This is a genomic window from Leptolyngbya sp. GB1-A1 (assembly GCF_039962475.1).
Taxonomy (GTDB): Bacteria; Cyanobacteriota; Cyanobacteriia; order Elainellales; family Elainellaceae; genus Leptolyngbya_A.
In genome coordinates this window covers 1-57,671 of sequence record NZ_JAMPLI010000009.1, presented here as the reverse complement: position 1 = coordinate 57,671, position 57,671 = coordinate 1, and the positions used below count along the sequence as shown (strand labels likewise).

General features: G+C 52.3%; 45 protein-coding genes and 1 pseudogene (1 of these 46 running past the window's edge). 21 read left to right on the top strand and 25 right to left on the bottom strand.

Annotated features, from left to right (window positions below):
* On the bottom strand, positions 1-145 hold the 5' portion of the coding sequence (locus tag NDI45_RS11705; protein WP_348247439.1) for an AraC family transcriptional regulator. Its footprint begins 731 nt before the window's first position; the window shows 145 of its 876 coding nt (coding positions 1-145); it begins with the start codon at positions 143-145; the stop codon falls past the left edge of the window.
* Between the two features lie 150 nt (positions 146-295).
* Between NDI45_RS11705 and NDI45_RS11700 the strand changes: the two genes are divergently transcribed.
* The 4 genes from NDI45_RS11700 (at position 296) to NDI45_RS11685 (ending at position 4,788) form a co-directional block, all read left to right on the top strand.
* A complete protein-coding gene (locus tag NDI45_RS11700) occupies positions 296-1,453 on the top strand; it encodes a S41 family peptidase (RefSeq protein ID WP_348247438.1) in 1,158 nt (385 codons plus the stop codon).
* Between the two features lie 166 nt (positions 1,454-1,619).
* Entirely contained in the window at positions 1,620-2,657 is a 1,038-nt protein-coding gene (locus NDI45_RS11695) for a S41 family peptidase (RefSeq protein WP_348247437.1), read from the top strand.
* Between the two features lie 170 nt (positions 2,658-2,827).
* Positions 2,828-3,673 (top strand): alpha/beta hydrolase, encoded by an 846-nt coding sequence (locus tag NDI45_RS11690; RefSeq protein WP_348247436.1) that lies wholly within the window; start codon positions 2,828-2,830, stop codon positions 3,671-3,673.
* A 125-nt stretch (positions 3,674-3,798) separates the two neighbouring features.
* A complete protein-coding gene (locus NDI45_RS11685; protein WP_348247435.1) occupies positions 3,799-4,788 on the top strand; it encodes a phosphotransferase in 990 nt (329 codons plus the stop codon).
* A gap of 244 nt (positions 4,789-5,032) precedes the next feature.
* Here NDI45_RS11685 and rph read toward each other — a convergent pair whose 3' ends face one another.
* Positions 5,033-5,749: a ribonuclease PH gene (rph, locus tag NDI45_RS11680; protein WP_190793019.1), complete on the bottom strand. Its 717-nt coding sequence runs from the start codon at positions 5,747-5,749 to the stop codon at positions 5,033-5,035.
* Positions 5,750-6,101: 352 nt separating this feature from the next.
* Between rph and NDI45_RS11675 the strand changes: the two genes are divergently transcribed.
* On the top strand, positions 6,102-6,638 hold the full coding sequence (locus tag NDI45_RS11675; RefSeq protein ID WP_190793020.1) for a P-loop NTPase family protein: 537 nt from the start codon (positions 6,102-6,104) through the stop codon (positions 6,636-6,638).
* Between the two features lie 98 nt (positions 6,639-6,736).
* Here the strand turns inward: NDI45_RS11675 and NDI45_RS11670 are convergent, their stop codons facing one another.
* The 4 genes from NDI45_RS11670 to NDI45_RS11655 form a co-directional block, all read right to left on the bottom strand.
* Positions 6,737-7,618, bottom strand: coding sequence for an ABC transporter permease (locus NDI45_RS11670; RefSeq protein ID WP_190793021.1), 882 nt, complete (start codon positions 7,616-7,618; stop codon positions 6,737-6,739).
* Positions 7,619-7,909: 291 nt separating this feature from the next.
* Positions 7,910-8,914, bottom strand: coding sequence for an ABC transporter permease (locus NDI45_RS11665; RefSeq protein WP_348247434.1), 1,005 nt, complete (start codon positions 8,912-8,914; stop codon positions 7,910-7,912).
* Positions 8,915-9,156: 242 nt separating this feature from the next.
* Positions 9,157-10,815 (bottom strand): ABC transporter substrate-binding protein, encoded by a 1,659-nt coding sequence (locus tag NDI45_RS11660; protein ID WP_190790996.1) that lies wholly within the window; start codon positions 10,813-10,815, stop codon positions 9,157-9,159.
* 36 nt (positions 10,816-10,851) lie between these two features.
* Complete coding sequence (locus NDI45_RS11655; RefSeq protein WP_348247433.1) at positions 10,852-12,516, bottom strand: ABC transporter substrate-binding protein; 1,665 nt, start codon at positions 12,514-12,516, stop codon at positions 10,852-10,854.
* 633 nt (positions 12,517-13,149) lie between these two features.
* Between NDI45_RS11655 and NDI45_RS11650 the strand changes: the two genes are divergently transcribed.
* A complete protein-coding gene (locus tag NDI45_RS11650; protein WP_348247432.1) occupies positions 13,150-14,952 on the top strand; it encodes an ABC transporter ATP-binding protein in 1,803 nt (600 codons plus the stop codon).
* Positions 14,953-15,042: 90 nt separating this feature from the next.
* On the opposite strand, the gene NDI45_RS11645 is transcribed toward NDI45_RS11650, so the two are convergent.
* On the bottom strand, positions 15,043-15,915 hold the full coding sequence (locus NDI45_RS11645) for a type I secretion C-terminal target domain-containing protein (protein ID WP_348247431.1): 873 nt from the start codon (positions 15,913-15,915) through the stop codon (positions 15,043-15,045).
* 315 nt (positions 15,916-16,230) lie between these two features.
* On the opposite strand from NDI45_RS11645, the gene NDI45_RS11640 reads away from it, so the two are divergent.
* Entirely contained in the window at positions 16,231-18,246 is a 2,016-nt protein-coding gene (locus tag NDI45_RS11640; protein WP_348247430.1) for a serine/threonine-protein kinase, read from the top strand.
* An 11-nt stretch (positions 18,247-18,257) separates the two neighbouring features.
* On the top strand, positions 18,258-18,701 hold the full coding sequence (locus tag NDI45_RS11635) for a DUF4332 domain-containing protein (protein ID WP_348247429.1): 444 nt from the start codon (positions 18,258-18,260) through the stop codon (positions 18,699-18,701).
* Positions 18,702-18,708: 7 nt separating this feature from the next.
* Here NDI45_RS11635 and NDI45_RS11630 read toward each other — a convergent pair whose 3' ends face one another.
* Complete coding sequence (locus tag NDI45_RS11630) at positions 18,709-19,224, bottom strand: GNAT family N-acetyltransferase (protein WP_190791002.1); 516 nt, start codon at positions 19,222-19,224, stop codon at positions 18,709-18,711.
* 210 nt (positions 19,225-19,434) lie between these two features.
* On the opposite strand from NDI45_RS11630, the gene NDI45_RS11625 reads away from it, so the two are divergent.
* The 4 genes from NDI45_RS11625 to NDI45_RS11610 all read left to right on the top strand — a co-directional run bounded on the left by NDI45_RS11625 (position 19,435) and on the right by NDI45_RS11610 (position 27,780).
* Positions 19,435-20,160: a hypothetical protein gene (locus NDI45_RS11625; protein WP_190791004.1), complete on the top strand. Its 726-nt coding sequence runs from the start codon at positions 19,435-19,437 to the stop codon at positions 20,158-20,160.
* A 132-nt stretch (positions 20,161-20,292) separates the two neighbouring features.
* The gene (gene cobJ / locus NDI45_RS11620) at positions 20,293-22,215 is read left to right on the top strand and encodes a precorrin-3B C(17)-methyltransferase (protein WP_348247428.1); all 1,923 of its coding nucleotides are present in this window, start codon (positions 20,293-20,295) and stop codon (positions 22,213-22,215) included.
* Between the two features lie 367 nt (positions 22,216-22,582).
* Positions 22,583-25,771: a hypothetical protein gene (locus NDI45_RS11615; RefSeq protein ID WP_348247427.1), complete on the top strand. Its 3,189-nt coding sequence runs from the start codon at positions 22,583-22,585 to the stop codon at positions 25,769-25,771.
* A gap of 95 nt (positions 25,772-25,866) precedes the next feature.
* Complete coding sequence (locus NDI45_RS11610; protein ID WP_348247426.1) at positions 25,867-27,780, top strand: hypothetical protein; 1,914 nt, start codon at positions 25,867-25,869, stop codon at positions 27,778-27,780.
* Here the strand turns inward: NDI45_RS11610 and NDI45_RS11605 are convergent.
* Both NDI45_RS11605 and gloA read right to left on the bottom strand, forming a co-directional pair.
* Entirely contained in the window at positions 27,768-28,829 is a 1,062-nt protein-coding gene (locus NDI45_RS11605; RefSeq protein WP_190791374.1) for a DMT family transporter, read from the bottom strand. The two genes, NDI45_RS11610 and NDI45_RS11605, sit on opposite strands and share 13 nt — an antisense overlap.
* A 278-nt stretch (positions 28,830-29,107) precedes the next feature.
* On the bottom strand, positions 29,108-29,542 hold the full coding sequence (gene gloA / locus NDI45_RS11600; RefSeq protein WP_348247425.1) for a lactoylglutathione lyase: 435 nt from the start codon (positions 29,540-29,542) through the stop codon (positions 29,108-29,110).
* Positions 29,543-29,716: 174 nt separating this feature from the next.
* On the opposite strand from gloA, the gene NDI45_RS11595 reads away from it, so the two are divergent.
* The gene (locus NDI45_RS11595; RefSeq protein ID WP_190791376.1) at positions 29,717-30,736 is read left to right on the top strand and encodes an ABC transporter ATP-binding protein; all 1,020 of its coding nucleotides are present in this window, start codon (positions 29,717-29,719) and stop codon (positions 30,734-30,736) included.
* On the opposite strand, the gene rsgA is transcribed toward NDI45_RS11595, so the two are convergent.
* From rsgA to grpE, 5 genes are all read right to left on the bottom strand, one after another.
* A complete protein-coding gene (gene rsgA / locus NDI45_RS11590) occupies positions 30,733-31,875 on the bottom strand; it encodes a small ribosomal subunit biogenesis GTPase RsgA (protein ID WP_348247424.1) in 1,143 nt (380 codons plus the stop codon). The genes NDI45_RS11595 and rsgA overlap by 4 nt on opposite strands.
* A gap of 6 nt (positions 31,876-31,881) precedes the next feature.
* Positions 31,882-32,136, bottom strand: coding sequence for a sulfurtransferase TusA family protein (locus NDI45_RS11585; RefSeq protein ID WP_348247423.1), 255 nt, complete (start codon positions 32,134-32,136; stop codon positions 31,882-31,884).
* Entirely contained in the window at positions 32,133-33,263 is a 1,131-nt protein-coding gene (gene dnaJ / locus NDI45_RS11580) for a molecular chaperone DnaJ (RefSeq protein ID WP_190791378.1), read from the bottom strand. The genes NDI45_RS11585 and dnaJ overlap by 4 nt, the downstream gene beginning before the upstream one ends.
* Before the next feature lie 118 nt (positions 33,264-33,381).
* Entirely contained in the window at positions 33,382-35,349 is a 1,968-nt protein-coding gene (dnaK, locus tag NDI45_RS11575; RefSeq protein WP_190791379.1) for a molecular chaperone DnaK, read from the bottom strand.
* Positions 35,350-35,611: 262 nt separating this feature from the next.
* The gene (grpE, locus tag NDI45_RS11570) at positions 35,612-36,277 is read right to left on the bottom strand and encodes a nucleotide exchange factor GrpE (RefSeq protein ID WP_190791380.1); all 666 of its coding nucleotides are present in this window, start codon (positions 36,275-36,277) and stop codon (positions 35,612-35,614) included.
* A gap of 296 nt (positions 36,278-36,573) precedes the next feature.
* Here grpE and NDI45_RS11565 point away from each other — a divergent pair, with 296 nt between their 5' ends.
* Both NDI45_RS11565 and NDI45_RS11560 read left to right on the top strand, forming a co-directional pair.
* A complete protein-coding gene (locus NDI45_RS11565) occupies positions 36,574-37,620 on the top strand; it encodes a glycosyltransferase family 4 protein (RefSeq protein WP_348247422.1) in 1,047 nt (348 codons plus the stop codon).
* Between the two features lie 17 nt (positions 37,621-37,637).
* Positions 37,638-38,543 carry an LD-carboxypeptidase gene (locus NDI45_RS11560; RefSeq protein ID WP_348247421.1) on the top strand — a complete coding sequence of 302 codons (906 nt, stop codon included), beginning with the start codon at positions 37,638-37,640 and terminating at the stop codon, positions 38,541-38,543.
* Between the two features lie 157 nt (positions 38,544-38,700).
* On the opposite strand, the gene NDI45_RS11555 is transcribed toward NDI45_RS11560, so the two are convergent.
* Together NDI45_RS11555 and NDI45_RS11550 are read right to left on the bottom strand one after the other, a co-directional pair.
* Positions 38,701-39,381 (bottom strand): HEAT repeat domain-containing protein, encoded by a 681-nt coding sequence (locus NDI45_RS11555; RefSeq protein WP_348247420.1) that lies wholly within the window; start codon positions 39,379-39,381, stop codon positions 38,701-38,703.
* Positions 39,382-39,553: 172 nt separating this feature from the next.
* Complete coding sequence (locus tag NDI45_RS11550; RefSeq protein ID WP_348247419.1) at positions 39,554-42,154, bottom strand: endonuclease MutS2; 2,601 nt, start codon at positions 42,152-42,154, stop codon at positions 39,554-39,556.
* A gap of 204 nt (positions 42,155-42,358) precedes the next feature.
* On the opposite strand from NDI45_RS11550, the gene NDI45_RS11545 reads away from it, so the two are divergent.
* Positions 42,359-44,899: a 5'-nucleotidase C-terminal domain-containing protein gene (locus NDI45_RS11545; protein WP_190791385.1), complete on the top strand. Its 2,541-nt coding sequence runs from the start codon at positions 42,359-42,361 to the stop codon at positions 44,897-44,899.
* A 152-nt stretch (positions 44,900-45,051) separates the two neighbouring features.
* Here NDI45_RS11545 and NDI45_RS11540 read toward each other — a convergent pair whose 3' ends face one another.
* From NDI45_RS11540 to NDI45_RS11520, 5 genes are all read right to left on the bottom strand, one after another.
* Positions 45,052-45,852: an energy-coupling factor ABC transporter ATP-binding protein gene (locus tag NDI45_RS11540; RefSeq protein WP_190791386.1), complete on the bottom strand. Its 801-nt coding sequence runs from the start codon at positions 45,850-45,852 to the stop codon at positions 45,052-45,054.
* Between the two features lie 42 nt (positions 45,853-45,894).
* Entirely contained in the window at positions 45,895-46,671 is a 777-nt protein-coding gene (gene cbiQ / locus NDI45_RS11535) for a cobalt ECF transporter T component CbiQ (RefSeq protein ID WP_348247418.1), read from the bottom strand.
* Between the two features lie 60 nt (positions 46,672-46,731).
* The gene (locus tag NDI45_RS11530; RefSeq protein WP_348247417.1) at positions 46,732-47,085 is read right to left on the bottom strand and encodes a PDGLE domain-containing protein; all 354 of its coding nucleotides are present in this window, start codon (positions 47,083-47,085) and stop codon (positions 46,732-46,734) included.
* Between the two features lie 82 nt (positions 47,086-47,167).
* Positions 47,168-47,905, bottom strand: a complete 738-nt coding sequence (gene cbiM, locus NDI45_RS11525; protein WP_348247416.1) for a cobalt transporter CbiM — start codon at positions 47,903-47,905, stop codon at positions 47,168-47,170.
* Positions 47,906-48,678: 773 nt separating this feature from the next.
* A complete protein-coding gene (locus NDI45_RS11520; protein ID WP_348247415.1) occupies positions 48,679-50,472 on the bottom strand; it encodes a DUF3352 domain-containing protein in 1,794 nt (597 codons plus the stop codon).
* Positions 50,473-50,824: 352 nt separating this feature from the next.
* Between NDI45_RS11520 and NDI45_RS11515 the strand changes: the two genes are divergently transcribed.
* Both NDI45_RS11515 and NDI45_RS11510 read left to right on the top strand, forming a co-directional pair.
* Positions 50,825-51,676 (top strand): MBL fold metallo-hydrolase, encoded by an 852-nt coding sequence (locus NDI45_RS11515; protein ID WP_348247492.1) that lies wholly within the window; start codon positions 50,825-50,827, stop codon positions 51,674-51,676.
* Positions 51,677-51,744: 68 nt separating this feature from the next.
* The gene (locus tag NDI45_RS11510; RefSeq protein WP_347277900.1) at positions 51,745-52,464 is read left to right on the top strand and encodes a 2-phosphosulfolactate phosphatase; all 720 of its coding nucleotides are present in this window, start codon (positions 51,745-51,747) and stop codon (positions 52,462-52,464) included.
* Positions 52,465-52,752: 288 nt separating this feature from the next.
* Here NDI45_RS11510 and NDI45_RS11505 read toward each other — a convergent pair whose 3' ends face one another.
* Together NDI45_RS11505 and NDI45_RS11500 are read right to left on the bottom strand one after the other, a co-directional pair.
* A complete protein-coding gene (locus NDI45_RS11505; protein WP_348247414.1) occupies positions 52,753-53,625 on the bottom strand; it encodes a thermonuclease family protein in 873 nt (290 codons plus the stop codon).
* 571 nt (positions 53,626-54,196) lie between these two features.
* A complete protein-coding gene (locus NDI45_RS11500) occupies positions 54,197-54,664 on the bottom strand; it encodes a MarR family winged helix-turn-helix transcriptional regulator (protein WP_348247413.1) in 468 nt (155 codons plus the stop codon).
* A gap of 168 nt (positions 54,665-54,832) precedes the next feature.
* Here NDI45_RS11500 and NDI45_RS11495 point away from each other — a divergent pair, with 168 nt between their 5' ends.
* The 3 genes from NDI45_RS11495 (at position 54,833) to NDI45_RS11485 (ending at position 57,410) form a co-directional block, all read left to right on the top strand.
* The gene (locus tag NDI45_RS11495) at positions 54,833-55,321 is read left to right on the top strand and encodes a hypothetical protein (RefSeq protein ID WP_242067084.1); all 489 of its coding nucleotides are present in this window, start codon (positions 54,833-54,835) and stop codon (positions 55,319-55,321) included.
* A 486-nt stretch (positions 55,322-55,807) separates the two neighbouring features.
* On the top strand, positions 55,808-56,314 hold the full coding sequence (locus tag NDI45_RS11490; RefSeq protein ID WP_348247412.1) for a DUF6653 family protein: 507 nt from the start codon (positions 55,808-55,810) through the stop codon (positions 56,312-56,314).
* Positions 56,315-56,468: 154 nt separating this feature from the next.
* Positions 56,469-57,410, top strand: a complete 942-nt coding sequence (locus NDI45_RS11485; RefSeq protein ID WP_348247411.1) for an NAD-dependent epimerase/dehydratase family protein — start codon at positions 56,469-56,471, stop codon at positions 57,408-57,410.
* Here the strand turns inward: NDI45_RS11485 and NDI45_RS11480 are convergent.
* Positions 57,339-57,671: pseudogene (locus NDI45_RS11480) on the bottom strand (IS701 family transposase); the annotation flags it as partial. The gene NDI45_RS11485 and the pseudogene NDI45_RS11480 overlap by 72 nt on opposite strands.

The window sequence follows — 57,671 nt, the reverse complement described above, 5'->3', positions numbered from 1 at the left end:
GGGTTAATCCGCCTGATACATCACATTCGCCAGCAGGCTGAATCTGATGTTCAATGATAAATTCGCCTGAGTGGAGGCTTTGGCTAGATATCACCCGCTCTGGGCGAGTTAGCTCCGCTGAATGGCAATCTGATTGGGGAGACATGTCTTTGATCTCACTGACACATTGGCATAGAACATCAAGGAATTTCGATAAATTTCAAAAGAATCTGACAGACAACTGTTTAGCAACATATCGATAATAGACACCTTTGGTTGAGTTCACCAAAGACACTAGGCGATCGCAGGTAGAGTTATGCAAAAAACTGAGTTTATCAAGAGACTTGTGCTGCTGATTACACTCCTCAATTTGACAAGCTGCCAACTCTCTAACCCTTCCCAAAGCAACAATCAGCCGCTAAAAGTTAACGATGCGACATCAACTGAGGAGACAGATGTTTCCCTCAATTGGTTTACAGATTCGCAACTAAAGCCGACCGATACCGTTTCTGCTGCTGAAGCAAAAGCATTTGTTCATAACGTTTATCAAACGATCGACGATCAAATCTTTGATCCTGCCTTCAAGAAAGCAGAGCGTAACCAGCAACAGCAAGACCTCTTAGCGACGCTCGATACTCAACCAGGTTGGTCAAGGGCAGAATTGACTGAACGCATCAGCAATGAACTGAACAAGCTTTCAGTATCTCACTTGAGGATTTTAGATCCGACAGCAGGTGCAACACTATTTCGCATCTTTGAGCAAAAACCATTACCTGATACCACACCGACTCCATCAGTTTCCGCCGAGATGAGGGGGGAGGTTGGAATTCTTCGAGTCGAAAGCTTCATTGTTCCTCTCATTACCAAGGCAGAACTTGATCGAGCTAAGGCTCAACTGGCTCAAGCCCAAGTCATTCTCATTGATGTTCGTGCAAATGGGGGAGGTTTTGGGTCCAGCGTTAGTTATTTAGTTGAGGATATCATTGGACCTGACAAAGTAGTGTCAAGAGACAGAACTCGCGAGGGTTTAAAGGTGCAGGAGCCGTACATTTTTCGAGGGTATTTTGATGATGCGATCAACGCAGAAGCCAAGGCAGAAATTGAGCTTTCAGAAACCCATCCCTATATCGAGTGGCGGACACGGTTAGAAGCCCAGGTCGATCCAAGACCTCACTTTATTCTAGTTGATCACCAGTGCGGATCAGCGTGTGATTTGTTTGCAGGAGTTATCAAAGACTATGGCTCTGCCAAAATTTTAGGAGTCCGGACAATGGGTGCCCTGTTAGGAGGTGATGCCTTCAGATTGAGATGGCAGGGCTTTGCCCTAATTGTTCCAATCTCTCAGGTTATCTCACCCAAAGGGCACCTGATTGAGGGAGTAGGAGTTCAACCCGATATTGAAATTCCTGAATGTGCAAACGGTGGGAACCAATGTCTGGAAAAGGCGATCGAAATTGCAAATGCGGCAATCTGACAATCATCCTCCGATTGAGGAATACTTGAAGATGCGATCAAGACGAGTTAAATCGATAAGGATGGCGTTTTTTGCTGTAACGACAGCAATGCTGCTCAACCTAGTAAGCTGCACGGGTAGTAGATTTACCCCTTGGCAGTCATCACAACCTTCAGTGCAATCTTCCATGTCTCAGGATACAGAGGAAGACGTTTCATTAGACTGGTTTACTTCATCAACGCTAAGCGATACAGATCCGGTTTCTTCCTCAGAAGCCAAACTGTTTGTCAATGACGTTTATCAAAAACTGGATGCCAATATTTTTGATCCGACCTTTAAAGAGAATCTTCGAGAACAAACCCTCAAGGAATTAATTGCTGAAGTTGATACGAAATCAAGCTGGTCAAGGGCAGAGTTAACACAACTCACCAACCAATATTTGGAGAAGCTTGCTATCTCTCATGCGAGAGTATTCGATCCGGTAGAGGGCGAACAACTGTTTCGTCTATTTACTGAAGAATCTCCATCAACACCTGAAACGGAGGTTGTTTCAGCACAGATAAGCAATCAAGTTGGAATTTTGCAGGTCAAAAGTTTTGTTACGCCTCAAATTACCAGACGTGCAGTTGAGCAAGCAAAAGCTGAACTTTCTCAAGCGAAAGCAATTCTCATCGATCTACGTGGAAATGGTGGCGGTGTTCAATCTGCCATTAGTTATTTGATTGAAGACATCATCGGTCCTGACAAAGTGTTTGCAGTAGAGAGAACGCGAGATGGAATTGGTATGCAGGAACCCTATATTTTTCGAGGATATTTTGATGACTCTGTGAAAAACATTGGTCTTGCTGAAATCAAGTTAACTCAGGAGAAGAACTTTATTGAATATCGAACGCGATTTGAAGCCAAACGTGATCCAAGACCTTACTTTGTACTGGTTGATCACCGATGCGGATCTGCCTGTGAAGTATTTGCGGCTGCCGCTCAAGATCATGGATCTGCTCAAATCTTAGGGGCTCGGACCAGTGGCTCAGTCTTAGGGGGAGGGGTTTTTAAGTTGAGATGGCAAGGATTTGTTATTCTTGCTCCGATCGCTTACACCGTCTCACCTGAGGGCAATGCGATCGAAGGCAAGGGGGTACAGCCCGATATTGAAATTATTGAATGTGAAAATAGTGGCGATCGCTGTTTTGAAGGAGCAGTGGAAATCCTTCGCAACCGTATGTAAGTTTAAGGAATAAGCAGGATGCAATGGTTTGTTCTACTCTTTGGAGTATTGATTGCAGCAATTGGATTTGGAGCAATTTATCAAGGACTTGCCACAAAGCGCGATCGCCAAAAGTTTCTGCCACCTGGAAAGATCGTTCAAATTAACGGCAGGAACTGGCATATCAAGTTATGGGTGAAGGTTATCCAACAGTCATTGTCGATAGTGGAACCGGAGGTACTCACCTGGATTGGCAGTTGGTGCAGCCCAAAGTTGCCAAATTTACAAGAATCTTGACCTACGATCGGGCGGGCTATGGCTGGAGTAATTTAAGTTCAGAACCACGTACTGCTGAACAAGTCGTTGGTGAACTGCGACAGCTTTTAAGAGAGGTTGAAATTGAGCCACCCTATATCTTAGTGGGAATGTCTTTAAGTGGTTTATTTAGTCGCTTATTTGCCTATCACTATCCAGAGGAAGTCGCTGGGATGGTTTTAGTAGATGTTGCTCATGAGAGGATGTATGAGGATACACCAGTCGAATGGGTTGAATTAAACAAACGACTGGAAGGACTGTTAACTCCCGTGGTGCCAATTATAGGAAGTATTGGGCTGCTTCGTTTGCTCGTCGCTTTTGATGCTCTGCCTATGGCGGCTGGTTTATTTCAAAAATTTCCACCTTCAATGCGACCTCTTGCCAAGGCACTCTATTCTCAAACTCAGTTTGGCAAAACCTTTGCTCAAGAATCGGCTGCGGTATCTATCAGCATGAGTCAGGTTGAACAAGCACGTCGAATAAAGCCATTTCCTGATATTCCTCTCATTGTTTTGTCGGCTGGAAAGCCAGAATTTGACATTACACAAGAGGTGCTTGAGAAGCTGCAAGAGTTACATGCAGATCTAGCCACTGAGTCACTCCAAGGCGTTCATATTGTTGCTCACGAAAGTGGACACGCAATCCAACTCGATAAACCAGAATTAGTCGTTGATGCAATTCGTCAAGTTGTTGAAAACGTGCACTGCAGTAGCGCCCCATAACCCTGTTGGAGCGGCCTGAAGAAAGATCTAGATGAGAATGCAAAAGTTGCTGGCAGCCGCTCAGCCGGAACGTTATGCTACTCCGTCCCGTTTCAAGCAGTAAGAGGTTGTGAATAGTCTCAGACATGGTTATTGATGAAGCAATTGCCCAAGCTGCTCTGACCCATTACGATTTGCCGAACGTTCAACTTACGTTTTTGGGACAAAGCCAAAACACAACATTTCGAGTTGAGACACCAACAGAAGACAAGTTTTTGCTTCGCCTTCATGCTGGTATTGAGGCTGCTGGCGAGGGTTGGCAAGAGGTTTGGAGAGCACCATCCGCGATTCAGTCTGAATTGCTATGGTTGAATGCGATCGCTCAAGACACCGAGTTGACAGTGCCTCAACCCATGCAGAATCGTTTGGGTGAATGGGTAGCGAGCATTGCTGGGGCAAAATTAGGGGCTTCAATATTCTGTTCATTATTGCAGTGGGTAGAAGGTGAACATCTCAATGGTGAACCGACAGCACAGCAAATTCAACAGTTGGGTGTACTAATGGCGCAATTGCACCAGCATTCAAGCAGTTGGTTGTTGCCAGTTGGCTTTTCTCGCCCCACCCATGATGTAGAGCAGCTAAAAGCCGCAACGTCTCAACTTGGCATGTTGGTGCAAAACGGCACAATTTCACTGGACGATTACCAAGTGTTCCGAAAGGCTGCTATGCAAGTTCAAGAGTTTATGCATAGTCTTCATCGAACGCGCGACACTTGGGGCGTAATTCACGCTGACTTGCACCAAGGCAATTACGTGTTTTGTGGTAAAGAAGTTCGCCCAATTGACTTTTCGCGCTGTGGCTTTGGTTTTTACCTTTACGATATTGGTCAATCGCTTAGAGATGCTGAGGCATCATTGCGTTGGCATTTCTTCGAGGGTTACTCCAGTGTTAGGACATTACCAGCAAATTATCAAAGCGCTGTTGAAGCATTTTTTGTCGGTTCAACAGTGGAAAACTTTGCTTTTCTCAGTGCCAACCCACAGGAACATGAATGGCTCTCTCGTGCTGTGCCTTATGTTGTCGAGAACCACTTGCACCCATATATGCAGGGTGAGACGTTTCTGCTCCTTAGGTAAACTAGACAATACTGGCATAACAATCCGGTCGGAGCGGACTGCCGAAAGTTCTTGGTTTGGATGCAAAAGCTACTAGCAGCCACTCAACCGGAACGCTAGCCTGCCTTCCAATCGATCGGGAAATTTTACTTTATGTTTGAGATTCAGCTCATTTTGTTCTCACTTTGGCTCCTGTGCTAGGGTTGAGCCATCAAGTTTGAGTGAGATGAGCGTAAAAATCAATGATTGAGCGTGTTGCTTTGCTTCACTGTAACGCCTGCTGCTGATAGTTCATTAACTCCTTAATTCCCTTCTCGGCAACATCCAGAATTTGATTGAGCTGGCTGCGGCTAAAGCTTCCTGCTTCTGCGGTTCCCTGAATCTCAATGAGGTTCATCTGATCATTCATCACCACATTACAGTCAATCTCTGCAGCGACATCTTCTTCGTAGTTCAAATCCAGATAAGGCTGACCTTCCAGCAAGCCAACTGACACCGCCGCGATTTGATGGCGAATAGGCGATCGTTCTAATTCTCCCGATTCGAGTAGAGAGCCGATCGCATCACAGAGAGCAACATAGCCGCCTGTAATTGCCGTTGTGCGGGTTCCGGCATCGGCTTGCAGCACGTCAGCATCTATGGTTAGCGTCCGTTCTCCCAGTGCCTGCATATCCAGGGCTGCCCGCAGGCTTCGCCCAATGAGTCGCTGAATCTCCTGGGTGCGTCCCGACAGCTTCATAAACTCTCTTGCCTGCCGCTGCTGGGTCGCGCTCGGCAGCATTCGGTATTCGGCGGTGAGCCAGCCCTGTCCGCTGCCCTCTAGAAAGCGAGGAACGCCTCGCTGGATGCTCACAGTACAAAGTACCTGGGTATGGCCGCAGTGTGCCAGCACAGAGCCAGCCGCATAGCGGGTAAAGCTGCGATCAAAACGAACGGGACGGAGCTGATCGGCTTGCCGACCATCGGGACGATGCAAAGTCATAGAGAAGTGCCTCACAATTCTTAATCAGGATACTCGTGATTGAGGGGGAAGGATAGGTGGGTCGGTAAGGGGGTGAGGGGATGGGGAGTAGTTTTGAGGGTGGTTTTGGGTTGGGAAAGTTGCCCGGCTAAGTTTTTATAAGCGTGATGAATGAATTATATGTAGCGTGGGTTGTTGGAATTCTAATTTGAGATACGCTATATTTGTTCCGCGATCGATTGTCTCTGGTCAATTTCATCGTTTTGTACTAAATTTGTACTAAGCTTGATGTGCTTTGAAATCAGGGTGAGAAGGATCGATCGTGCGTTAGCCCTTGCCGCATGACTGTTTAACGTTTATTCCAGAACGACTCATGGTTTCCCAACTCGAAGTCCCCGCCCGTGACAGTAATCATTGCCTGCCCCATACGGTTGAAGGATTGGTGCAGGTGTTTACCTCTCCGCACCGTAGCTTTTTTACGAGTGTTATGGCACAAGCCCTGCGAATTGCTGGACAGGGAACCTCGGTGCTGATTGTGCAATTTCTGAAAGGCGGGATTCGACAGGGCTATCAGCATCCGGTACAGCTTGGGCAGAATCTTGACTGGGTGCGGTGTAACTTGCCGCGCTGTATTGACACCCCTGACCTGGAAGAATCTGAAGTCGTTGCCCTGCGTGAGCTGTGGGAACATACGCGCTTGATCGTCGCTGAGGGCAAGTATTCGCTGGTGGTGCTGGATGAACTGAGCTTGGCAATCCACTTTGGTTTAATTTCTGAGGCAGAGGTCGTCGAGTTTCTAGAGAACCGTCCTACTCAGGTTGATGTGATTTTAACGGGTCCAGAGATGCCTGCTGCGCTACTCGATCGGGCAGATCAAATTACGGAGTTGCGGCGAACTCATCGTCCTTGAAGCGGTTTGAGCCGAATGATCTTCCCTACGTCGCCCCCTAAATTCCCCAATTCTGGGGGACTTTGAGATAAGAACTTGAAGTGCGATCGAAAGAGACCCTACCGATTCGATCGCGGGTCGATACTATCTCGTAGACCATCACCTAGCAGGTTAAACGCCAGCACAATCAGCGTGATCATCAGTCCTGGCAGAATGATAGTCCAGGGGGCAGAAAGGGCGTAGCCGTTAGTGAACGAGTCAGAGAGCAATGTGCCCAGCTCCGGTGTGGGAGGTTTTGCGCCCAGTCCCAAAAAGCCTAAACCTGCGGCTTCGAGAGTGGCAGTACCGATCGCCAAAGTTGCCTGAACGACCAGGGGAGCAAGACTGGAAGGCAAAATATGGTTAAAAATAATTCGTCCTGGCTTCGCGCCAAATGCCCGCACGGTTTGCACAAATCCCTGTTCGCGCAGAGACAGCACCATGCTGCGGGTCAGGCGAATGAAGATTGGAATCTGCACCACGCCCACCGCAATCATCACGCTCTGCAAACTGGGTCCGACGACGGTTGCCACCGCGATCGCCAGCAGAATCGAAGGAAACGCCAGCAGAATATCGCTCATCCAGCTAATTACCCGCTCCAGCCAGCCGCGAAAATAACCCCCAATTAGCCCCAGAAACGTGCCGATGATCAGTCCCAGCCCGACGGACACAATACTGATCAGCAGCGAAATTCGAATGCCATACCAGACTAGGCTCAGCATATCTCGCCCCAGCCCATCGGTGCCGAAGAGGTGAGTGCCGCTGGGTGGACTTAGCCGGGCCGCAAAATCCCTTGCCGTTGCCGGATCAAACGGACGCAGCACTGGAGCTAAAATTGCCAGCAGAACGATCGCCACCGTGAGAATTAAGCCAACCCGCGCCGAAATCGATCTGAAGAACCGCTTGCTGGCTTTTTGAAACGAAGATTGATGAACGATCGGACGAGCAGGCAGAGTTTCCATGAGAATAAACCTGTGAATCGATCGGAGATAATTTTGAGAAACTGTAGACTGTGTTAGGCAAAAGCTCTAACCTATTAATTTGAAACAGTGAAGCTAATTGAAACAATGAAGCTAATTAAAATAATGAAGCTAAGAAGTAATCAAATGAATTGATTAGAGCAAATTAGATAAATCTTTTTGAACGATTCTGAATGTGAGATATTAAACTCTGAATGTGAAATATTGAACCTTGAAACTGATGCGTTACGCTGTACTGCCACATTCTAGGATGAATAATTTAAGAATCATCAATTATTTATACTGAATGCGCGGATCGAGAAAAGCGTAGGAGATATCAACTAAAAGATTAATGAGTACAAAGACGATCGCCACAAACACAACGCCTCCCTGAACAACCGGATAATCACGGGTGAGAATGCCGTTATAAATCCAGGAACCTAAACCGGGCCATGAAAAGATCGTTTCGGTGAGAATTGCGCCGCTGAGCAAAGTGCCAAACTGTAAGCCGACGATCGTGACCACAGGTAGCAGAGCATTTTTTAGCGCGTGTTTATTGATCACCCAGCGTTCCATAAGTCCTTTTGCTCTGGCAGTGCGAATGTAGTCCTGCGACAGCACTTCCAGCATGGCACTGCGGGTAATCCGGGCAATAATCGCTAAGGGGATTGTGCCTAGCGTGATTGCAGGCAGAATTAAATGCGCGACGACATCGCTAAAGGCACGAAAGTTGAGCCGCAGCAGCGAGTCAATTAAATAAAATCCGGTAATTGGCTGAAGATCGACGGCAACGCCCAAACGACCGCTTGGCGGCAAAAGCTGCAAATTTACCGCAAACAGATACACCAGCAGCAGCCCCAGCCAGTACACAGGCATCGACACGCCCAACAGCGATGTACTCATGGCGATGTTATCGATCCAGCCATTTTTCCGCACGGCTGCAATAATTCCCGCCGGAACGCCGAGGACGATCGCCACAATCATCGCCGCGAGCGACAGCTCAAACGTCGCCGGAAAGCGGGTGGCAATTTCCTGAGTAATCGGAATGCCGCTAATAATGCTTCTGCCTAGGTCAAACCGAATCAGGCGACCCAGAAAGGCAAGATACTGCACCGGCAAAGGCTGATTCAGTCCTAGCCGCTCCCGCAGTGCCTCAATCTGATCCGGCGATGCCCGTTGACCCAGAAGAACGATCGCCGGATCGCCAGGAATGAGCTGAAGGAAGAGGAAGACGAGGAGCGTGATGCCCAAAAGAACAGGAAACAGATCGAGGAGGCGTTTGGCAATGTAGCGGAGCATTTGGGGGAGCAGGGTGGAGGGGTCGGGAGGTTAGGTGAGTGGAGGGGTCGGGGAGTGGGTGGCTGGATGGAGTGTTAGATGCGATCGCAGGTTGGGGTAGAGGTTAAGTGGGGCTGAGTTGCTTTTTGTTCTGTCCAATATTGCCAGGAACACGATTGCCAGGAATACGGGCGGCACAACTCCCTGATGTCTCACTCCCTCACCTCCCATCTACTCATTCACCCATCCACCCATTCACCTCTTTAGCTCTTCTCTACAGTTTCAAACGACTCTGAACCCAGTGGACTCGGTGACCAACCGTTGACATTCGCTCGCTGAGCGTTCAAAGGTTCTGAGTGAACGATCGGGACGCGGACGGCTTCGTCGGCAATGAGTTTTTCCGCTTCGCCGTAGAGTTTAGCCCGCTGTGTCTGGTCTGCGGTTTGGCGTGCCTGATCGAGGAGTCGGAAGACCTGGGGGTTTTGCCAGTTGCCGATGTCCTTGGTGCCGCCTTTGCCGAAGTGGTAGTAGAGGAAGTTATCGGGATCGCCGTAGTCACCCGTCCAGCCCAGCATATAGGCTTGATAGCCCGGTGGCTTGAGGCGATCGTCTAGATAAGCCGCCCAGTCTTTTGTATTCAGCTTGACCCGGATACCCAGCGTACTCAGGTCAGACGCGATTGCTTCGGCGATCGGTTTCGGCGTGGGGAAATAAGGGCGAGACACAGGCATGTACCACAGTTCCAGATCAAAGCCGTTCGGATAGCCTGCGGCGGCGAGCATTTGCTTAGCTTTATCGGGGTTATACTCAAAGTCCTTGAGGCTGGCATCCTGGAAGTTCTTCAGCGACGGGGGTGTGAAATGCGCGTCGGTGGTTGCCAGTCCCGACCAGAAAGCATCGACGATCGGCTGTTTGCTGATTGCCATCGCGATCGCCTGCCGCACTTCTTTTTTCGCCAACGGCTCATAGCTGGGGTTGAGTGCCAGATAGCCGACGTTGAACGGGGGACGACGAACTTCGGTCAGGTTGGTGTCAGATTTTAGTTCGTTGAGCTGATCCGGCGCGATATCCACAGTGAAGTCAATGTTGCCTGCGCGCAGTTCGGCTAAACGTGCCGAAGGCTCTTTGATAAAGCGAAAGACAAGAGTATCTTCTTTCGGGAAACCAGACTTCCAGTAGTTGGGATTTCGGGTCAACAGAATGCGATCGCCCGTGCGCCATTCTTTGAACACATACGGACCCGTGCCGACTGCCTGTGCGCCTGCAATGCCGTAGTCTGCACCTGCTTTCTTGATCGCATCCGGGCTGGCAATGCCAAAGTAGCCAGAGGCGATCGCTGCCGGAAAGGCGGCAAATGGCTGATTGAGAACAAACTGGATTGTAGAATCATCCACAACCTTGATGTCTCTGAGAATCGAGGCATCGCTGCCTTTGTAGCCGCCAAATAGTCCTTCCCACACTGCATAGGTTTTGCCTGCGTTGCGGAAGCCCTGGGGATCTTGAGGATCCCACCAGCGATTGAAGTTAAAGCGAACGGCTTCAGCATTCAACGGAGTGCCGTCGTGGAAAGTCACGCCCTCGCGCAGCTTAAACGTCCAGGTTTTGCCGTTGTCGGGCGAAGCATATTCGGTTGCCAGGGCAGGTTCCAGCTCGGTGGTGCCGGGTTTGTAGTCGAGCAGGCGATCGTAGATCTGGTGCTGCACATAGATCGAGTTGCCGTCCTCAATGTTGCCCGGTTCCAAATTTGCCGGATCACCGCCTGAGCCGAAGACCAGTGTGCTGGCCTCTGACGTTTGGGCTGCTGGGCTGCCTGCGCCAGAAGTTGCAGTGGGCTGCTGAGTCGCGCAGTTCGAGAGGGTAACGGTCAGGGCAGCCGTGAGGACAATCAATGCTGCCTGCCATCGTTTAAATCGTTGGATCATGCGTTTGTCCTTATCAAGTAAAAAATCAGGTGAAATTTACTGCTTGGTAATTGCCGCCCAGGGTTCTGAGCCAAACGGGCTTGGTGTCCAGCCAACCAGGTTCGATCGCTGTGCTAGCAGCGGTTCGGAGTGGACGATCGGCAGCCGCACCGCTTCCTCAAACAAAATGCGATCGACTTCGGCGTACAGCTTTACCCGATCTGCAGTGTTGGCGGTTGTCCGTGCCTGGCTCAGCAGGCTGAAGACGCGATCGTTTTTCCAGTTGCCGATGTCGGTTGTGGAGCCTTTGCCAAAGTGGGGGTAAAGGAAGTTATCCGGATCGCCGTAGTCACCCATCCAGCCCAGCAGGAATGCCTGGTATCCGGGGGATTTAAGGCGATCGGCAAGGTAGCCTGCCCAGTCTTTGGTGTTGAGCTGAACGCGGATGCCGATCAAACTCAGTTCTGCTGCCATTGCTTCGGCAGTCGGTTTTGGGTTGGGAAAGGATGCGCCGTTAATCGCGGGATACCACAGTTCCAGGTCAAAGCCGTTGGGATAGCCTGCATCTGCCAGCATCTTTTTCGCTTTGTCCGGGTTGTACTCGTAGTCGCCCAGGCTAGTATCCTGGAATTCCCGCATTGAGGGGGGCGTAAAGTGTGCGTCCGTGGTTGCCAGACCCGACCAGAACGCCTCCACTAACTGCTTGCGATCGATCGCCATCGCGATTGCCTGCCGCACTTCTTTTTTTGCCAACGGCTCATAGCTGGGGTTGAGTGCTAGATAGCCCGTGTTAAACGAAGGACGACGCAATTCCTTTAGATTGGGATCGCTCTGAATTTCCTGCCGCTGCTGGGGCGAGAGGTTTTCGGAAAAGTCGATCGTGCCTGCTCGGAGTTCTGCCAGTCGCGAAGAGGCTTCTTTGATGGTGCGAAACACAACCTGATTTGCTTTCGGTAAGCCTGCCTGCCAGTAATTGGGATTTTTTTCCAGAACCACCCGATCGCCTGTGCGCCATTCTTTTAGCTGAAAGGGACCTGTTCCCACTGCCGGAGATCCTGCAATGCCATAGTCTGCGCCTGCTGCTTTGATCGCGTTCGGGCTGGCAATGCCGAAATAGCCAGAGGCGATCGCTGCGGGAAATGCTGCAAACGGCTCTTTCAAGACAAACTGAAGCGTTGTGTCATCTACCACTTTCATGTCTTGCAGCAGTGAATCAGGCGATCCTTTGAATCCGCCAAACAGGCTGACCCAGGTTTCAAAGGTTTTGCCTGCATCGCGGAATCCGAGCAGGTCTTGCTCGTCCCACCAGCGATTGACATTGGCGCGGACGGCTTCAGCATTAAAGGGAGTGCCATCGTGGAAAGTCACGCCTTCGCGCAGCTTAAACGTCCAGGTGCGTCCGTCTGGAGAAGCGGAGTATTCGGTTGCCAGTGCCGGAGCCAGCTCGGTTGTCCCCGGTTGGGCATCTAACAGGCGATCATAGATCTGCTGCTGCACAACGATCGAATAACCATCGGTAACGTTGCCCGATTCCAGCGTCACGGGATCGCCGACCGAGCCAAACACAAGCGTACTGGCATCGACGGTAGGACTGCCCCCCGGATTTGCAGCCGGATTTGCAGCAGTTTGAGGGGGAGCCGTCCCGCAGTTAGAAAGCGTTACGGTCACGGTAGCGGCTAAAGCAAAAAGGACAAGCCACCCTCGTTTAAGTCGCCCAATCATAGAAAGTAAAATCCTGCCGAAAGGCGTTGTATTATCTCAAGCGTTCTCAAAACACAAAGCCGAAACACAAAGCCGAACCTAAGCAACCTCTAAGCAAATTTGATATACCTAAAGTTTGATACACCTGAAAACAGTAGCGACTGCGATTCACGTCAGTCTAAATTGCAGATATTTTTTTAAGGTCCTGCCCCAATAAACTGACAATCTGTTACAAAAGCATCAGTTTATCAGAATGATTGAGGGACGATCGCAACACCCCACCCAATCTACTTTCAATTTACTTTTAATCTGCTTTTACCAGTATGCCGTAAGCTCAAACCCAGCTTAATTCTTAGCAATAATTAAACAAAAACTGGTGCGTTAGGCTTGCGTTAGGCTATTACTGTAAGCGAATTTCCTGGTAAGGCAGGTCGGTTAAGGAATTCAGGCTTGTCGATAGAATCTCACATTCACCAGGGGGAAATATCTCTTTCAAAAGATAGATTTCTAACAGTATTGTGTCTGCTTGCAGATTAGAATTCCTGTCGAAATCGCTCTTTTGCTAATGTTAAGAGAGTATTAAATCTTGTGATTTCCTGACAGGTTTAACCGTTTATTTTGTCTTTTACTCTAAATTTTTTACTCTAAATCTCTATGTCCACCCCGATTCTTGATATTCGCAATTTGTCTGTTGATTTTCGGCAGGAAAAAGATTTGATTCCTGCTGTTCAAGATGTCTCTTTTCAACTAATGCCGGGAGAGACCGTTTGCGTGGTTGGCGAGTCAGGGTCGGGGAAATCGGTCACGTCGCTGGCAATTATGGGGCTACTGGTTCCCACTGCTCAGTTGCGCGGCGAAATCTGGTTTCAAAATCCGAATCGAAATGCGGCTCCCGTGAATCTGTTGGGCTTGCCACCGGACGATCGCCGGGCTTACCGGGGCGGACAAATAGCCATGATTTTTCAGGAGCCAATGACTTCGCTCAACCCGGTTTATACCTGCGGCTCTCAGGTGGTGGAAGCGATTCGGCTACACAGTCCTGTTTCCGAGGAGGAAGCCCATCGGCAGGCGATCGATCTGTTCCGCGAAGTGAAGCTGCCGGAACCCGAAGCGATGATGGAACGCTATCCGCACCAGCTTTCGGGCGGACAAATTCAGCGCGTCATGATCGCAATGGCACTCAGCGGCAACCCGGCGCTGCTGATCGCAGACGAACCCACAACTGCACTGGATGTCACCATTCAAGCAACAATTCTGGAGCTACTGCGCGAAATTCGCTCTCGCCGTCAGATGTCGGTGCTGTTTGTGACCCATGATATGGGCGTGGTGTCTGAAGTTGCCGATCGCGTCGTCGTGATGTATCGCGGCAAGGTGGTGGAAGTCGCTAACGCCTACAATTTGTTTGCCCAGCCTCAGCACCCGTACACCAAAGGCTTACTCAATTGTCGCCCCACGCCCGAATGTCGCCTGCATCGGCTGCCCACGGTTTCTGATTTTATGCAGGTAAAAGCGACTCCAGAGGGCACAGTTCAAATTGAACCCCGGCCGCGCAGCGTCATCGATAATAATCCGCGCTTTACGCCTGTCTCTGCTGCCGAGCAAGCCGATCGCTATCAGCAATTAATTCAGCGATCGCCCCTGCTGTCTGTCCACCATTTAAGCAAAAGCTATCCGGTGCGATCAGGCTTGTTTGGTCGCAAGACTTTCTTTAATGCAGTCGATGATGTCAGCTTTGATGTATATCCGGGGGAAACGCTCGGTTTAGTCGGCGAGTCGGGCTGCGGTAAATCGACGCTGAGCCGTGTTCTTTTGCGCTTAGTAGAACCGACCGCAGGCGAAGTAATGTTTGACGGCAAATCGGTGTTTCAGCTCAACGAGTCCGAGCTGCGAAAACTGCGCCAGGAAATGCAAATTGTTTTCCAGAACCCCTACGGCTCAATGGACCCGCGCCAGAGTATTGGCTCTGCCCTGATCGAACCGATGATGATTCACCATATCGGTCATAGCCATCAGGAACGTTACCAAAAAGCGGTAGCTCTCCTGGAACGAGTCGGCTTAGACGAAAGCGCAATGAGCCGAATGCCCCACGAGTTTTCCGGCGGACAGCAGCAGCGGATCTGCATTGCCCGGACGCTCACCTGCAATCCACGCTTTATTATCTGCGACGAGTCGGTTTCTGCGCTGGATGTCTCGGTGCAGGCACAGGTGCTTAACCTGCTCAAAGACCTTCAGCAAGATTTTGGATTGACCTACATTTTTATTTCGCACGATCTGAGCGTGGTCAAGTTCGTGAGCGATCGCATTATGGTGATGAACCAGGGCAAGATCGAAGAAATTGGCACGGCTGACCAAATCTATACTAGCCCGACCCGCGACTACACCCGCCAGCTCATTCGCGCCATTCCCAGCGCAACGCTTGATGAAATTCAGGAGCGATCACGGTTGATCAACGCTTAAGTCTGCAATCAGGGTACAAATTGCCCATTAAATTCAATCAGGATTAAAGTTAATGAGCATTAGAGTTAACGAGCATTAAAGTGCAGTTCCCTAAAACACGAAATTCCGCCGCTCGATATCATCAAACTCCACGTTCTCCAGCGTTACCAGCGTTTTGAAGGGTGCGTCGCCGCCATTGCCGTCTGCGTCCACCCGGATGATTGTGACATCCTCATCCTCAAGCACGACAATTACATAGTCCTCAAATTTATCGGAGCTGGTGAAATCGTCGCCCTGGAACAGACGGCTCAGATCCAGCACATCGCGACGGCGATCGAAATCCACGATCGTATCGCCCCGATCCTCGAATGAATTGTAAGCAAAGCGGTTGCGTCCACCGCCGCCACTCATGCGATCGCGTTCCAGTCCGCCCACGAGCAGGTCATCACCGCGTCCGCCCAGCAGCACATCTCTCGCGCCCTGCCCAGACAGTCGATCGCTGCCCCTCCCTCCAGATAGGGTATCGGGACTCGTTCCGCCTTGCAGCAAATCATTGCCCGCATTGCCGCGCAGATCATCTGCATCGCTGCCGCCCAGGAGCTGATCGTCTCCCTGATTGCCCACTAGTCGATCGCGTCCAGCTTCGCCAGAGAGGCGATCGTCCCGCCGTCCACCAAAAATGCGATCGTTGTCAGTGCCTCCGAGCAGCTCATCATCCGAGCCTTCACCGAAGAGGCGATCGTCGCCTGCCCGTCCTTCAATGCGATCGGCGTTGTCACTACCGCGCAGTACATCGTCACGTTGGGTTCCAATCAGAGTAATACCGGGAGGGCTGGGAGGTTTCGTTGCCAGGGGTTGGGCGACAAGCAGATCGCGCTCCTCATCGCTCAGCAGATCCTCTGCGGCGGGCAGTCTAGCAAGCGTCTCCGCATCGGCATCTTGGATCAGGGGGGCACGATTGGAAGAAAAGCGAGATACAGGCATCTTTCTGGGAATCAATGAGTGGGGTGAACGATCGGACTGCGTCACTTCCGCCGACCGGAAAGATGCAGACCCGAAACACAGAGATAAACAGGGATAAAACGCTGGGGCTTAATATCAGCCTTCAGACTTTAAGACTCGCAAAGTTTACCACGTCGAGCTGTCTTGGTTGCGGCTTATCCTGGAATCTGACGCGGAGCAGCACCCAGAAGTTTCTTTTGCTATGATGAGATGCCTCGATACGGATTTCTCTGTTCTGTTATCGACTGATCACGCCTGGTAAATGGCTACTCTCGGTTAAGGGGTGAGTCCTCGGTCATGCAGCTCCCGATCTCGGCTGGAACTGTTTTACAAAATCGCTATCGCGTCCTCAGCATTTTGGGACAGGGCGGCTTTGGACGTACCTATCTAGCAGAAGATCAGGGACGATTTAACGAACGCTGTGCCCTGAAAGAATTTATTGCACCCCACGGCAGCGACTACGCCCTCAGTAAGTCAAAGGAGCTGTTTCAGCGCGAGGCGGCGATTCTCTATCAAATCAGCCATCCTCAGATTCCGCAGTTTCGCGCCACCTTTGAGGAAAATGCGCGGCTGTTTCTCGTGCAAGACTATGTGGATGGCAAGACTTATCGCACCCTGCTCAGCGATCGCCGCGCTCAGGGTAGAGCTTTTTCAGAAGCAGAAGTGCTTCAGCTCATTTTGAATCTGCTGCCCGTGCTGGCTCATATTCACAGCAAAGGCATTATTCATCGGGACATTGCGCCCGATAATATTATTCTGCGTCAGACGGATGGGCTGCCCGTGCTGATCGATTTTGGCGTGGTGAAAGAAATCGTCACCCGCGTTCAGGCACTAGAGCAAGCCGCCGAAACCGTTTCGCCGACGACGGTGGGCAAACTGGGCTATGCACCGATCGAGCAAATGCAGACCGGACGCGCCTATCCCAGCAGCGATCTCTATGCGCTGGCAGTCACCTCTGTCGTGCTGCTGACCGGACGCGAACCGCAGGATTTGTTTGACGATCGCACCCTTGCCTGGAACTGGCAACCCTGGGCAAAAGTGAGTCCCGGCTTAGTGCAGATCATTAACCGGATGCTGAGCTATCGACCGGGCGATCGCTACCAGTCTGCCGCCGAAGTCGCCCAGGCACTCCAGACGTTCGCCAACCCCGCAACCGTAATTCAACCCTCGACCCTCTCGACTCCCCCTCCACAAAGCAGCCCTCCCTCACCCCCCTCTGTCCCAACTCCCCCTACCTATCGCCCCACCCAGCCTGCCACCCCAACCCCGCCCCCCGCTCCAAATGTTTCTCAGGTTCGCACGATCGCCGTTGGTCGCCCCCTGGAACCCACCACCAACTATCAAACCTCCAATTATCAAACTGCTGCACCGCAGCCAAACCGGGGTGGACGAGCGATTCCGCAGCCTGTCGCGTCTTCTGCCTGGGAAAATCCCCTCGCGCTGATTGGCATGGGGCTAGCGCTGGCAACCGTGACCGGAATTGCTGCCTGGGCGATCGTCAGTGCGATTCTCAACAGCTCTCAGCCGCCGCAGCCATCGCCGACCATTGCCCCTACGGCGACCGCCTCACCCACTGCTACTCCCACGCCCAGCCCGACTCCGGTGGAATATAGCCAGCGCATTGAGCTACCAGCTACAGGCGAAACCCGTGTGCTAGAGGGCAACCTGAAGGCAAACGATGTCGCGACCTATCTGTTTCCGGCAGAGCAGGGGCAAGCTCTCACGGCGGCTCTGGAAGGCGAGGGAATGCTGCTCAGTGTTCTGGCTCCCGATCGCCAACCCGCAGACGATCGCGCCGATCGTGTGTTGTCCTGGCAGGGCAGCCTTCCGGTGAGCGGGGAATATGCGGTGCAGCTCAGTCCGGTGCAGGGTGTGGCTCAAAGTAACTTCAAGCTCAATCTCAGCCTTCAGCCCGCTCCCGCTCCCGAACCTTCGCCCAGTCCCTCGCCCAGTCCTTCTCCGGTTGAGCCAACGATCGAAACGATTCCGGTGAATCCGACGGTAGGCACTCCGCTGACCTTAAGCGATCGGGCGAGTGAAGCGGTGATTAAACGTTATGTTGTGGAAGTACAGCCCGGACAGGTGCTAAGTGCGGCGGTCGTAGACGGGATCGCTGTCACACTGAATATTCGTTATCCAAATGGTCAACCCATCCCCGATGCGGAACGAATTGTGAATTGGCAGGGACGGATCACTGAAGCAGGGGCTTATCAAGTTGATGTCCTGTCTCCCACTGCAACTAGCTTTACGGTCAGTATTACAATTTCTGATCCCGATCTGCCGCCCGACGGTTCTCAACCCCCATCTCCTTAAATTTTTAAGCCATGATTCCTTCTCCTTTTCGCCCCGGACGCGCAAGTGATTGGGCGATCGATCAGCTTCCCGGACTCAGTGCCGAAAATTGCTCGCACCTGCAAGCGCAAGGCATTGAAACCACGCGCCAGCTTTTTCAGCAGACCCGCACCCCCAGACAACGACAGGAGCTTGCCACTCGCCTGCAAATTCATCTTCAGCACGTCAATAAATGGGCAGCCCTGGCAGATTTGTCGAGAATTCCGGCGATCGGCTGTCAGTTTTGCGGCTTGCTGCTTCATGCAGGCATTAGCTCGGTCGATCAGCTTGCCGAAATGCCCCTTCCCCGATTGCAGCGGCTAATTATGCGGCTCCAGGTCGCAAATCTGCGGCGACAGGATCTTTGTCCCTCTCTGGGACAGCTTTCGACCTGGATCGAGCAAGCAAAGCCGTTCGCGAAGCACAATCGCGCTTAGTCCGCGCCTAGTCGGGATACCAGAACATGCCCTTGATGCCTTCCGGGTCAGACATAAAGCCCAAACCCCGGTAGAACTCAACCACATGGGGGTCGGCAAACAGGGTAATGTTGCTGATGTCTTCGCTCCGCAGTTTTTTGATCATCTGACGCATCAGTGCCTTGCCCAGCCCCTTGCCCTGAAAGTCAGGGTGGACGACCACATCCCAGATTGTGGCGTTGAAGGCGTGGTCTGAAGTTGCCCGTGCAAATCCGACTAACCGTTTTTGTGCGCCGCGCTGCTCCCACATGGAAACCACAAGGAAGCTGTGCTGAATTGCTTTTTTGACTTTACGAAGGGGACGGCGAGACCAGCCCACCGCATCACAAAGTTCTTCGAGTTCGTACAGGTCGATTTCTCGATCGGTGCTAAAAAAAACGCGGGAATTGCCAATCATGACACCGGGCGTTCCCTGTCCTTCTATTTCAGTGGGTTGTGATGAGGCAGCGTCAGAAGTGCTAAACAGGCTTTTCCAGAAACCCATGTAAGCGCGGTGAAAGTAGTACAGGTTTGATCGCAGTAATAGTTAGTATAGTGCGTATCTTTAGATTCCATTCGTGTCTGGGCGATCGGTCTGAATAAATCTTCAGGAATCCGGGAACGCTGGGATCAGAAGATAAAGCTGGGGCAATTCGTGCGTCTATCCATACCGCGATTGCTGTTTTTTGTGATTCACTACTCTCAACCAAACGGTATGGCTCCGGGTTTAAAGTCGTCCACCCTAGAACTCTTAAAGCGATTTAATCGATCGTTTCCTCAGTTTTATGAGCAGTTTGTCAGCAGTGAGATCCAGCTTCAAAATTTGCGGCTTGCCTACCAGTTGTTTAAAACTCGGCAGGCAGTGATCGAGCTCAGCCCAGAAGGAAGTAAAAGCGCGCTGCATTTTGCCTACCGCAATCAATCCTTTTTGCTGAGCGATATTTTTGGTGTCCTGGCGGCGTATGGGCTGACAATTCATAGCCTTAGTCTCTATGGGCAGGTTGATCCGCCCATGCTGGTTTTTATCAAGCTGGTGATTTCGCGAGGCGGCAAAGCCCTCACCGACAAAACCGCAGAAAACGTCAGTCGGGCAATCCGCGAAACGCTGGCAGGGCGGTTTGAAGTTGAAGAAATGCTGGCGGTTGAGTTCAACCTGGATGCAGGCTTGGAGCAGGTCGAAACCGAGTTTTATGTCGATCCGGTGTTCCACCTGCCTGCCTTGCTGATCGAGGCAGACAACCAGCCCGGGCTTTTTTATAAGGTGATGTACGCCATCTGGCAGGAAGATCTGCTGGTGGTAAATGCAAATTTATTGGTCTGGCGGGGGCGGACTCGCCTGATTCTCTACCTTTTGGGTCCGAACGAGAATTTGATTCCTGAGTATTTGGGGCAGAAGATTGCAGATGGGGTGAAGCAGCGGTTGTTGGGGCGGAGGTTTTAGAGAGTAGGTAGGTAGGTGAGGGGTTGGGGGGAGTGCAGGTCGATCGCTTCGCTGTTTCCCAAAGCGGTAATCGTTGAGCAGAATAGAGAGTTCTTGTGTTTCAATGGTTCGGTTAGCTCTCTCGATAGAACTGTGACCGATCGATCGCCCCTCCTAAAACAATTTGCTCCGATTGCTGCTGTTGCCACCACCCCGCAGGCGGTTCAGAGACTCAAGCCGCTATGGGAAACGGGGGAAGTGACGCTTTACGTTACTCCGGGGTTGGCGAGTGAGACAAATTCGCCGTTTGTGAAATCCTATGGAGAGTCGCTGCGGGAAATGCTGCCGCTGCTGTGGCAAACGCATGGAGCGCTGGTATTTTATCTGGCGATCGGGGCAGTAGTGCGCTTGATTGCGCCGTTGGTGCAGGACAAAACCCGTGACCCGGCAGTGGTGGTGGTTGATGGGGCAGGCCATGTCATTAGCCTCAGCGGGGGGCATCAGGGCGGAGCCGATCGCCTGACGCGGACGATCGCGCCTTTGCTTCAGGCAGCGCCGATTCTGACCGGGGGCGCAACCGATCTTAATCTGCCGGGGGTGGATGTGCTGGGTTTGCCCTTTGGCTGGCAGAAAGGCAGCGGTGACTGGACGGGCATCAGTGCGGCAGTCGCGCGTCAGGGACGGGTGCAGGTGATCCAGGAGGCAGGCTCAACGCTATGGCAGCAGCTTCCAGAGGGACATCCGTTTGTGTTTGAAGCCAACGATCGATTTGAAGCCAGCGATCGGGCAGGAGAACGCCCAGACGGGCGCATCTGGATCAGTCCGATTCAGCGACGCTTTGCCCCAGAGTCAGATTTTCCCAAGGTGCAGTGGCATCCGCGTGTGCTGTGGGTGGGCGTGGGCTGTGAGCGGGGGACTTCTCGATCGCTGATTGAGTTTGCGATTCAGGAAGCTTGTCGTGCAGCGCATCTGGCAGAAGGCTCGATCGCCGGAATTGCCACAATCGATCTCAAATCCGACGAAGCAGGCATTCTGGAACTGTGCTGCGATCGCCAGTGGGCACTGCGCTGTTTTTCTGCCGAAGCCCTGCGATCGATCGAGGTTCCAACGCCTTCTGCGATCGTGGATGCCGAAGTGGGAACGCCCAGCGTGTCTGAAGCAGCGGCAATTCTCGCCAGTGAAGGTCTTTCGGATTCTGCTCAACCTGTCGAGCGGCTGCGCGTCACCAAAAAGGTTGTGCGTCAGGAAGGACAGCCTGGAGCAGTCACTGTTGCGATCGCCCAGGCAGAACGAGAATATGTCGGGCGTACCGGACAACTCTGGCTCGTAGGCATCGGTCCTGGTGAGCTCAATCAAATCACTCCGGCAGCACAGGCGGCAATTACCCAGGCAGATGCCGTCATTGGCTATGGTCTTTATGTGGATCTCGTGCGATCGCTTTTGCGTCCGGGGCAAATTGTGGAAACACTGCCCATTACTCAGGAACGCCAGCGCGCCGAACGGGCGATCGACCTGGCACAATGGGGTCTAACGGTTGCCGTAATTTCTTCAGGTGACTGCGGCATCTACGGCATGGCAGGTCTGGTGCTAGAGCAGCTCAGGGCAGGCGGCTGGGATGGCAAAACACCGAACGTGCAGGTTTTCCCCGGCATTACCGCCCTTCAGTCCGTTGCTTCTAGAGTCGGCGCGCCCCTGATGCACGATTTTTGCGCTATTAGCCTCAGCGATCTGCTCACCCCCTGGGCTGTGATCGAGCAACGGTTGACTGCTGCTGCCCAAGCCGATTTCGTCACTGCCCTCTACAATCCCCGATCGCAAACCCGCACTCAGCAAATGACGATCGCTCAGCAAATCTTTTTGCAACACCGTCCCCCCGAAACCCCGGTTGCGATTGTGCGATCGGTTTATCGCCCCGAAGAACAGATTACGCTGACGACTTTAAGTGAACTGAAGCCTGAAGCGATCGATATGCTCACCACTGTTCTGATCGGTAACCGCAGCACCTGCCTTCACGAGAACTGGATGATTACTCCACGCGGTTATCTTGGTTTTGGGGATGAGGGCATGGGGAGATAAGGGATATAGGAATAAGGCGATGAGGGGAAAACACAGCTCTGGAGCAAATGCTTCGTCTTCCTTTACTGTCTTGACGGGGTTCTATTCTGTCTCCCTTTCCCTTATTTCTGATTTATTCTTTGCCTCTCTACTCCACTTCTGATCTCCCTACTCAGCCCCACTCTAAATTAATTTTTGTATCGGTCTCACTCAATTTCTGCGAGTTTCCTGTCACTTCTAGTAAAACTTCTTCAGACAAGCTTGCTACAATCCACCCACAGTCTTTCCCTGACGTAACAGTTTGCGACGCTGGGGGAACCCTGACGCTAGGATTGAAGCAACAAAAATCCCGTTCCTCAATGACTGCTACTTGACAGGAAGTGAACCCGTGACTGCTCAGAAAGCGCAAATTGAATCGCTGATCCAGGAAATTGATGAGGTGCTTAGCAAAACGGCTCCCCGGTTGCCCTGGATAATGTCCGCCGATGCAGTGCAGCAGCGTCAGGTGTTGGAGCAAACGCGCCGATATCTTTTGTCGCTTCAGGAGGGAGGGGCGCAGTCGATCGCTTCGCAGCCCCCGGCAGGAGGAATCGAGGCTCCGGTGGGCGAAAACGGTTTTGATTTCAGCCGGGCTGATTCAAGTAAAAACGCCAGCGAAACTGGGATAGAGACTCGTGAAGCCGCTCCGGCGATTGATTCTCCCCCTGTGAAAGCAGCGTCGCAGCAATTTGTGCCGCCAGCTCCACCCCAACCCGCTCCAGCCTCTGCCCAGACCGAAGCGGTGGAGTCGGCTCAGCAGGCATTGCAGGCGGTGGTGCAGGAAATGAACTATCTGCGATCGAACTTGTTGCAGCCAATGCGATCGGATTTGGATGGGTTGCGGCAGCAGCGAGAAATGCTTTTGCAGGAAATCCGGCAGCTTGAGGCACAGCGACAGCCGTATGCTCTGCCCCAGCAAAATCAGCTTTTGATGGAGTTTTTGCAGGCGGCATTTCGCCAAATGCAGGAAAACCTGTCGTCGCAGGTCACGCAGATGATTTCGACCCTGCCCCAGAGTTCAGGTGCAGCCCTGCCAGAAGGTTCATCGGGCTTATCCAGCAGCGATCTGATGGCACTGAGTCCGGCGCAGCGACTTGAGCAAATTCAGCGCGTGCAGACCCAGTCTGATCAGCTTTTGCTAAAGCTGGATTCCTCGCTGCAAATTATTTTCAACTCCCTTCAGCAAAACGTCCAGACTTATCAGGACTCGCTAGAGCAAGGTTTGAGCCGGATGCACAACCTGGGGCAGCAGGGAGAAGCGATGTTTTCTGCTCTGGTAACGCGACTGGCAGAACAGCTTGGACGAGAAGCCTCTACCTTTTTGCAGACCTCGATCGAGCCGGGAAACTGGGAGCCTGCTTTGCCCCCGGAAGGATTATCTGCGGCAGAACCGTTCCCCCAAGCTGCCCCGTCATCTCGTCCGGCAGAACCGGAGCAAACCGAGGGAGACATTACCCGCCTATTGGATGAACTCAACGAGCTAGATGCTGCCCAGCCCGCTCAAGTTAATCACCCCTTTGTGCGCGATACATCATCGAGTGATACATCACCACTGAATGCCGATGACCTGGACTCGCTGGATCTGCTTGACCTGGAGCTAAAGCAGCTTGACCTCGATAGCCTTTCCCCAGAACCGTTTGCGATCGTCGATGAGGACTTAACGCTGTTTCAGGATGAGCCGCTCAGCTCCTTTTTGTCTACAGATCTAACGGTGCTGCAAGATGACTCAGAACCCGAAATTCTCCAGTCGCTGGCTTCTACTTCCGTCGAAGAAAACGCCTTCACAGAAGTTGATGATGATCCTTCCGAAGTGCTGGATCTGCTGAATCAGCTTGACGTTGAAATGCAGGGCACCGAAGCAACCGAGCTGCAATCAAACTTGGCGATGCCCTCTTCTGAGACATTGCAGCCCATTTCAGAAGCTGCCTCAACCGCGGAACTGCCCCTGGTTGCCTCCCCAGATAACCTGTACGAGGATGAGTTTTACCAGAGCTTGTTTGGCGAGGCCAATTCCCAGTCTGTTGTTTCGCAGTTTCCTGAAGGAGGAATCGCCACCGAAGATTTGTTTGCGGATGTGGAGCTTTTCGAACCAGGAGAAGCGGCTGCAACCGTTGACCCCGCCGATACGCCCGCCCCGGATCCGGCAGAGATGCTGCCCAATCTTTCGATCGAGGAAGATTGGTTTAGCGGTTTCCCGGAGGCAGTATCCTACTCTGGAACTGTGGCAGAGAGTGAGGACTTGACGATCGTTGAAGCTCCAGAACTGCCGCAAACGGTTGAGAATGTTTTGCTACCGACTGCAAACCTTCAGCCGCCAATCCCTCAGTCGCCCCCCCAGCCGCCGATATCGATCGAGCTCGACCCGCCTAGTTCGACTCCTGCTGAGGTTCCTGCTGAAGCGGTCACGATTGCTCCCCCTGCTGAGGAGGAATCTGCTCAACCAGCTGACGATGCGATCGAAACTATTAGTTCGCTGCTCGATCTGGTTCCCTTTGAGCTGTCATCCGATGTTTCTACTGATGTTTCTGTTGAGGACTTAGCCAAACGAGAAGCAGGACCAGAAGAGCAAGCCTTTGAGCTGGCACAGCCCGAAGAGGATCTCCTGGCAGATGAACCCTCGCACCCGGACGCACTGCTGAATCTCAAGCTACCCGTCGATACCCTGGAGCAACTCGCACAGGATCTATCGAGCCTGGAAGGAGGTGACGCAAACTTTACGCTGGAAGACGCGGCGGATTGGATGCTGCCAGATGTTGCGCCCGTGCCGTTCATAGATTTCTTGGAAGAGCCAGTCATTTCCATCGAATCGCCTGAACGATTGGCTGAGCAGCCAACTGAGCAACCGACTGAGCAATCAACTCAGCAACTGTCCGAGCGATCGTCTGAGGAAGTCTCTGCGGAATTTGTAGACCCGGCAGCAGCAGACCCGGCAAGAACGATCGCTCAATGGTTTGACCCGAATCCGCCAGAAGCATTGCAGCCCACCTTTCCCGATCCGATCGCCGCTGAGGAAACTGCTTCCGATGAGCCGTATGCTTCGCAGTTCTCCGAAGAAGGAATCGCTTCACCCGTGATTGGGCAGAGCGAAGAACCGATCGAGGATTTGTTTTCAAATTATTCTGCGCCGCTTGAGTTGGCTGCGGACTTATCTGGTTCGGCTGAGGATTGGTTTTCTGATGATTCTGATTCATCTGCTTTGCCTTCTGATTTGTCTGCTTTGCCTCCTGTGGATGAGTCTACCGAGCGGCATCTATTTGATGACGCTTCTGATCAGCCTGCTTTTGCGGAAACGGCTGCGGCAGATCAGCCTACGAGCCGCGATGCGCTAGAAACGAACCCCTCCAACAGCAATTCCTTCACCCTAGAAGGACTGGAAGGACTGTTTGAAAACTTGCCTTCGATCGGCTCAGCGCGCCCAGTTGAGCCAACGCAGCCAATCCCAGATGCCTTCGAGGAGTCAGAAGTGGCATTATCGCTGCAAAGCAGTTCTGCCGATCAAGTCGCGCCTCAGGAGGATAGCGAAAAAAAAAAGTCTTAACTGACTCTGCATCGCCAGACAGTTCACTCTCCCTAGAACTTGATGCAGAGTTAGATTTACTAGAATCCGAGCCTCAGCCGGTACCTGAAGACGCATTGCTGGAAGGGACGCTCTTTGACGGCACATTAGGAGATCTCGTTGCTGATTTGCTTCAATCTCCGCCGCTGACTGAGCAACCCGCTGAAGCGTCTGCACGTGAATGGTATCTGGGACTCGACATTGGTACGACCGGAATTTCTGCTGTTCTGCTGAATCGATCGATCCAACAGCTTTATCCAATCTACTGGCAAGCCCCTTCCTCTGCAATCGAACCAGAGACCGCTCAGGCATCTGCTCAAAACCGGACGAATCAATCGAGCGAAAAACAGTTTCGCCTTCCCCTGGCAGTTTCTCTAATGTCTGGTCAGTCGGATGAGGCACAGGACGCCCTGATTCGCGACTTTAAACCCTACCTGAATCTGACACTGCCTTATGATGCGCCCCGCTTCTGGGATGCTTTGCTGGGCAGTCAACCTATGTTGTCCTGGTCAGATGCGCTGCCAATTCCGCTCATGACGCTGAGGCAGTCACTTCAGGCGTTAATGGCTTCGCTGGCAGTGGGTTTTCCGGAAGCTTTTCTGCCCTGTGGTGCAGTCGATCTGGAAGCGGCAGATCTGGCGATCGCGCTTCAGCAGCTTGTTGGCGTAATTGTTAGCTTCCCTACCGGGTGGTCGGAGGCGTATCAGTTTAACGTGCGCGAAGCCCTGCTGTCTGCCAAACTGGTTGGCCGCCCAGAGCAGATTCTGTTTTTGGAGGAGCCGATCGCCGCGATGCTTGCCGCCTTTGCCGGAAGTTCCCAGTCTTCTCTGAAAATGCCGCAGGGGCAGACTTCCCAGGACATCGACTGGCAGGGGAACACGCTGATTCTAAGTGCGGGGGCAACCCAGACAGAACTGGCTCTGGTTCAGCTTGCCAACCGTGATTCTGAAGCGCAGCCTTCCGAAACCAATCCACCTGCGATTACCCACGCTGACTTTCATATCCGCACGCTTGCCTATGCGGGAACGGCGATCGACCAAGACATCATCACTCAATTGCTCTATCCGCTGTTGCCTGCAACCGACCCAGTTCGGAACGATCTGGAGCAAACTGCATTTCCAGCAGTGGGTGAACCAGACGGGCAAAAGCGCGAGGTTCTTCAGCAACGGCTGCGGCGTACCAAAGCAGGACGATCGCTGATTGAAACTGCCCGTGCCCTGAAGCTGAATCTTCAGCAGCAAAATCGCTTTGTGATTCAAATTGCCCAGCAGCAAACAACGTTGCTCCGACAAGACTTGACTACCAAAGTGCTGTTGCCCTACGTCCAGCGGCTCAACCGAGAACTCAATGCACTGCTCAACCAGACCCAGGTTCCTGCTCTGAATGTGCGGCAGGTTGTTTGCACAGGTGGAACAGCCTCGCTAGGGGCGATCACGCGCTGGCTTCAGCAAAAGCTGCCTAATGCCCTGATTCTGCAAGATGCCTATCCGTGGGTTCGATCGCTGGACTACATTCCGACCTGTAGCCGCATTGCCTACGGTCTTGCTGCGCTGCCGCTTTATCCATTTGCTTTAGACCAGGCAAAACACCAGTACAGCGATTTCTTCCTGCTGCTGGAACTGATGCGTGGTTTTCCCGACCAAGCGATGACCCTGGACGAAGTGCTGGAAATGCTTCAGCAAAGAGGCATCGATGCAGTATCTTGCCGATCGCGAATTCTCGCCATTTTGGAAGGACAGCTTCCCCCCGGTCTGATTCCTGCCGAGGCGGAAAGGAATTTACTCACGCCCCAATCGCAGCAAAACCCTGAGTATCAGGCGATCGATCACGCCCCGTTTCATCAGGAAACTTACCCGGACGGTAAAGCGTATCGAATCGATCGCAATCAGCTTGCCGAGCTACACCGCTATTGGGAACTGCTGCGTTCAAACACCTACCAGCAATTGACTCAGCCTTACTCGATCGTGCTCACTGCACATTACTCCGCCTGATTTCGGTCAGCCAGGATCGCTAAAGGTTCTACGGCAGCTTCGGCTTCCTGCCACGCTTCTCCTTTCCTAAAGAGGGACAAGAGCTGGTCGCGCTGATTAATTAAATAAATACTGACCAGCGTTAAACCAACGCCAACCCACTGCAGCGGATTGAGCACCTCGCCCAAAAACAGATTGCCAAACAGCAGCGCAAAAACAGGGGTGAGAAAGGTGAGCGAACTCAGGCTCGTCAGGCTGCCGCTTGAAGCGAAGTAAAAGAATAGCCCGTAGGCGATCGCGCTGCCAAACACCGTAGAGTAGGAGAGCGAGAGCCAGTCAGAGAACTGCAACTGCGACCACTGCCCGACTTCCAGCCAGCCTGAGCCGAAGAACAAAGGCAAGCCGCCCAGCACCATGTGCCACCCCGTCGCGCTTACCGGATCAGCATAGCGACAAACATATCGCACCATCACCGTTCCGACTGCCATCGACAGAGCTGCCAGCAGCATCAGCCATTGCCCATTTTGCAGAAGCTGCTCGATAACCCCAAAGAGGGAACCGCTTTGCATCGCGTCCGCTGCCGAACTAACGGAACCCCCTTGTTGAAACAGGCTGAGCAACCATTCCTGGGGTAATCCCAACAGGCTAATGCCCAGCACACCAAACCCTAACCCGATCCAGCCCCACAGCCCTACCTGCTCCCCAAAGAGCCAGCGTGCCATGAGTGCAACGGCAAGCGGCTGAGAGTCGATCATCACGGAACCTAATCCGGCTCCGGTGCGTGTCAGCCCTTCTGCCAGAAAGCCTTGAAACAGTGTGCCATCTACCAGTCCAAACAGCGCGATCCAGAGCCAGGCTAGCCAGCCTTTGGGTTGGGGTCGTCCCATCACGATCGCTGCCAGCAAAATCATTCCCCCCGCTGGAGCAAGCCGTACACCTGCCATAAAGAGTGGTGTCGTATGGGGAATCGTTCCCTTCATTGCCACCATTGCCGTGCCCCATAGGAAAAAGGGCGCAATCAGCAACATCGAAGCGAAGGGAAGACGAGACTCGGTGAGCTTGATTTGCATGAGCAAGTAGGCAGAACGATAGAGTTTCAATTATTCTAATCAATTATTGAGTTCTGTTAAGAAATCGGCTTGACCGTCTAATCACATTTTGCATCTGATTGCATCTGATCCCATTTCGCAGCAGATAAAAAAATGCCCTACTCGAACGCGATCGCTGTAGGGATAGGTCGTAAACTTGCTTGTCGGGGATGTTTGAGCAGTATTTGCTCTCCTACATTGCCCCCAATCCCCCAATCTTTGAGGGACTTTGAGCCGCTAAGGATTCTCTCATGACAAAACTACATAGCCACTTGCGGCGTTGCCGTCTTTTGCTCTCTTGTGCTGCCCTGTGTGCCGAGCTGGATTAGCTCTACTTTGTAACCGTCCGGGTCTTCCACAAACGCAATCACCGTTGAGCCATGCTTCATCGGTCCCGCTTCACGAACCACTTTGCCGCCGCGCTGCCGAATCATGTCGCAGGTTCCGTAAATATCATCCACGCCGATCGCAATATGCCCATAAGCATCGCCCAGGTTGTACTGCGACGTGCCCCAGTTATGGGTTAGCTCCAGCACCGTGTGGTCTGCCTCATCGCCATAGCCTACAAACGCCAGCGTAAACTCTCCGCCCGGATAATCTTTCCGACGCAGCAGCTTCATTCCCAGCATATCGCAGTAAAACTTCAGAGATTCATCAAGATTGCCAACACGCAGCATCGTGTGAAGGAGTCGCATAAGGTCTTTATCTCACTTGCTTCTCTCCTATCCTGCCACGATCGTCTCCCCAACTCATCCCCCTTCCTACCCATCCACTGATCCACCCATCCATTCACCCCTCTCCTCCCCACCTTTTATTAAAATGAAGAAAGAAATTGAGAAATATAACGATCGAGCAGGAATAAGAAGCGCATGGCTCCAGCAGTGCTGATTGAAAAACTTCAGAAGCGATATGGCTCTGTCGAAGCCGTTAAAGATGTGTCGCTACAAGTTGAACCGGGCGAAATTTTTGGCTTACTGGGACCCAATGGAGCCGGAAAGACGACAACGCTACGCTGCCTCTGTACTCTGGCAACCCCCGATGCCGGAACGATCGAAGTTTCAGGAATTTCAGTTTTGGAAAACCCACGATTAGCGCGGCAAAAATTGGGCTATGTGGCTCAGGAAGTTGCGCTCGATAAGGTTCTTACCGGGCAGGAACTGCTTCAGCTTCAGGCAGCGATCTACCATATTCCGGCAAGTCAGGCTGCCGCTCGAATCGACCAGGCACTCTCGCTGTTAGGACTGCAAGACTGGGCAGACAAGCGAACCGGAACTTATTCGGGCGGTCTGAAAAAACGAATCGACCTAGCAGCCGGACTGCTGCACCAGCCAGATGTTCTCGTATTAGATGAACCAACAGTCGGATTGGACATCGAAAGCCGCGTGATTGTCTGGGACTTTCTGCGACAGTTGCGATCGAATGGAACTACCATTTTGATTACCAGCCACTATTTAGAAGAAATTGATGCACTTGCCGATCGCGTCGCCATTATCGATCGGGGTGTCGTCATCGCGGCGGGAACTCCTTCGGAACTCAAAGATCGGGTAGGGGGCGATCGAGTCACATTACGAATTCGCGAATTTACCCCCGTCGAAGAGGCAGAGAATGCGAAAACCATGCTGCGATCGTTGCCCTTTGTGCAGGATGTGATTGTGAATGAAGCCCAGGGCAATTCCCTCAATCTGGTGGTTGATCCCCATAGCGAAGCGTTGATCACAATTCAGCAGGCACTCAAAGCCGCTGGACTGCCCACGTTTGGCATCTCGCAGTCGCGCCCCAGTCTGGACGACGTTTATCTGGCTGCTACCGGACGCACCCTTCTGGATGCAGAACTTGCCGCTGCCGGAACCCGCGACCCGAAGCAGGAGCGTAAGCAAAATATGCGCTAAACCTCTGCGTCGCCGTCATCTATCAGCGTTTCTACGTCCTGGACAATGCCGCGCAAAAGCTGCTTCTCGGTTCGGCGTGAGGGGCGGCGATATTTTTTTGTTTGAAGCTTTGGTTCGACTTCGATTTGTCCTTCTCCGCCAATTTTGACTTTAGTGGTTGATTCTGGGTCGCCTGTTCGATCGATCGCCTCCTGTCGGGCAATCACTTCTTCAAGGAACATCAGATACAGGTCATACCGCTCCCAGTCGCCCCGAACGGCGCAGTTTGGCTCATCTCGGTGCAGGCAATCGCTAAACTGACACCTTGCTTCGCTCAGACGTTGACGGCATTCTGGGAAAAATTGGGCTAATTCGCCCGGAAGACAGTCCAAATCGGGTTGATTAAATCCGGGCGTATCGGCAAGCAATCCCCCGCCAGGAAGCTGAAATAGTTCGACGTGGCGAGTAGTATGGCGACCGCGCCCCAGTTTACCGGAGACTCTGCCCACCCGCAGATCGATCGCCGGAATCAAGGCATTAATTAAACTCGACTTCCCTACGCCGGATGGTCCCGAAACAACGCTCATCCGATCGATTAACCTTGCTTCCAGATCTAGCAAGCCCAAGTTACCCCGGACACTGATCATCACCGGATCGTAGCCCCAGTCGTGCAGCCGATCGCCCCATTCTGCTCGTTCTGCTTCGCTCACCAGATCTTTTTTGTTGAGACACAGGCAAACGCCCAAGCCCGTTGATTCTGCCTTCACCAAAAAGCGGCTGAGCTGCACCGGATCGAGCGTGGGTTCGGCAATAGCAAACACCAGCAGAATTTGGTCGGCATTGGCGATCGGCGGACGATCTAGCTCAGTCTGCCGGGAAAATACTTCGGCAATTGCGCCCCGTTTTCCTTCCCAGTCGGGTTCCTCGATTCGGACTTGATCGCCCACCATCACCTGCTGACCAATTTTTTTCAGGCGAGTTCGGCGGGTACACAAAAGCTGCTCGATCGGCGGGTCAGAATCACCCTGGGGTTGGTCGAGCTGCACAAAATAGAAATTTGCCTGCACTGCTAGAACAGTTCCGGTCAGGGCAGATTCATCAGAAACGGGTGCTGATGGGGGCTCTGATGCGGACAATGGCTGATTCAGATCAGCACTCATAAGAGATCACTCAGTCGATGTGGCTGGACGACGCACCCTCAAGGCAAAAAACTCGCTGCGGTCTTCGATTTGCTCAATGCCGTACCCTTCCATTCGGAGGCTATCAGGAACCTGCTCGATCGGCTCGCCCGGATCAAGCCAGACTTCGAGCAGCGCACCAGGAGTCATGCGCTCTAGTCTGAGCTTGGTGCGAACGAAATTGAGCGGACAGGGTGTTCCCCGCAGATCCATCTGAGCGTCAGGCTGAAGGTTCGTCGTCATCCGCGAAATAGCCCTCCAAGAAACCCTTCAATGCCGCCGCCTTTGCTGAGCCGATCGCCCCGGATTTTCACTAGCTTATCGAGCAGTTCCCGTTCCTCGTGGGTGACACGGGTGGGAATATCAATCTTCACCGTCAGCAAATGGTCGCCTCGGCTATCGGGATTACCTAGCCTGGGAACACCGTGCTTTTCCAGGGTAACAACGGTATTAGGCTGAGTTCCAGGGGCGATCGTTACTTCGGTTTTGCCGTCTACCGTATCGACTTCGATTTTGTCGCCCAGGATTGCCTGCAAATAGCTAATCTTTACTTCTGAGAGGATATTGATGCCGTCGCGCTGGAAGTGGGGATCTTCATTCACAAACAAATAGACATACAAATCTCCCGCCGGACCGCCGCGCTGTCCCGAATCGCCTTCACTCGACACTCGTAGCCGTGTTCCGTTATCGACCCCAGGCGGAATCGAAATCTTCAGCTTCTTGGCTTCCTGCTTCTGCCCGTTGCCGCCGCAGACTTCGCACTTCTCCTCAATGACCTGCCCGTTGCCATTACAGGTTGGACAGACTGACACTTGAGTAAAGCTGCCAAAAGGGGTACGGGTTGCTCGACGCACTTGCCCTGCCCCATTACAAGTCGAACACATCCGGGCTTGAGTGCCGGGTTTTGCCCCCGTTCCACTGCACGTCTCGCAGCTCTCCAAATGGTTAATGCGAATTTCCTTATCGCCGCCAAACACCGCTTCGCGGAAGTCCAACCGCAAATCGAGCCGCAGGTCTTCGCCGCGTACGGGTCCAGTGCGCCTGCGCGTTTGCTGTCCGGTTGCGCTGCCCGAAAAGCCGCTAAAAAAGCTTTCAAAGATATCGGCAAAGCCACCAAAATCGCCAAAGTCCTGGAAACCTGCTCCTGCTCCAGAGCCTACGCCTGCTTCACCAAAGCGATCGTACATTGCCCGCTTTTCCGGCTCCGACAGAACTTCGTATGCGTGGTTAATTTCCTTAAATTTCTCTTCGGCTCCAGGGTCTTTGTTGACATCCGGGTGATACTTTCGCGCCAGCCGACGAAAAGCACGTTTAATTTCCTCCTTGTCCGCGCTTCGAGAAACACCAAGGATTTCATAGTAGTCCGCCATAGGGCACTGCTCTAGAGAGTAGAAAAGGAATTGGAAATTGACAGAGATGGATTCAGGCTAATGATACCTGAGATTTGAGCCATTTCAGCGACTCCCTTTACCATCCTAAATCACGCACCTAGTCAACTGCCTCATAATCTGCGGCGATCGTGTCATCATTTCCAAAATCGCTGCTGTAGCTGTCCATCATTTCGGTTGCTGCTTCCTGACCGTTTGCCCAGGGAGACGCGCTACTGTAGGCAAAATCTTCGGATATGCCTGGGTCTTCAGTAATATCTGCCCGCTGGTAGACAGACTGACCGATCGACAAAAGTGCTTCCTGGAGTGCATTCAGACAGTTCCGCATGGTTTCTACCGTGACTGATCGATCGGCGATCGCAGCCCGAAGCTCTGCCACCCTTTGAGCTGCCATCTGCTTTTGGGCATCGTTAATCAGCTCACCGTTGTCCCGCAACGTTGTTTCGTAGTTGTAGAGCAGCACATCGGCCTGGTTTCGCAGTCCTACAAGCTGCTGGCGGCGGGCATCGTCTTCGGCAAACACTTCGGCTTCCTGACGCATCCGCTCAACCTCGGCTTCGCTCAAACCGCCCGTATTGCTAATTCGCACACTCTGGGCGCGTCCTGTTCCTTTGTCGCGGGCAGCCACCTGCAAAATGCCGTTAGCGTCGATCTCAAAGGAAACCTCGATCTGGGGCACGCCTCTGGGCGCAGGCGGAATTCCCGCAAGCTGGAACTTACCCAGACTCTTGTTGTCCTTTGCCATTGCCCGCTCGCCCTGGAGGACATGGATTTCCACCGAAGTTTGTCCGTCGGTTGCGGTTGAGAAGGTCTGGGTTTTGCTCGTCGGAATCGTCGTATTGCGTTCGATAATGCGGGTGAACACTTCTCCTAACGTTTCGATGCCCAGGGAAAGGGGCGTCACATCGAGCAGCAGTAGATCCTTAACTTCGCCGCCTAAAACGCCTGCCTGAATCGCGGCTCCCAGCGCGACCGCCTCATCCGGATTAACCGATCGATCGGGCGTTTTACCGTTAAAGCAGTTCCGAATTGCTTCTTGCACCGCAGGCACTCGCGTCGAGCCGCCCACCAGAATAATGCGATCGATATCATCGGGAGTGAGGTCGCAGTCTTTGAGGGCTTGCGTCACGGGGTCGATCGTCATCTGAATCAGGTGTCCGACCAGTTCTTCAAACTTGGCGCGGCTCAGTTCAGCTTCCAGGTGCTTGGGTCCGGTTGCGTCGGCGGTGATAAACGGCAGGTTGATTGTCGTGTTCAGCATACTGGAAAGCTCAATTTTGGCTTTCTCTGCCGCTTCGCGAAGTCGCTGAAGTGCCATTTTGTCCTGAGACAGATCCACGCCTTCCTGTTCACGGAAATTGTCGATCAGCCAGCGCACCAGCACATTGTCAAGATCATCGCCGCCCAGGTGGTTATTGCCCGAAGTCGCTTTTACTTCAAACACCCCATCACCAAGCTGAAGAATGGAGACATCAAACGTGCCCCCACCCAGGTCGTAAACGAGAATGCTTTGATCTTTATCCTGTTTGTCTAAACCATAGGACAGGGCTGCTGCGGTTGGCTCGTTAATAATGCGAAGCACTTCCAGCCCGGCGATCGTGCCTGCGTCCTTCGTTGCCTGTCGCTGTGCGTCTGTAAAATAAGCGGGAACGGTAATCACCGCCTGGGTTACAGGTTCCCCTAAATAATTCTCGGCATCCTGCTTCAGCTTTTGCAGGATCATGGCTGAGATTTCTTGAGCGGTAAAGTTGCGTCCCCGAATCTGAACGTCCACGGTGTCGTCTTTGCCGCGTACACAGGTATAGGGAACGCGCTGCCGCTCTTCCTCGGTGTCATGCCAGCGGCGACCGATAAACCGCTTGATACTGAACACCGTATTTTCTGCATTGGTGACTGCCTGTCGCTTTGCCAATTGCCCCACAAGGCGCTCACCCGATTTGCCAAAGCCAAGGATACTAGGAGTCGTCCTTCCGCCTTCAGAGTTTGCGATGACGACGGGTTTTCCGCCTTCCAGGACTGCAACGCAGCTATTGGTTGTGCCCAGGTCGATGCCGATAACTTTTCCCATAATCCGTGGTTACTTACTGAGAGTGCGAGTAAATGAACGCATCAAATAGAGATGAGGAAACCCGTGGGGATGCATTTGAGTTTCTTTTCACTCCTTGCTCAGTATTCCGCAATTTTCGGGAAATACGATCAGCTCTTTACCAAATTGTTGAAGAGCAGCGATCGGTTGAGCACTGGCTTTGCTTAAACTCAGCCTCTTTTCAAAGGGACTCCAGACGGTGCGGACGGATCAGCAGTTCATCGGAAGATCATGAAGCCAGCATTTAGCCCGCCGTAGATTCTTCGCCGAGTCCCTCTGGCGCAGCCGCAACTTTCACCATCGCGTGACGCAAGACCTGATCGCCAATGGTGTAGCCCCGCCGCAGTTCTTCAACGATCGTGCCTTCGGGAACGTCTGCGGTGGTTTCTCGCATGACCGCTTCGTGCAGGTTGGGGTCAAACGGCTCATTTTCAACGCGCATCACCGCAACGCCCACTTTTTTGAGGCGATCGACCAGATCTTTGTAAACGCCCTGATAGCTTTTGTGGATTGTCATCTCAGCATCAGTTTGGGGCTTGATCTGCGATCGGGCACGCTCAAAATTATCTACAACAGGCAGCAGTTCCTTGATCGTGGCGCATTTGAGCGTTTGTTCCAGGTCTTCTTTTTCTTTCTGGGTCCGTTTGCGGAAGTTGTCAAAATCGGCAGCCAGCCGCGCATATTGGTTGTTGCGATCGTCGAGCTGAGTTTTGAGCGCGTCGAGCCGCTGCGTTAACTCCTGAATCGTTGTTTGAAGCTCAGACTGAAGTTCGGCGGCAGCAGCCTCGCTTGGGTTAAATGAAGGATCTGGATCAAGGGTAAAGGTTTCAACGCTCGGTTCAACCGTCACTTCTTCTGGCTGAGTTTGAGTATTCAGAGGATCAAAGGGTTGGTTCACTTCAGCAGACATTGGCTTATTTTCCACTTGCTCTAAGGTTTTCAGAGTTCAGCCAATTCGTTCTCCGGCTGCTTCTCCTCTTCCGTCGCCTACGATTGTGCTTTAGCAACAGAGTCATATCGTATTCTAGCGGTGGGAGGTATCGGAAGCTATGCGGGGATTACGACAAGCGATCAGTTCGGCAAAAATTCAAAAATTCGGGCTAACTTTTCAAGTGTTCTTTTGAAACGATCGATGCAGGCAACGACGAGCTCAGGAAATTTTCTTTTAGAGAATACAAAAGCAGGGGGAACCGCTTGAGGATTTTATTGGTTTCAACGCCAGTCGGGGCATTAGGGTCAGGCTTGGGCGGCGGGGTCGAGCTAACCCTAAGAAATATTGGGCTGGCACTTCAAGAGCGCGGACATTCGATCGTAGTTATGGCTCCACAGCATTCGGTTTCGCTTGGCTTAGAGATCTTGCAAATCCCCGGTGAAATGCAAACCACCGCTCAGACTCAGGGACGCAATGCCCTCGTTACCCTTCCGGCGAACTCAGTGCTAGCTAACCTTTGGGGAGCAGCGTATCAGCAGCAGCGCGATTATGACATTGTGATCAACTTTGCCTACGATTGGCTGCCCTTTTACCTCACGCCGTTTTTCGATCGCCCAATCGCCCATTTGGTGAGTATGGGATCGCTGACGGACGCAATGGATCACGTCATTGGGCAAACCCTCGATCGATTTCCGGGCAGCATTGGCGTTCACAGTCGCGCGCAGGCAGAGACGTTTCCGTTTGGCAGTCAGTGTCGAGTGTTGGGCAATGGCTTGGATCTGTCGCTGTATCAGTTTTGTGCCAAAGCAGAGGATGAGTTGGGCTGGGTCGGACGCATTGCTCCGGAAAAGGGAATCGAAGATGCGATCGAAGCCGCTCAGCAAGCCGGACTCCCCCTCAAAATTTGGGGCGCGATGCCTGACCCAGACTACTGGCGATCGATCTACCAGCGTTATCCGAATGCCAGCTTCAGCTATGAAGGGTTTCTGACCACAGGGGAACTTCAGCAGGAATTAGGGCAGTGTTGTGGACTGATCATGACCCCAAAATGGGTGGAAGCGTTTGGCAATGTGGCGATCGAAGCTTTAGCCTGCGGTGTACCCGTGATTGCTTACCGTCGGGGAGGTCCAGCGGAGATTGTGCGGGACGGGGAGACGGGCTGGCTAGTGGAGCCGGATAGCGTTTCAGGCTTAGTTGCCGCAATCCAAAAGCTTGATAAAATCGATCGCCAAACCTGCCGTCAGACCGCGGAACGAGTGTATTCGATGCAGGCAATGGGCGATCGGGTGGAGGGGTGGTTGCAGGATGTCTTGGAGAAGTGAAGCTTATGCAATGTCAAATGCAATGTCAAAAACCTGCTCCTTTACAGCCCGGAGATTTGCTGCGGGTGATTGCTCCTAGTGGGGCACTGCGGGAGTTTGAGAGCTTTCGGCGCGGGGTGGAAATCTGGCAGTCACGCGGTTATCGCGTTGAGCTGAGTTCAGGCTATGACGATCGCTGGGGCTACTTGGCAGGCAAAGATGAAGGGAGACGATCGCAGCTTTTAGAGGCACTGAAAGACCCGGACTGTCGCGGTATTCTCTGTGCTAGAGGCGGCTATGGTGGGGCGAGGCTGCTGGAGAACTGGGGCGGCTGGCTCGATGACCCCAGATGGCTGATTGGATTCTCGGATATTACCAGCTTGCTCTGGAGCCTTTGCCGTTATGGAATTTCAGGCGTTCATGCGCCTTTACTCACGACGATCGCGGCTGAGCCAGCCTGGTCAATTCAGCGATTGTTTGATTGGGTCGAAGGGCACTCGATCGAACCGCTTCAGGGTACAAGCTGGGTTGAGGGAACCGCGAGCGGAATTCTGCTGCCTGCGAACCTCACCGTTGCCACCCATTTGCTGAACACGCCCGAACAGCCTGTCCTCACCAATGTCATTCTCGCGTTTGAGGATGTGACCGAGGCTCCTTACCGAATCGATCGAATGCTGACCCAGTGGCGGATGAGTGGGGCATTCAGTCAGGTGAAAGGGATTGCGGTGGGACGGTTTAGCCAGTGTGATCCGCCGCCGAATGTGCCTAGTTTTAGCGTGGAGGAAGTGTTACGCGATCGCCTGGGCGACCTGAAAATTCCAATTCTGGCAGAGCTTCCTTTTGGGCATGACGGGGTGAATGCAGCCCTGCCTGTGGGGGTAATGGGCAGGATAGAAGGCGATCGATTGTGGGTGGAGGAATCGAGTGGGAATGATGGGAATTAACAGTGAGAATTAACAGTGAATTGCTATAGCTCTATTCCAGATACAGCAAAAGGGGCAGTCTGCAAACTACCCCCAAAGAAAGCTGTGATTTTATTTTAGGAAATGGAATGCTCCCCCAAACATAATTTTCAGAAGATTGAGGATTTCAAGAACATCCTTATCCAATGAAGTTTTGTTCTGCTAATCGCTGAAGCGCGATCGTGGCAGCCGCAGAGACGTTGGGATGGCTGTCTTTTTCAAGGTACTTCAAGGCAGAAATGCTCTTGGGAGTGGGCAGGTGTCCCAGTGCCTCTGCCAGTCTTTGGCGCAGAAGCCAATCGTCGGACTGAGCAAAGCGCAGCATTGAATCGACTGCATCAACAGCTCCGATTTCGCCGAGTGCCGCGATCGCTGCCTGGTGTACAACGCCTTCAGGACTTTCCAGCGCATCCAGCAGCACATCACGGGCGCGGGGGTTTTTGAGATTGCCCAGGGCAACGGCAGCACTGAAACGCACCAGCCAGTCGGTGTCTTCATAAAAGGCCCGAACCAGCGGTTCAAACGCACGGGGGTCTTCGAGGTAGCCCAATGCTCCGGCTGCGTCTGCGCGAATGCCGTAATCGGGATCGGATTGCATCAGGCGAATCAGGATGGGGTAGCACTCTTCGGTTTGCTTCACACCCAGCGAGAACACTGCCATCGATCGAATCTGAAGACTTTCGTCGTCCAGCACTTTTTTAATCAGGGGAACCGCGTCTTCTGGCGGGACATTTCGCAGCGATGCCAGAGCAATCATGCGGTCCTTGGAATCTGCGCTTTCAAGTTGGGTGGCAAGCTGGGTCAGGCTGGGATGAGTCATGAAGACTTCCTTTTACAAAACTTTACGTCTCTCTCATTCATTATATGGGTGGCTCCCTGGTTCAGCATTGGGGGACAACCGTACAGCCGCTGAAAGCCCCCGATTCCAGCAGGCTTTGAACCCTGGAAGAGTTCAGCTTCTTCTTAAAATTGGGGTGGCTGAGAGCAACAGATCAACGAATTTGAGCGACCGTAACCCCGGTGCCGCCATCGGTGTGATCGGCCAACTCAAAGCTTTCAACCTGCGGGTGGCGTTTGAGAAAGTCCTGAATGCCCTGCCGCAGCTTGCCTGTGCCGTGTCCGTGGATAATCCAAAGCGACCCTGAATCTGCCCGACCGATCGCCTGATCGAGATCTTGTTCGGCATCGGCGACCCGTTTGCCGCGGAGGTCGATCGTATTGCGAGAGGTGCGGACGGCAGGAGCGGGGGGAGAGGGAGAGGTAGGAGGTTGGGGAGAGGGGGTGGGAGTTGGCTTGGACTTTTCAGGAATTTCTGGTTTTTCGCCTTGGAGCGATTCGATGTCTGCCAGGGTGACGGTCATTTTCATCAGCCCAAAGCGGACTTGCAGCTCGTTTGCGTCGTTGGGAGCAGTCAGGACTTCGGCAGTTTGCCCCAGTCGCGGAATGCGGACCCGATCGCCTACCTGGGGACGGAAACCTGGTTTCGGCTTGGGTGGAGCCTGACGAGAAGGCAAGCGCTGAGCCGCGATTTGATTCAGGTTATCCGTAGCGCGCTGGGCATCTTGTCCGGTAGGTGTGCCTTTTTGCAGACGGCGAATCACCTGGGCAATTTCACCTTTTGCCTGCTGAATTGCCTGCTGAATTGCCTGTTCTTGCTGTGCCTGAAGCTCGCGCTCCCGGTTTTGCAGCATTTCGGCTTTGCGAGACACTTCCCGATAAAGCCGCTCGGTTTCGGTGACTAACTGCTGAGCGGTTCGCGCTTTTTCTTCCTGCTGCCGTCGTTGTGCTTCCAGTCCGGCGATGACTTCGTTGACTTCCGCCGTTGCGCCCATGCCAACCTGACTTTGTGCGGCTTCTACGACTTCAGGATTGAGACCGAGCCGTTTGGCGATCGTCAGTGCGTTCGATCGTCCCGGAATGCCCCAGAGCAGGCGATAGGTGGGTGACAAAGAAACATCGTCGAATTCCACCGAGGCATTTTCAAAGCGATCGTCTTGATATTTGAGAGCCTTGAGTTCGCCAAAGTGAGTGGTGGCGATCGTGAGGGCAGCGTGATCGGCAAGATGGTTCAGGAGCGCGATCGCGAGGGCACTGCCTTCAGAGGGGTCAGTTCCGGCTCCAACTTCGTCGAGGAGAATGAGGGCGTTGGCGAGGGAAAATCGGTGAGTATCAGTCGCCCGATCGCCCCCTAAATCGCTCAAGTCTGAGGAACTTTGAGCTTCAGTTTGACTGTTCTCTAAATCCCCTGATTCTGGAGGACTTTGAGCTTCGCTTTCGTTGGCTGGCTCGGGGGCTGAGTGGTGGGTCGAAGAGGGTGTTTCGATCGCATCGCTACCCAGTGCCGCCAAAATGCGGCTGATGCGGCGGATGTGTCCTGAGAAGGTGGAGAGGCTTTGCTGAAGGGATTGTTCGTCGCCAATGTCTGCGAGGATTTGCTCAAACCAGGGAATTTCCACAGGTTCGCGGGCAGGAATGAACAGGCCCACTTTTGCCATCAGTGCCGCCAATCCCATTGTTTTGAGCGTGACAGTTTTGCCGCCTGTGTTAGGTCCTGTGATCGCAATGACGCGCAAACGCGGCTGAATCACCAGATCGATCGGCACAACAGATGTTCCCTGTTCATGCTGCTGCTGCCAGACTAGGAGAGGGTGACGAAGCTGGCGCAGCGTGATTTGTGCTGGAGAATCTGAAGATGAATCCTGTTCGGTGAAGGGGATAAACCGGGGCGGGTTTGCTTTCAGCCAGTAGGAGTAGCGAGCGCGAGCGGTTGCCAGATCCAGGGTGGTGACGATCGCCAGCAATCGTTCCAGATCCTCCTGAACTTCAGCAATTTGCTCAGTAAGTACTCGCCGCACTTCTTCTTCTTCGCGCTGTTCTTGGCGCACTAACTGACGGAGCTGGTTGCCCTGATTCACGATCGAATGCGGCTCCACGTAGAGGGTTAATCCGCTGGTTGAAGTGTCGTGAACCACGCCGGGAATCGCATCTTTATGAGAAGCCTTCACTGGAATCACAAACCGATCGCCCCTCTGCGTAATCAGCGGCTCCTGAATCGCGTTCGACTGGCGTTGCAGGGTGCGGTGCAGCACTTCATAAATTCGATCGCGGGTACTGCGAATTTGCTCCCGGATGCCTGCCAGCTTGGGATTGGCACGATCGGTAACTTTGCCGCGATCGTCGATGCAGCGATGAATTTCCTGCTCAATTTCAGGGTAGGTTCGCAGCTCGGCAACCAGATTATTGAGTACAGTCATGTCTGGCTGGTTATCGATGACGCGGCGGATTTGCCTGGCTCCGTTGAGGGTTGTGGCGATGTCGAGCAATTCCTGCCCTGCCAGAATGCCCCGCAGCCCTGCTCGCTCTAGCGAGTCGCCGATGTCCTGCACGCCATCAAACGACAAACCGCCCGACACCAGCGTTTCGAGCTGATAAACCTCTTTGGTTTGGTCAAGGAGGGTCTGGCTCTGGGCGATCGTCTCTGGAATGGGAAGTTGAATTGAGGCTGTTTTTCCGAGTTTCGTGGCGGCAAAGGTGGCGAGGTGCTGGCACAGTCTTGACCATTCCAGCAGTTCCAGGGTTTCGGCTTGGATCAAGGGCTTTAACGACGTTAATTGTTTTGAATCTTGCTGTCTCTATTTTAACTGAAGCCTCATTCTCAAGGGGCAGAATCCTTCTGGGGAAGGACTTAACTAGAGGTTAAACAGCCTTAATCCGGCAATCAATTTCGCTTAATTTTGCTGTGGGATCGTCAGGAAGGCAATTTCCCTATTATTCACGCCCAATCCTTCCTTAAGCTTATGCCGACGAGACTGCAAATCCTCCATGCCTCTGATTTTGAAGCTGGAATTCCGGCGATCGATGATTCGATTCGGTTTTCGGCAATCCTTAACTACTTAAGAACTTCCACGACAGGACCGTTTGCGGCTCCGGCAGATGCTTTAGCCAATACGCTCACCCTGTCTTCGGGCGATAACTATCTTCCGGGTCCGTTTTTCAATGCTTCCAGCGATCCGCGCCTTAATGGAGTGGGAGGATTGGGAACCAGCAGCGCCCCCACGATCGGACGGGCAGATATCGCGATCCTGAACAACCTGGGCATTCAGGCATCTGCCTTTGGCAACCACGAGTTTGATCTGGGAACGCGGCAGGTTGCAGATTTAATTCGATCGGGCAGCGGCAATCCAGGCACGAATTTTCCTTACCTCAGCTCAAACCTGGATTTCTCGACCGATGAGAATCTGCGCGGTTTAGTGGCTGCCAATCCCATCACCGCCGAAGCCAGCACGATCCGACGGCAGATTGCCGAGAGCACGGTAATCACGCTGCCAAACGGCGAAAAAGTTGGGATTGTGGGCGCAACAACTCCTACGCTTCGCACCATCTCTTCACCCGGAGGTGTGACCGTTCTCCCGTCTAGCCCTACTGACTACGCTGCCTTGGCCGCCGAGATTCAGCAAACTGTGGACGTTCTGAAGGGACAGGGCATCAACAAAATCGTTTTGCTGTCGCACATGCAGCAGCTCAACATTGAGCGAGATGAACTGGCTCCCCGCCTGCGAGACGTAGACATTATTATTGCGGGTGGTTCTCATACGCCCCTGCTCGAAGCCAACGATGCGCCGCGATCGGACGGAGGCAACCCTCCGGTACAGGGCTATCCAATTCAGCGAACTTCCGCTTCGGGTCAGCCGGTGCTGGTGCTCAATACTGACGCAAACTATCGCTATGTCGGTCGATTAATTGTCGAATTTGACGATCAGGGTGTCCTGAATCTCAATAGCCTCAATCCGGTGTTAAACGGTGCTTTTGCCACAGACGAAGCGGGAGTCGATCGCCTGTATGGCAGCAATGTTGACCCGCGTGCGGTAGCAAATCCCAATATTGTGGCGATCTCGGATGGACTGAGAACGATCATCAGCAGCAAAGACAGCACTATCACCGGAAAAACCAAATTCTTCCTGAACGGAACCCGCAACGACGTGCGAACTCAGGAAACGAATCTGGGCAGTTTAACCGCTGATGCTAATATCGCCTATGCTCGGCAGATTGATCCCACCGTTACGCTGTCTCTGAGGAACGGCGGTGGCATTCGAGATAATATTGGCTCGGTGTCTGCGGCTCCCGGCGCAACAGATGCAGACGATGTGCAAAAGCTGCCGCCCCAGCCCAACTCGCTCGCGCCCAACAAACAGGCAGGCGATGTGTCCCAGCTGGATATTGAGAACTCGCTGCGGTTTAACAACGGGCTATCGCTGATTACCGTTACCACTGCCCAGCTTAAGCAGTTGCTTGAACATGGCGTGGCGGATACTGCACCGGGCGCAACTCCGGGACGCTTTCCCCAGGTGGGCGGCATGGTGTTTAGCTTTGACCCGAATCTCGCAGCAGCCGAAGATGGGAACGGCAACGGCACGCTGGATTCCGGCGAAGACAGAAACGGCAACGGTACGCTCGATGGCGGACGGCGAATTCGCAATGTTGCCTTGGTAGATGAGCAGGGCAGAGTCACTAGCACGCTCGTGCAGAATGGGGCGATCGTCGGCGATGCAAACCGCACCTTCCGCATGGTGACCCTGAACTTCCTGGCAGGCACGACAGCCGGATCGGCATCGGGCGGCGATGGCTATCCCTTTCCACAGTTTGTGCGCGCCAATCCGACCCTGGCGAACCGGGTGGATCTGACCGGAGAAACCACGGCGGATCTCAATGGCAATGGTGTGATTGATGCGGCTCCCACTCTGCCTGCGGGACGCTTTGCCTTTGCGCCCAGCGGAAGCGAACAGGATGCCTTGGCAGAATATTTGGCACAAGTTGGCTCTTTCAATCAGCAGGATACCGATCCGACGCAAGACACCCGGATTCAAAACCTCAGCGTGCGGAGCGACACAGTCCTGACTCGCGGTCGTCGCTTCACTGGAACAGGTCGAGCAAATACACTGCGCGGAATTGCAGGCGACGATCTTTTGCTGGGCTTGGGTGGAGCCGATCGCTTGTTGGGCGGTAGAGGCAACGATGAGCTAGAGGGCGGCAGAGGCAACGACCAACTGGCAGGGGGCCGAGGCAGAGATATCCTGAAAGGCGGCTTGGGCAGCGATCAGCTCACGGGCGACCAGGGCAGAGATTTCTTTGTGCTGGAAACGGGCAGAGGCCAGGATACCATTCGCGACTATCAACGAGCCGATCGGCTTCAACTCAGCGAGGGACTCCGATTTGGCAGCCTGACGATCGAAGACACAGAGGCTGGAACGCTGATTCGCTTACGGAATGATGTTCTGGCACTGGTACGCGGTGTTTCTGCAAATCAGATTACGCGAGCGGATTTTAGCAGTCCGGCGTAGGAAGCGAGGTTGACGAGAGGGTAGTTTGAGATGTCTGCTCAATCTGCCCTTATTTTGCCTCTGTCCTTAATCTTGCCCTTATTAAGAATGCACCTAAGAATCCATCAAACTGGATTTGCAAAGCTTGCCAGCGTGAGCTTGGTCAGCGTGAACTACAATTCTCCCAGCGTTGCCGGATGGGGTCGGTCGATCGGGCGATCGTCAAGCTGGCAATAAGGGCGAGTGTAGCAAAGCGGCGTTTCCAGGGCGTGCTGTTCCAGAAATTCGCGATCGTTCATCACCAATTCGGTTGCGCCATCGTACACGATTTGTCCATTGCTGAGAACCACCGTGCGGCTACACAGCTCTACCGCTAAATCCAGATCGTGGGTGGCGATAAGCTGGGTCAGGGGAAGCACCCGCAAAAGCTGAATCAACTGGCGGCGAGAGCGGGGATCAAGCTGAGCGGTAGGTTCATCCAGCACTAAAACCTGCGGCTGCATTGCCAGAACGCCTGCGATCGCGACCCGCTTTTTTTCGCCGCCCGACAAATTCATCGCGTTGCGGTTGGCAAATCGATCGGGTTCCAGTCCGATCGCGTGCATAGCGTGCTGCGATCGATGGGTAAGTTCCTTGCCGCGCAAGCCCTGGTTCATCGGACCAAAGGTGATATCTTCCCAGACGGTCGGCATGAAAATCTGGTCGTCAGGATTTTGAAACACAACGCCGACAAAGTTTCGGATTGCAGTCAGATTTCTCTCAGTGACAGGTAATTCGCCAATGACAACCTGCCCGGTTTGGGGCAGCAGCAGCCCGTTTAGATGCAGCAAAAAAGTGGACTTGCCAGAGCCGTTTGCGCCGACGATCGCCACTTTTTCGCTAGCACGAATAGATAAGTTAATGTCTTGGAGAGCTTGTGTGCCGTCAGGATAGGTGTAGCAAAGCTGCTCAATGCTAATTGGGTTATGGTGCATTCTTACGGTAAATGACGTTGGGGGTGAACGCAGCAGATGAATTTAGAATCCGAGCAAAACTGCCTGACCGAGCAGCAGCAGCAGAATCATCATGGTAATGGCGATCGTATCGATCCGACCAGGGCGGGGGTGTTCCTGCAGGGGCGGTATGTTTTGATAGCCGCGAGACAGCATTGCCTGATGAATGCGATCGCCCCGCTCATAAGTGCGAACAAACAGCGATCCGATCATGTTGCCGAATACAAGTCGCTGCCTGCCCCGATGATTTAATAGATTACGGGATTGTGCCGCTCGTCGCATCGTGTTAAATTCATCGACCAGCACATTGATGTAACGATACATCGACGCAATGATCGCAATCAGCAACGGGGGCATTTTCAGGTCAGCCAGGGCATTCAGCAGTGCGGGGATCGAAGTCGTCAGCACCAGCAAATTCAGCATCAGCAAAGACAGCAATGCCTTCAGTGCAACGCTTCCCAACACCGTGAGTCCGACCGTGGTCACCTTCAGCCAGCCCCACTGCCACAGCACCGTTCCCCCCTCGCGAAACAGCGTTCCCACAATCACTACACCCACAAAGGTAAACTCGATCGCCACCCGTCTGAGCAGAACAGGCAGGGTCAATCGTGCCGTCAAAATTAAGGTCAATAACCCTAGACCATACACCAGCCAGGTGAGCCAGCGTCCGTTGGGGGTGAGGGCTGTGGCAAACACAAACAGCAAAGCGCAAATCACCCGTGTTCTGGGAATGAGCCGATGCCAGGGGGTCGTTTGCTGGCTATCGATATCCAGATGAAATGCGCCAATGTGGAGCAGCATTCAGCGAAATCCTGATGAATCGAGGGGTGGAGCAAGGGGGGATTGGGGACTGCAAACAAACTATTTATTCCCAGGCGGAATTCGATCGATCGGAGCAGGCGCATCGCCTTTGACCAGCAGTTTGCCCATGCTCCAGGCAATGCCAAAGGTTGCCAGGGTTCCCAGCAAGCCTGCCAGCGGTGTAGCAACAGCATCCGGCACTCCGCGAAGCGCGTATTCTTCAAAAATGGAATAAAAGGGTAACCTATGAGCCGGGGGATTTTCAGCCGCTTTTTGATCAAAGCCGTAGTCCTGTGAAACGCGATCGAGCCCGTCAGGATTGCTACTGGCAAACGGCGAGAGAAACACGGCAATCAAAAGAGCCACGCTGAGTCCCAGTACGGTGAAAGCGCGATTGCGAGAAGACTGACGCATAGCAATATTTCCTTCAAACACTCAGATTGAAATTGATAAAGATCGAGTTAGGCGGTGAAGCGCAGAGAATGGGTTGCGATCGTTAGCGAGAAGAAATCGCACGAGGCATCGTATCCATTGCACGACGACGGGGCGGGTCAAACAGCAAGTCTGGGCGGCTGCGCCAGATATAGCTCACCACGACCAGCGTAATCAAGGCTTCGCCAATGCCGATTAAAACGTGCCAGCCTGTCATTGCCGTAAACGAAACGCCCAGCGGCATTGTGCCTGACAAAGCAAGCTGAAACGCACAGACGATCGCCGCCACAACGACGCTGATCCAGGCAGCCCCAGCAGAAGCAACTGACATCCCTCGCCAGCGGTTCATGCCGATGCTGGAGCGAATTACTTTGTACAGGTAGTAGCCTGCAAAAGTCCCAATCAAGCCCATATTGAAAATGTTTGCGCCCAGCGCGGTTAAGCCTCCATCTTGAAACAGCATCGCTTGCACAATGAAGACAACTGACATCACTAGCGATCCTGCCCAGGGACCCAGCAGAATGCCGGCCAGCGTCCCGCCCATTAAGTGACCCGAAGTGCCGCCCGGAATCGGAAAGTTAATCATTTGAGCCGCAAAGATAAACGCAGCGCAAACGCCCATCAACGGCACGGTTCGCTCTTTGTATTCTGCCTGTACTTTATTTAACGACAGCGCGATTAACGCGATCGAAACAACCCAGGTAATTAGGGTAACAGGCAAATTCAGAAAACCATCGGGAACGTGCAGGGCTAACTGCGGGTAATGAGAGAAGCCAATGAAAAAAGGTACAGCTTGAACCATAAATCTGCTGAGGCAATTGAAAATGTTACGGGTAAATTCGCAAATTTAGCAATTTAATTCAATCCCCTCCTGGGGGACTTTTAAGCAATCTTAAGGAGAACTAAAGGAACGGAATGCGCCAGAAGTTTAGTTTTAAGTAGATACAGCAAGAAATATTTTGGAGTGAGATTGGTGAATTGCTTTTTATATATCCATCTATTGCGTAATTCTAAAAAACATCCATCTTTTAGAAGATTTTGTATATCCATTCTGTTGTTCAGATTGAACGGCTGCTTAAATTGTTAAAAACCTTGTTGATTTGTTGTGAAAGAATGACATTTGCTAGTGACCGATCGTGCTGTTGCAAATGGTGCGATTCTCAATTTTTTGGGAAGGATGTTTATAGAAAGCTTCCATCCTGATGGATCACCATACAGCAGGAAGGGAATTCATAGCAGGAATTTTATCGTCAAGCAATCAAGAATACAGATGCCATGATTCCTGCTACGTTCTCTAGATTATTTTGAGTTGGTTATGAAAATTTGCCCTGTTGAGTCTACTGCTAGTTCTATCACGATCAGTAAACATCATCGCAGTCCATCAAGCCCTGTTTACTCCTGTCGTTCCTGCCGTGCCAGAGCAAGGATTCTGCAGCGGAACGTTGCAGCACTGTTCCCCCTTGCGAGCAATCGATGTCTAAACGCCTGCTGGCACTCTGATCAAGAGCGAGGGAGCGGCTCTCGCTGTCTGGTCGCCTGCTGGCAAGCCGACACGATGTGAATCTCGGGCAGGTTTTATTCCTGTTCCTGAAACCTGAGCAGCAGCGCACCTAGCGATCGATCCGAATTTGAACCCTCTGAATTTGAACCCTTCGCAGTAAACGCCACTGTCTGCAAGCTTTCAAACAGAGGCTTCACCGTTTGCTCTAGACGCTGCACGATCGGCTGATTGCCATAGCGAGCGCGAAGCTCAGTCCAATCCAGATAAATCTGCGAACGACCCTGACTCGGCGCACCCGCATCTTCAAGTTGGGCGATCATCTGCTGTAAGGAAGCAGGAGTCTCGGCAGTGCTGGCTTCGATGACCTGCCGCATCACTTCAACTGAAGTGGCAAAAACCTGATAATTGCCAAGCTGGGTGTGCAGTCCTTGAACCGTTGCTTCTAGGGAAAGGTTATTTCTCCCCCGGAGCGGCGTGAGCTTTGTCCAGGCAAACACCTCCTGTTCGCCAAGCTGAAATGTGCCACTGCTAAGTCCTTGCTGAGCGGCGATCGCATTGAGCTGTTCCAGTCCTGCTTTTATGTTGGGTGACTGCTCAGTGATAAACGCTGCATCGAACTGCTGAAGCAAAGCCGTTTTGTCAGCCGCATTCGCACCTTGATTTCCGCTGCGAGGAACCAGTGCCAAAGCAAATTCTCCCGGCATCCAGGGAAAGAGATTGGCGGCAAACTCTACGCCCCACTGCTGCTGTAATCGATCGATCGCCTCCCACACCGGAGTTGTCCAGGACGCACCCGACTTCTGGAACTGTTCCCAGGTCTGTCCAATATTGACCCCGCTTAACGCAAAAGCACTGGTTGCAGGCAGGTTTTTCAAAATCGCTTTTGCATCAGCCGAAGAAGGGGCGGGCAACGATTCTGCTGAGTTAGAGAAATCAAGCAAACTTTCGGCGAACCCTTGTTCCGCTGAACGGTGGGATGAACCGGGGGCGGACAGCAAGCTCAGCTTCGCTAAAATGCCCTGGGATGTGGGCTGCAATGCCGCAATCAAACGGATTTCGCTCGGCTCGGGACGCTGTGCCGTCAGCCAAGTGGCAAACTGGGGCACATTCACAAAAGCTACTCCGATTCGGCGATCGCTCAACTGGTCAATTGCCTGCTCATAGGTGCGATCGGCATTCAAACTCAGCTCTGTCGCCTGCACATTGTTCAACGCCTGCCGCAGCACCTTGGGATAATTAGCAAACAGCACAAATCGATCGCTGACGAGCGCAGTGGTTAAAGACGGCAGTTCCGGGGCTTTGTCTGAATCCGATCGGCGGCGCGGCTCTGGCTTTGCATAAGTCAACTCCACCCCCGCAAACGTCTCTTTTACCTGATTTTGGGCAGACGCTTGACTGCGCCAAAACCGTTGCAGTGAGACTTTTGCCTGAGTAGGGTCAGCGACTTCGACTGCCAGCAAATAGCCCGGCTGCTGCCCGTTCTCAAAATCGCGATCGACATCAGGATTCATCAAGGCCAGGGTCATTTCATCGGCTGCCCAGGGCGCAATGTCATCGCCATAGCTCAGCTTCGGTTCCCCCAGCAAGCGACGCTGCCAGCGATCAAACTGTGCCTGTACCTGTGCCCGTTGCCCGATGCGAGTATTGGTTAAGCGATATGCCTTGAGCCGATCGGGATTTACCTGAAGCGACAGCATCAGCGGAGCCTGCCGGGAAACAAACAGCGCGGCTTCCGGTCTGCTCGAAATGCGCGTATCGTCGAGCCGCAGCGGGCTCTGGCTCTTGAGCCACACTGCCCCAACCACGCTGGCAGAAATCAGAACAAACACGATCGCCAAGAGAACGGTGAGAAAAGGACGCAGCTTCATAGGGAATTTAACGGCAGGGGGCTAATCAAAAGACGCTAAAGACGCTTTCGCATCCTGGAACCGATGCCAAAACTTAGTTTACTCTCGCTGCAAGGCTTTTTTCCCGAATTGACCGCAATTCCTCCTTCCGGGTTCGACCTACTCCGTTGGAAAGAAGATATCTCACGGTTCCCTTCTTACGATCGGAGCAATCGAAGCGGTTCAGCCATTGACTCAACCGATACTCAACCGAAAACTGCTTCGCATCGCAGAGCGGCAAGCAATCGTCACGGCTCTATCTCACAGCTCTATTTCATCGTTCAATCGTCATAGTTCTGCGGCGTCAACGTTCGATCAGCAACCTGGAGGGTTCATGCGAATTCATCATCTCAATTGTGGCTGTATGTGTCCTTTGGGTGGGGCACTGTTTGATGGCTTCAGTCGGGGTCTGACGGCTCATCTGGTTTGCCACTGTCTTTTGATCGAAACAAATCAAGGATTAGTGCTGGTAGACACCGGGTTTGGACTGCGCGACGTGCAAGCTCCCCACTCCCGTCTCAGCCCATTTTTTATCTATTTTAATAACATCCAGTTTAAGCAGAAATATACGGCGATCGATCAAATTGAGCGGCTCGGCTTCTCAGCGCGAGATGTGCGCCATATTGTGCTGACTCATCTAGATTTTGATCATGCTGGCGGTCTGGAAGATTTTCCCGAAGCCACCGTGCATCTGATGCAAAGCGAAGCAGCCGCCGCTCGAACTCGGCACGGCTTTATTGGCAAGCGGCGATACCGTCCCGGACAGTGGGACGAAGTGAAAAACTGGAAATACTACGCAGCAGGCGGCGATTCCTGGTTTGAATTCGAGGCAGTCCGCGATCTGGAAGGCTTGCCCCCCGAAATTCTCTTAATTCCCCTGGCTGGACATACCCCTGGTCATGCCGGAGTTGCAATTCAAACCTCAGACGGCTGGCTGCTTCATGCAGGCGATGCTTATTTCTACCGTCACGAAATGGACGGCGCAAATCGCCAATGCACTCCCGGTCTCCGTGCCTACCAAACCATGATGGAAGTCGATCGCCAAGCTCGCCTCCATAATCAAGACCGTCTGCGACAGCTTTCACGCAATCACAAAAACGAGGTTCGTCTTTTTTGCAGCCATGATGCGATCGAATACCAATCCCTGGCAGAAAAGTCTCAAACGAATCGCTTGATCGAACGTTGACGCAATCAGTAAAACGTTGACAAGATTCTATCATTCTGTTTTTCGATTGTAGAAGCACATTTCTGATCGTGTTCAATCAATCTCAATTTGATGTGCGATGTGAATGGGGCGAACAGGGAATTTTCCATCTAGCCTCTATTAGCGATGTCATCGTCATCGTTGACGTGCTATCGTTTTCAACTTGCGTTGAGATTGCAAATTCTCGAGGGGCAATTGTTTATCCCTATCAATACAAAGATGATTCGGTAACAGCATTCGCTGAGTCAATTAACGCGAAACTGGCAAACCAGCGTGGTGGCAATGGCTATTCCCTCTCTCCTGCTTCTTTGCTGTCGGTTCCCCAAGGTTTGCGCCTCGTACTTCCTTCGCCCAACGGTTCAGCGTTGAGTTTATCCACTGGAAAGACTCCAACCTTAGCCGGATGTCTGAGAAACGGTCGCGCCGTTGCCTTAGCCGCGATGGCTTACGGGCGAAAAATTGCGATCGTTCCAGCAGGCGAAAAATGGAGTGATGGCAGCCTCCGTCCCGCTTTTGAAGACTGGATCGGAGCAGGGGCAATCATTCGTTATCTAAGCGGCAATTTGTCCCCTGAAGCAGAAGCCGCTGCGATCGCCTTCCAGGGACTTCAGCACCGTCTAACGCAGCTCATGCCGCAGTGCAGCTCTGGCAAAGAACTGATTGAACGAGGCTTCCCGCAAGATGTTGAACTTGCCGCAGCATTCAATGCTAGCAATTGTGTTCCAACCCTGATTGATGGAGCCTATCTTCATCCTGATCGATCGCAGTAAACACGACTCATCAGTCTGCCCCCTCGCAAAACCCTGCTGCCAGCAGTCCAGCAGTGATCAACAGAGCTAGGAGAAGCGGTACAGGGCGTTGCTGAATTGGAGTATGATTCGCCCCCCTAGCCCCCCAAAATTGGGTGGAACTGATCCTCAAAGTCCCCCAGCATTGGGGAATTTAGGGGGCGATGCGGGGTCTTAAGTTGTGTCTTCATACTTCGATTCAGCAACGCCGCGGTACAGTCTCCTCTGCGATCGAGCCATAGAAAATTTACACGCTTACATTGAAGGCTCTTACTTCTCAATAAATACCAGATCCTCAGGTTTTTCAGTTAACCTCAAGGTTTGACCGTTGACTTCAATCAAATTATCAAACCCCGTAATCTTGCCTTCAGGCAGGACAAGAACGCGATCGTCGTTACTATTGAGGTAGTCGATAAATCCAGATAAATCAACACTGTCATCGTTAATTGCCAGGTAGCTAAGCAAGCGGCGAAATAGCTTCGGCAGAATAACAGCCTCCTCAATGATGGTTTTCAGACTTTCGAGTTCAAATCCGCGATTGGTTACATCTTTTGTCCACAAGCCCAACCCAGCAGAGCGGGCTGATTCAGTTGCAGCTGCCAGAGCCTTTCTCAGGTCAATGTAGAGCTTTGAATAGAACGTGGGATATAGCAAACCCTCGGCAACAAGCTGGTAATTTGCACTCTGCTTCAGGAGATCTTTAGTGACGAAAACAGAGGCTCCATCGCTTTCATCGAGATCTCCGGCAAAAGCAAAGGCGATCGCTCGTCCGTAGATATCAGCAAAGCGAGTCAGAATGTATCCATTCACTGTGTTGGGAGCGGCATCCTGCACAATTTCCTTCGGTCCTCGCCGAATCGTTTTGCTGTCAAAGCCCAGCAGATCGAGCAGATGAGCAGCAGCTTTGTTACCGAATTCTTCGGGTTGACGCTGGGTTCCAAATGCACCGACTCGCGCTTGAAAATGGGTTTCCAGTGCGTCGATCGCATCAAGGCGCAGCTGTACCCCTCCTAGGCGATTGGCACGTACTCGGTTTTCTAGCTTTCGCCATAGAGCGGGATTCTTGGGAATAAATCGAACAGAGTCACCGTCAGGGGCAGTTCCTTTAATGGAAAAAGTTCCTTTGATGAGAATAAGGGGCATGGCAACCTCCTAGTAATTGTTGGAGTTGTTAGGAGAATCAGGTAAAGCTTATTGCATTCCAGAAGGAAACCTAAATATGACAGTATCACCTAATAAAAATTTAACTTCTGGTGAATTGATAATAGATTGACAAACTCAATTTAATCTAATGATAATTTGACGACTCACTGATAAAGAAACTATGTTTTTCCAATAATCTCTTCTACTATAAAGTTGAATTATAATTTATAGTTCTGGCTTGTTTGGTTAATCAGTTTTTGTTTGCCAGATAATACTGGTTCGAGAGCTTACCTGAACGGCGACACGGCAGATTTTTTGATATCGGCGTGGATGAAACTCATCGTCACAGCCGTCAGTCGATCGATTATTGAGCATTGAGCGATCGAAATTCGATCAGTACAGTTAGACGGAGGACAGGTCTTCTGCCTCTGTTGCGTTCGCTTGAGATGCTGAACGCTTGAGATACTGAATCGAAAACAAATGCTTAACCTGGAGGACTATCGAGCTGAGGAATATGTCAGCTAAGGGTGGTCGAATGCGGTTGTCGAGTTCTGGTGCGTTCAAGCAATGACTATCGCTTGTTTGGATTGCGCTCGTCGAGAACATCTGATAATTCTTCCAGTAAGTGACGAAGCTGAGACATTTTACGCTGTCCTAATTGTGCTGCCCACTCTGCTTCGACTTGTCGGCTGATTTGAATCGCCATTTGCTGTACTGCTTGTCCTTGATCGGTGAGGCGAATTAACTTTGCTCGTCCGTCCGTTGGATCTGGAATCATCTCGACATACCCATGATTGTGCAAGTATTCAACCAGATAATTCATACTTTGTTTTGTCATTTGGGCATTGTCTGCCAGCTCTGTCAGGCGAGAGCCATGGGGTGAGATGTAGCGAAATACATTCCCATGCGCCGGACGAATATCCTCAAATCCGCTCGTCACGACTTTGGAGTAAACTCGATCGAGCAAAACCTCAAAGGGGAGTCGCAGTAATGCACCGATTGTTTTAACCTGCTCTGTCACGTTTTCACGCTGCTCCATTTTCATCATCAACAGTATTGAGTTGAATTAGCGTGGCTCACCCAGTGGTTCACCCAGTGCTTACCCAGTAAGGTGAATCGATCGGGCGAATCAGTAGTCAGTTTGCCTGACTAATATGGTCAGAGAACCTGATGATATTCATCAATGCTACTGCAAGGAGAAACCGTTATGATGATTCACCACATTTCAATTCCGGCAAGTAACCCGCTACACGTTGCTCAGGTGCTAGCAGAAGTTTTTGATGGAAAAGTTGGAATTTTTCCACCGAACCCTGACAGTTACATGGTGGTGGCAGGTGATGAATACGGCACGCTCATTGAAATTTATCCGTCCGATAGCGTCATTGTTCCAGGGCAGGGCGATGGCCAAGCCTGGTTTCAAAAAGATGCTCATGCGGCAAGCTACAGTGCTGTTCATGCGGCAATTTCTGTGCCGACTAACCTGGAGCAGATTGAACGTATCGCTGCACGAGAGGGATGGCGGGTGTTGCCCTGTAGCCGAGATGGCTTATTTGATGTGATTGAGTTTTGGGTTGAAAACCAATTGATGTTGGAGTTGCTAACCCCCGCGCTCGCTCACAAATATCTCAATGCAATGCATCCCAACAACTTAGAACAACTCATGCTGGATATCGCTCAGGTTGAAGCAAGGGCTTAGCGAAGTATGAAGACACAGCTTGAGACCCTGCATCGTCCCCCAAATCCCCTAATGCTGGGGGACTTTGAGGATCAGTTCCCCCCAATTTTGGGTGGCTAGGGGAGCGAATCATACTCCAATTCAGCAACGCCGAAAATAGCTCTAATTGTCACTGAAATTGAACATGAATTTAAAGCTATAAGGAGGAACCACGATGCAAACACAAGCACAAAGTGATTTTTAACTGCACACTTAAACAAATTACTGAACCCATTTTCGACTTTAACAGCAATCGATTCAAAAACTGGCTTGCTCAGGGTAGACACTTCATTGTCCAATACTTAACGACTCAAGATGAACCCAAAATTGGCAATCCAATGGTTGGTTTGGGTATTCCTGGTCGAATGTTTACCTTCCCAAAACAGGGCAAACGGTTCGGTTGACCTTTGAAGCAGAAGTTTGAATTTGGTTAGAAGAGAACCTGCAATTTTGAGGAGGACAATAGCGATGACCGTAGAACGTAAGATTGCCAACACGTTTCACATGGATGAGGAAACCTGGGCACGTCATGCCAATCCCTGGAGCGTTTGGACTCGTTTCACTGTCCTGCCGATTCTGATTTTGGTAATCTGGAGCCGTGTCTGGCTGGGTTGGTGGTCATTAGTTCCCATCGCGATCGCCCTGTTCTGGATGTGGATCAATCCCCGCATCTTTGCGAAACCTCAATCCACTAATCATTGGGCTTCTAAAAGCGTATTGGGTGAACGGGTCTGGTTGAATCGAGATACCGTTCCTGTTCCAGAACACCATCAACGGGTTCCCAATGTACTGAGCTTGGTTTCAGTGATTGGTATGGCGGTTGTGATCTGGGGATTAGTCACACTTGATGGTTGTCTCACGCTTCTGGGATGTGCCCTCGTTTATCTGAGCAAACTGTGGTTTCTTGACCGTATGGTGTGGCTCTATGAGGATATGAGACAGGCTCATCCCCAGTATCAAAGCTGGCTTTACTAGACATTAATGCTTTCTTCCACGTGCGGGTCTGGCGACGCATCTCCTATACCGGCAGAAGACTCAAGGCTGGAGGAAACCGTGGGGTGGATGGAAAGACATAGAAGCTAACTAAATTCAAAGTACGGTATCGATTCCCGATAGGGAGGAGGATCTCATGACCTCAAACGAACTGCACGTCGTCATTGGAGCGAGTGGTGGAACGGGGAGTGCGATCGTGCGAGAACTGGTTGCACGAGGAAAACAGGTTCGTGGCGTGAACCGCAGTGGTCATGCCAATTTTCCCTTCGATATCGAAATCCTCAAAGCCGACGCAACAGATCCCACTCACATGCGCGAAGTCTGCCAAGGGGCAACGGTGGTCTATAACTGCGTCAATCCGCCGTTTACTCAATGGACTGAGCTATTTCCAGCCGTGATGGAAGCGACGATCGCAGATGCCGCTGCTGCCAATGCCAAGTATGTGTTTGCAGATGATACCTGGATGTACGGCAAAGTAAACGGACCAATGACTGAGGACTTACCTTGCAGACCCGTCAGCAACAAAGGGGTATTACGTGCCTGGTTAGCAGAAATGCTGCTTGCAGCTCATAGCAAAGGTCAAGTGCAGGCAGTGATTGGTCGTGGTGGCGAGTTATACGGCCCACTGGTTGAGTCAGTGCTGGGGCAAAATTTGTTCGGAGCCGCAGTGTTAAGCAAGCGGGCCACGTGGTTTGGCAATCTAGATCTGCCATTGACACCGCTCTTTATTGATGATTTTGCGAGAGGACTGATAACCCTGGCTGAGCAGGACGAGGCGATCGGGAAGGTCTGGCATATTCCTACCCCTGAGCCGATTACAGGGCGAGAGTTTGTCCGCCTGATTTTTGAGGAAGTGGGAAGAGTTCCGAGAGTCATCGCTTATGGCTCTAGAGTCGTGAAAGCACTGGGGCTGTTTTGGTCTTTAGCGCGGGAAGGGGCAGAAATGATCTATCAATTTGAACAACCCTTTGTTATTGACAGCAGCAAGTATCCCTGTTTCATCACTCTAGGCAGAGGAAAAGCGCTGAGGAGCCAAGTGAGGCAACCAGCCTGGAAACTGGTTGATCTGGTCAATTAGGCTCATAAACCCATGTCCTAAATCAGGAATGTCAAACACTGCTAACCAAGACTTGATGGAGCAAAAGTAGAGGAATGGTTGAATCAGCAATTGCACGTTATTGAGCCGCCGTTTCCAGCCTTGTGGCTCATTCCAGTAACGATGCTGACGAAACCGAGTAAGTAAATCTAATTGACCTTCATCAAGTACAGCGGGTCGCTCATTTCCTAAACCCCAAAATTGTAAGCTCACCATCAAGTATGCGCTCGAAACAATCTCCCA

Bases quoted from the DNA above. Each gene is read 5' to 3' on its own strand.
- NDI45_RS11530 (WP_348247417.1), bottom strand. From the start codon at position 47,085: ATGCGTCAGTCTTCTCGCAATCGCGCTTTCACCGTACTGGGACTCAGC.
- NDI45_RS11490 (WP_348247412.1), top strand. From the start codon at position 55,808: ATGACCGTAGAACGTAAGATTGCCAACACGTTTCACATGGATGAGGAA.
- NDI45_RS11485 (WP_348247411.1), top strand. From the start codon at position 56,469: ATGACCTCAAACGAACTGCACGTCGTCATTGGAGCGAGTGGTGGAACG.
- rph (WP_190793019.1), bottom strand. From the start codon at position 5,749: ATGACTTTGCATCGTCCCGATGGTCGGCAAGCCGATCAGCTCCGTCCC.
- gloA (WP_348247425.1), bottom strand. From the start codon at position 29,542: ATGCGACTCCTTCACACGATGCTGCGTGTTGGCAATCTTGATGAATCT.
- NDI45_RS11540 (WP_190791386.1), bottom strand. From the start codon at position 45,852: ATGCACCATAACCCAATTAGCATTGAGCAGCTTTGCTACACCTATCCT.
- NDI45_RS11670 (WP_190793021.1), bottom strand. From the start codon at position 7,618: ATGGAAACTCTGCCTGCTCGTCCGATCGTTCATCAATCTTCGTTTCAA.
- NDI45_RS11675 (WP_190793020.1), top strand. From the start codon at position 6,102: ATGGTTTCCCAACTCGAAGTCCCCGCCCGTGACAGTAATCATTGCCTG.
- NDI45_RS11545 (WP_190791385.1), top strand. From the start codon at position 42,359: ATGCCGACGAGACTGCAAATCCTCCATGCCTCTGATTTTGAAGCTGGA.
- NDI45_RS11555 (WP_348247420.1), bottom strand. From the start codon at position 39,381: ATGACTCATCCCAGCCTGACCCAGCTTGCCACCCAACTTGAAAGCGCA.
- NDI45_RS11595 (WP_190791376.1), top strand. From the start codon at position 29,717: ATGGCTCCAGCAGTGCTGATTGAAAAACTTCAGAAGCGATATGGCTCT.
- NDI45_RS11640 (WP_348247430.1), top strand. From the start codon at position 16,231: ATGCAGCTCCCGATCTCGGCTGGAACTGTTTTACAAAATCGCTATCGC.
- NDI45_RS11625 (WP_190791004.1), top strand. From the start codon at position 19,435: ATGGCTCCGGGTTTAAAGTCGTCCACCCTAGAACTCTTAAAGCGATTT.
- NDI45_RS11660 (WP_190790996.1), bottom strand. From the start codon at position 10,815: ATGATCCAACGATTTAAACGATGGCAGGCAGCATTGATTGTCCTCACG.
- NDI45_RS11630 (WP_190791002.1), bottom strand. From the start codon at position 19,224: ATGGGTTTCTGGAAAAGCCTGTTTAGCACTTCTGACGCTGCCTCATCA.
- NDI45_RS11645 (WP_348247431.1), bottom strand. From the start codon at position 15,915: ATGCCTGTATCTCGCTTTTCTTCCAATCGTGCCCCCCTGATCCAAGAT.
- NDI45_RS11655 (WP_348247433.1), bottom strand. From the start codon at position 12,516: ATGATTGGGCGACTTAAACGAGGGTGGCTTGTCCTTTTTGCTTTAGCC.
- NDI45_RS11695 (WP_348247437.1), top strand. From the start codon at position 1,620: ATGTCTCAGGATACAGAGGAAGACGTTTCATTAGACTGGTTTACTTCA.
- cbiM (WP_348247416.1), bottom strand. From the start codon at position 47,905: ATGGTTCAAGCTGTACCTTTTTTCATTGGCTTCTCTCATTACCCGCAG.
- NDI45_RS11520 (WP_348247415.1), bottom strand. From the start codon at position 50,472: ATGAAGCTGCGTCCTTTTCTCACCGTTCTCTTGGCGATCGTGTTTGTT.
- NDI45_RS11690 (WP_348247436.1), top strand. From the start codon at position 2,828: ATGGGTGAAGGTTATCCAACAGTCATTGTCGATAGTGGAACCGGAGGT.
- NDI45_RS11635 (WP_348247429.1), top strand. From the start codon at position 18,258: ATGATTCCTTCTCCTTTTCGCCCCGGACGCGCAAGTGATTGGGCGATC.
- NDI45_RS11700 (WP_348247438.1), top strand. From the start codon at position 296: ATGCAAAAAACTGAGTTTATCAAGAGACTTGTGCTGCTGATTACACTC.
- rsgA (WP_348247424.1), bottom strand. From the start codon at position 31,875: ATGAGTGCTGATCTGAATCAGCCATTGTCCGCATCAGAGCCCCCATCA.
- NDI45_RS11685 (WP_348247435.1), top strand. From the start codon at position 3,799: ATGGTTATTGATGAAGCAATTGCCCAAGCTGCTCTGACCCATTACGAT.
- NDI45_RS11560 (WP_348247421.1), top strand. From the start codon at position 37,638: ATGCAATGTCAAAAACCTGCTCCTTTACAGCCCGGAGATTTGCTGCGG.
- NDI45_RS11650 (WP_348247432.1), top strand. From the start codon at position 13,150: ATGTCCACCCCGATTCTTGATATTCGCAATTTGTCTGTTGATTTTCGG.
- dnaK (WP_190791379.1), bottom strand. From the start codon at position 35,349: ATGGGAAAAGTTATCGGCATCGACCTGGGCACAACCAATAGCTGCGTT.
- grpE (WP_190791380.1), bottom strand. From the start codon at position 36,277: ATGTCTGCTGAAGTGAACCAACCCTTTGATCCTCTGAATACTCAAACT.
- NDI45_RS11515 (WP_348247492.1), top strand. From the start codon at position 50,825: ATGCGAATTCATCATCTCAATTGTGGCTGTATGTGTCCTTTGGGTGGG.
- cbiQ (WP_348247418.1), bottom strand. From the start codon at position 46,671: ATGCTGCTCCACATTGGCGCATTTCATCTGGATATCGATAGCCAGCAA.
- NDI45_RS11505 (WP_348247414.1), bottom strand. From the start codon at position 53,625: ATGCCCCTTATTCTCATCAAAGGAACTTTTTCCATTAAAGGAACTGCC.
- NDI45_RS11665 (WP_348247434.1), bottom strand. From the start codon at position 8,914: ATGCTCCGCTACATTGCCAAACGCCTCCTCGATCTGTTTCCTGTTCTT.
- dnaJ (WP_190791378.1), bottom strand. From the start codon at position 33,263: ATGGCGGACTACTATGAAATCCTTGGTGTTTCTCGAAGCGCGGACAAG.
- NDI45_RS11605 (WP_190791374.1), bottom strand. From the start codon at position 28,829: ATGCAAATCAAGCTCACCGAGTCTCGTCTTCCCTTCGCTTCGATGTTG.
- NDI45_RS11500 (WP_348247413.1), bottom strand. From the start codon at position 54,664: ATGGAGCAGCGTGAAAACGTGACAGAGCAGGTTAAAACAATCGGTGCA.
- NDI45_RS11495 (WP_242067084.1), top strand. From the start codon at position 54,833: ATGATGATTCACCACATTTCAATTCCGGCAAGTAACCCGCTACACGTT.
- NDI45_RS11585 (WP_348247423.1), bottom strand. From the start codon at position 32,136: ATGACGACGAACCTTCAGCCTGACGCTCAGATGGATCTGCGGGGAACA.